Annotated in this window: 40 protein-coding genes and 1 tRNA gene (1 of these 41 running past the window's edge); 20 read left to right on the top strand and 21 right to left on the bottom strand. The window is 40.7% G+C overall.

Annotated elements, in window-relative coordinates; all coding sequences use genetic code 11:
* The 7 genes in view from F3059_RS02375 to F3059_RS02345 are tightly spaced (at most 59 nt apart) and all read left to right on the top strand, a layout consistent with a single transcriptional unit that may run on beyond the window.
* Window positions 1-692, top strand: partial view of a hypothetical protein gene (locus F3059_RS02375; protein WP_151166343.1) — the final stretch only. Its footprint begins 3,706 nt before the window's first position; only the last 692 of its 4,398 coding nucleotides appear in the window; its start codon lies off the left edge, out of view; its stop codon occupies window positions 690-692.
* 2 nt (window positions 693-694) lie between these two features.
* Window positions 695-2,695: a fibronectin type III domain-containing protein gene (locus F3059_RS02370; protein ID WP_151166342.1), complete on the top strand. Its 2,001-nt coding sequence runs from the start codon at window positions 695-697 to the stop codon at window positions 2,693-2,695.
* 19 nt (window positions 2,696-2,714) lie between these two features.
* Window positions 2,715-3,659: a hypothetical protein gene (locus tag F3059_RS02365; RefSeq protein ID WP_151166341.1), complete on the top strand. Its 945-nt coding sequence runs from the start codon at window positions 2,715-2,717 to the stop codon at window positions 3,657-3,659.
* 10 nt (window positions 3,660-3,669) lie between these two features.
* Entirely contained in the window at window positions 3,670-12,267 is an 8,598-nt protein-coding gene (locus tag F3059_RS02360) for a PKD domain-containing protein (RefSeq protein WP_151166340.1), read from the top strand.
* A gap of 20 nt (window positions 12,268-12,287) precedes the next feature.
* Window positions 12,288-20,846, top strand: coding sequence for a DUF2341 domain-containing protein (locus F3059_RS02355; protein WP_151166339.1), 8,559 nt, complete (start codon window positions 12,288-12,290; stop codon window positions 20,844-20,846).
* 28 nt (window positions 20,847-20,874) lie between these two features.
* Window positions 20,875-22,668, top strand: coding sequence for a PorP/SprF family type IX secretion system membrane protein (locus F3059_RS02350; protein ID WP_170264996.1), 1,794 nt, complete (start codon window positions 20,875-20,877; stop codon window positions 22,666-22,668).
* A 59-nt stretch (window positions 22,669-22,727) separates the two neighbouring features.
* Entirely contained in the window at window positions 22,728-23,753 is a 1,026-nt protein-coding gene (locus tag F3059_RS02345; protein WP_151166337.1) for an SRPBCC family protein, read from the top strand.
* 142 nt (window positions 23,754-23,895) lie between these two features.
* On the opposite strand, the gene F3059_RS02340 is transcribed toward F3059_RS02345, so the two are convergent.
* Together F3059_RS02340 and F3059_RS02335 are read right to left on the bottom strand one after the other, a co-directional pair.
* Window positions 23,896-23,981, bottom strand: a tRNA-Ser gene (locus tag F3059_RS02340).
* A 69-nt stretch (window positions 23,982-24,050) separates the two neighbouring features.
* Entirely contained in the window at window positions 24,051-26,099 is a 2,049-nt protein-coding gene (locus tag F3059_RS02335; protein ID WP_151166336.1) for an HD family phosphohydrolase, read from the bottom strand.
* Window positions 26,100-26,211: 112 nt separating this feature from the next.
* Between F3059_RS02335 and F3059_RS02330 the strand changes: the two genes are divergently transcribed.
* The 3 genes from F3059_RS02330 (at window position 26,212) to F3059_RS02320 (ending at window position 28,987) form a co-directional block, all read left to right on the top strand.
* On the top strand, window positions 26,212-27,390 hold the full coding sequence (locus F3059_RS02330) for an acetyl-CoA C-acyltransferase (protein WP_151166335.1): 1,179 nt from the start codon (window positions 26,212-26,214) through the stop codon (window positions 27,388-27,390).
* A gap of 125 nt (window positions 27,391-27,515) precedes the next feature.
* Window positions 27,516-28,295: a C40 family peptidase gene (locus F3059_RS02325; protein WP_151166334.1), complete on the top strand. Its 780-nt coding sequence runs from the start codon at window positions 27,516-27,518 to the stop codon at window positions 28,293-28,295.
* 164 nt (window positions 28,296-28,459) lie between these two features.
* On the top strand, window positions 28,460-28,987 hold the full coding sequence (locus F3059_RS02320; protein ID WP_151166333.1) for a hypothetical protein: 528 nt from the start codon (window positions 28,460-28,462) through the stop codon (window positions 28,985-28,987).
* A gap of 286 nt (window positions 28,988-29,273) precedes the next feature.
* Here the strand turns inward: F3059_RS02320 and F3059_RS02315 are convergent, their stop codons facing one another.
* The 10 genes from F3059_RS02315 to F3059_RS02270 form a co-directional block, all read right to left on the bottom strand.
* Complete coding sequence (locus F3059_RS02315) at window positions 29,274-30,626, bottom strand: KamA family radical SAM protein (RefSeq protein WP_151166332.1); 1,353 nt, start codon at window positions 30,624-30,626, stop codon at window positions 29,274-29,276.
* A gap of 333 nt (window positions 30,627-30,959) precedes the next feature.
* On the bottom strand, window positions 30,960-32,024 hold the full coding sequence (locus F3059_RS02310) for a branched-chain amino acid aminotransferase (RefSeq protein ID WP_151166331.1): 1,065 nt from the start codon (window positions 32,022-32,024) through the stop codon (window positions 30,960-30,962).
* A gap of 78 nt (window positions 32,025-32,102) precedes the next feature.
* Window positions 32,103-32,864 carry a tetratricopeptide repeat protein gene (locus F3059_RS02305; protein WP_151166330.1) on the bottom strand — a complete coding sequence of 254 codons (762 nt, stop codon included), beginning with the start codon at window positions 32,862-32,864 and terminating at the stop codon, window positions 32,103-32,105.
* Complete coding sequence (locus F3059_RS02300) at window positions 32,861-34,684, bottom strand: BatD family protein (RefSeq protein WP_151166329.1); 1,824 nt, start codon at window positions 34,682-34,684, stop codon at window positions 32,861-32,863. The genes F3059_RS02305 and F3059_RS02300 overlap by 4 nt, the downstream gene beginning before the upstream one ends.
* Window positions 34,684-35,511, bottom strand: a complete 828-nt coding sequence (locus F3059_RS02295) for a tetratricopeptide repeat protein (RefSeq protein WP_151166328.1) — start codon at window positions 35,509-35,511, stop codon at window positions 34,684-34,686. The genes F3059_RS02300 and F3059_RS02295 overlap by 1 nt, the downstream gene beginning before the upstream one ends.
* A gap of 2 nt (window positions 35,512-35,513) precedes the next feature.
* Window positions 35,514-36,542, bottom strand: coding sequence for a vWA domain-containing protein (locus F3059_RS02290; protein ID WP_151166327.1), 1,029 nt, complete (start codon window positions 36,540-36,542; stop codon window positions 35,514-35,516).
* Window positions 36,543-37,538, bottom strand: a complete 996-nt coding sequence (locus F3059_RS02285) for a vWA domain-containing protein (protein ID WP_223274524.1) — start codon at window positions 37,536-37,538, stop codon at window positions 36,543-36,545.
* Window positions 37,538-38,470 (bottom strand): BatD family protein, encoded by a 933-nt coding sequence (locus tag F3059_RS02280; protein WP_151166326.1) that lies wholly within the window; start codon window positions 38,468-38,470, stop codon window positions 37,538-37,540. Before F3059_RS02280 ends, F3059_RS02285 begins: the two co-directional genes overlap by 1 nt.
* A complete protein-coding gene (locus tag F3059_RS02275) occupies window positions 38,467-39,342 on the bottom strand; it encodes a DUF58 domain-containing protein (protein ID WP_151166325.1) in 876 nt (291 codons plus the stop codon). Before F3059_RS02275 ends, F3059_RS02280 begins: the two co-directional genes overlap by 4 nt.
* Window positions 39,343-39,351: 9 nt before the next feature.
* Window positions 39,352-40,398: an AAA family ATPase gene (locus F3059_RS02270; RefSeq protein WP_151166324.1), complete on the bottom strand. Its 1,047-nt coding sequence runs from the start codon at window positions 40,396-40,398 to the stop codon at window positions 39,352-39,354.
* Window positions 40,399-40,544: 146 nt separating this feature from the next.
* Between F3059_RS02270 and F3059_RS02265 the strand changes: the two genes are divergently transcribed.
* The 4 genes from F3059_RS02265 to F3059_RS02250 all read left to right on the top strand — a co-directional run bounded on the left by F3059_RS02265 (window position 40,545) and on the right by F3059_RS02250 (window position 44,721).
* Window positions 40,545-40,934: a pyrophosphohydrolase domain-containing protein gene (locus tag F3059_RS02265; protein ID WP_151166323.1), complete on the top strand. Its 390-nt coding sequence runs from the start codon at window positions 40,545-40,547 to the stop codon at window positions 40,932-40,934.
* Between the two features lie 118 nt (window positions 40,935-41,052).
* On the top strand, window positions 41,053-43,008 hold the full coding sequence (locus F3059_RS02260) for a hypothetical protein (RefSeq protein WP_151166322.1): 1,956 nt from the start codon (window positions 41,053-41,055) through the stop codon (window positions 43,006-43,008).
* Window positions 43,008-43,829 carry a DUF2490 domain-containing protein gene (locus F3059_RS02255; RefSeq protein ID WP_151166321.1) on the top strand — a complete coding sequence of 274 codons (822 nt, stop codon included), beginning with the start codon at window positions 43,008-43,010 and terminating at the stop codon, window positions 43,827-43,829. The genes F3059_RS02260 and F3059_RS02255 overlap by 1 nt, the downstream gene beginning before the upstream one ends.
* 7 nt (window positions 43,830-43,836) lie before the next feature.
* Window positions 43,837-44,721, top strand: a complete 885-nt coding sequence (locus F3059_RS02250; protein ID WP_151166320.1) for an MORN repeat-containing protein — start codon at window positions 43,837-43,839, stop codon at window positions 44,719-44,721.
* On the opposite strand, the gene F3059_RS02245 is transcribed toward F3059_RS02250, so the two are convergent.
* From F3059_RS02245 to F3059_RS02235, 3 genes are all read right to left on the bottom strand, one after another.
* A complete protein-coding gene (locus F3059_RS02245) occupies window positions 44,718-45,365 on the bottom strand; it encodes an outer membrane beta-barrel protein (protein WP_151166319.1) in 648 nt (215 codons plus the stop codon). The genes F3059_RS02250 and F3059_RS02245 overlap by 4 nt on opposite strands.
* 84 nt (window positions 45,366-45,449) lie before the next feature.
* Window positions 45,450-45,953 (bottom strand): 6,7-dimethyl-8-ribityllumazine synthase, encoded by a 504-nt coding sequence (gene ribH, locus F3059_RS02240; protein WP_151166318.1) that lies wholly within the window; start codon window positions 45,951-45,953, stop codon window positions 45,450-45,452.
* Window positions 45,954-45,955: 2 nt separating this feature from the next.
* Window positions 45,956-46,651: a tetratricopeptide repeat protein gene (locus tag F3059_RS02235; protein WP_151166317.1), complete on the bottom strand. Its 696-nt coding sequence runs from the start codon at window positions 46,649-46,651 to the stop codon at window positions 45,956-45,958.
* A gap of 122 nt (window positions 46,652-46,773) precedes the next feature.
* Here F3059_RS02235 and recF point away from each other — a divergent pair, with 122 nt between their 5' ends.
* From recF to F3059_RS02215, 4 genes are read left to right on the top strand one after another with little or no spacing between them, the layout of a single operon-like run.
* Window positions 46,774-47,886, top strand: coding sequence for a DNA replication/repair protein RecF (gene recF / locus F3059_RS02230; protein ID WP_151166316.1), 1,113 nt, complete (start codon window positions 46,774-46,776; stop codon window positions 47,884-47,886).
* Window positions 47,887-47,891: 5 nt separating this feature from the next.
* The gene (locus tag F3059_RS02225) at window positions 47,892-48,578 is read left to right on the top strand and encodes a hypothetical protein (protein WP_151166315.1); all 687 of its coding nucleotides are present in this window, start codon (window positions 47,892-47,894) and stop codon (window positions 48,576-48,578) included.
* Between the two features lie 2 nt (window positions 48,579-48,580).
* Window positions 48,581-49,252, top strand: a complete 672-nt coding sequence (locus F3059_RS02220) for a PKD domain-containing protein (RefSeq protein ID WP_151166314.1) — start codon at window positions 48,581-48,583, stop codon at window positions 49,250-49,252.
* A complete protein-coding gene (locus F3059_RS02215) occupies window positions 49,249-49,542 on the top strand; it encodes a DUF721 domain-containing protein (RefSeq protein ID WP_151166313.1) in 294 nt (97 codons plus the stop codon). The genes F3059_RS02220 and F3059_RS02215 overlap by 4 nt, the downstream gene beginning before the upstream one ends.
* A gap of 1 nt (window position 49,543) precedes the next feature.
* On the opposite strand, the gene F3059_RS02210 is transcribed toward F3059_RS02215, so the two are convergent.
* From F3059_RS02210 to F3059_RS02200, 3 genes are read right to left on the bottom strand one after another with little or no spacing between them, the layout of a single operon-like run.
* Window positions 49,544-49,726: a CPXCG motif-containing cysteine-rich protein gene (locus F3059_RS02210; RefSeq protein WP_151166312.1), complete on the bottom strand. Its 183-nt coding sequence runs from the start codon at window positions 49,724-49,726 to the stop codon at window positions 49,544-49,546.
* Window positions 49,719-50,048, bottom strand: a complete 330-nt coding sequence (locus tag F3059_RS02205) for a hypothetical protein (protein WP_151166311.1) — start codon at window positions 50,046-50,048, stop codon at window positions 49,719-49,721. Before F3059_RS02205 ends, F3059_RS02210 begins: the two co-directional genes overlap by 8 nt.
* A 4-nt stretch (window positions 50,049-50,052) precedes the next feature.
* On the bottom strand, window positions 50,053-50,241 hold the full coding sequence (locus F3059_RS02200; protein ID WP_151166310.1) for a hypothetical protein: 189 nt from the start codon (window positions 50,239-50,241) through the stop codon (window positions 50,053-50,055).
* Window positions 50,242-50,357: 116 nt separating this feature from the next.
* On the opposite strand from F3059_RS02200, the gene F3059_RS02195 reads away from it, so the two are divergent.
* Entirely contained in the window at window positions 50,358-51,773 is a 1,416-nt protein-coding gene (locus tag F3059_RS02195) for a T9SS type A sorting domain-containing protein (protein WP_151166309.1), read from the top strand.
* Here the strand turns inward: F3059_RS02195 and F3059_RS02190 are convergent.
* The 3 genes from F3059_RS02190 to F3059_RS02180 all read right to left on the bottom strand — a co-directional run bounded on the left by F3059_RS02190 (window position 51,763) and on the right by F3059_RS02180 (window position 55,268).
* The gene (locus F3059_RS02190; protein WP_151166308.1) at window positions 51,763-53,718 is read right to left on the bottom strand and encodes a T9SS type A sorting domain-containing protein; all 1,956 of its coding nucleotides are present in this window, start codon (window positions 53,716-53,718) and stop codon (window positions 51,763-51,765) included. The genes F3059_RS02195 and F3059_RS02190 overlap by 11 nt on opposite strands.
* A gap of 68 nt (window positions 53,719-53,786) precedes the next feature.
* Window positions 53,787-54,737, bottom strand: a complete 951-nt coding sequence (locus tag F3059_RS02185; RefSeq protein ID WP_151166307.1) for an aldo/keto reductase — start codon at window positions 54,735-54,737, stop codon at window positions 53,787-53,789.
* A gap of 102 nt (window positions 54,738-54,839) precedes the next feature.
* Window positions 54,840-55,268, bottom strand: a complete 429-nt coding sequence (locus F3059_RS02180) for an FKBP-type peptidyl-prolyl cis-trans isomerase (RefSeq protein ID WP_151166306.1) — start codon at window positions 55,266-55,268, stop codon at window positions 54,840-54,842.
* A 345-nt stretch (window positions 55,269-55,613) separates the two neighbouring features.
* Here F3059_RS02180 and F3059_RS02175 point away from each other — a divergent pair.
* On the top strand, window positions 55,614-57,671 hold a 2,058-nt coding region (locus tag F3059_RS02175; protein ID WP_170264992.1), incomplete at its 3' end, for an FG-GAP repeat protein.

Genomic DNA, 57,671 nt, shown 5'->3' with positions numbered 1-57,671 from the left:
AGATGTGCTATGGAAAAGTGATGGAAGCTCACCTCAAGTTAGATGGTGACCTTTGGATGGCTCCTCCCATTATTCCGGGAATTCCTTCACCTATTTATTACTGTGGTGCAGGTCAGGCCGATATCGACTTGAAAGTCGATTTGGAAAACATCACTGATCCAACAGCTCACTTGTGGCATATACGCTACGGTACTGAGCAAAACCCAATGACTTTGGATCTGTTTTGCCAACCGAGCTTGAGAGCATTTGGCTGGCTGGATGTAGGGCTCAAACCTAATGGTAAAGCCGGTTTTGATGTAGCTTTAGGTGTTGATGTTGATGTCAATCTCGATGGCCCTGATATCCCAATTGTAGTTGGAGATATTTCACCTTATTTCAAATTCCAGGCAGATGTTCTTGGAAGAGCTCAAATGGAAATTGATTTATCGAGCCTCTCAACTCCAGAAAAATTCACAGCAGCTTTTGAATTGCACACTCATGCCAGTGCTTATGTGTCTGCAGGGTTTGTTTACGATCCTGTTATTGGTAGTCCAACGGATTATAACCTGGGTGAAATACTGCTCAGCGCTGATGGAAAATTAGCAGGGAGCACAAATGAGTTGACACTCGATGGCGAGTTCGTGGCTTCATTCGGTGCGTTGGGGCAGTCATTCACCGCAAAATTTGATAAAGAACTAACACTAATTGATTAAAAATGAGTTTGAAACAGCAAATATCAATCCTGTTGTTGTCAGTTTTGACACTTACCGGTTTTGCTCAGCAAAATGCTGATGTGAAATTCTATGTCAAGATTAATGGATCTGACCAACCAACTCGCTTAAAGTGGTTTACAAAACAGGTTGTTTCATATAACGGCTTCAATGTTTACCGTCAAATGGTAGGAGAGCAAAATTGGGAAAAACTCAATCAGGATCCACTGGTTCCGGGAGCTCATCAAATACCTGAAGAGAAAAAGACACAGGAAATAAAAGCCTTTACTCAATTATTTACTGATCAGAATTACAAGATTGGTGACAAACCAATGGCCGATTTCATCCTCATTCCCAAACTCGTTCTCAGTGAGGAGTTTGCCAAATTTGCTGGAATCAGGTTTGATGATAAAACGGCTGTTTCCGGTTCTGACTACATTTATAAAATAACTGAAATTCAGGATGGTGGAGAAGAAGAGTTGGTCAGATCCGAACCCGTGACAGCAGGGCAAAAGCTTGTTGAAGGTCCACCCGCAAATGTCATTTCGAAAGGTTACAACAAAAAGATCAAAATCGGGTGGTTTGCCGAGCCAGATCGCTACTTCGCTGTCAATGTGTACAGAGCTCCGGCCGGAAATCCTGACGACACGATGTTGATCAACGAAAAGCCTGTCAAGTTCAACATGGAAAACGGAAAGGTTTCGAAGTATCCGTTTTGGGATCAGGGACTTGACGAAGATGATGAATTCGTTTACACACTTGTCACAGTCGATTATTTTGGGGAGGAAGCGGGTAGAGCCGATCCCGTAAAATTTGGAACTGAAGACGTGATTCCCCCCGCACAACCCGAAAACCTGGATATTTCAAAGGACGATCCTTCATTGAGTTTTGTCTTGAGTTGGAAAGCTGAAATTCCTGAAGATTTTGATGCTTTCGCACTCTACATGTCGAGAGAGCGAGACGGTGAATACGAAAAAGTGAAAGATGGTATTCCGCCCGATGAATTTACAACAGAATACATCGCCCCTGAAATAGGTCCGTACTACTTCAAAATCGAGTCGCGTGATACCAACGGAAACACGATGAAAAGTACTTTCATCACGAGTACCTTAAAAGATGCAATTCCGCCAGATCCACCAACAGGCGTGCAAGCCATTGCCGATACCGGAATCGTCAAAATTACCTGGGACAAATCTAAAGCTCCCGATTTTCACGGTTACCATGTTTATACAAAGCGCAATAGAAAAGCTGAACTGTACAATCGTTTTACCAAAGATCCCATTCAAACCAATGAATTTCAGGATGTGATGCACGATAAAATTGTGGGTGATTTCTCCTATAAAATCACTGCTGTAGATACGAACGGAAACATGAGCGAAATGTCTCAACTTGCTACAGCTCAGTTTCCTGATCGCAATCCGCCACCAAAACCTTTTATATCGAGAGTGACTGTGAATCAGGAAGCTCAGGTAGAAATCAACTGGCAATCGATAGCTGCTGATGATCTCGAAGAAATTGATGTCTACAGGAAAAACATCAAAGAGGAAGAGCCAAAGTGGGAAAAAGTGAACCTAACAGATCTTCCATCTTCTAGCAGGAACTATTTAGATCGCTCAGTTCAACCAGGGTCAACCTATGCTTATTCGATAATAGCTATTGATACTGAGGGGAATGAATCTCTTCGGTCAGATCCAAAAGAAGTTCGTGTAAACCAGCCAAAGCTCGCCCCTGTAGCTATAGAGAAATTTAAAGTCAACACGAGACGCAGATCTAAAAATGCAGAGTTCGAATGGAATGTGGACAGACCACAAGATGTCATGGGCTACGTGATTTACGGTCAACATCCAGGAGACAAACAATTGAAACCAATTACCGGCAGACTGACTGATTCGGCTTATAGCTTAAAGAAGCTACAGCCCGGTGAGCACACCTTTCAATTGAAAGTATTTGATAGAGAAGGAAATAAAGTAAAATCAGAAATAGTCTCAATCAACATTAAAGAATAGAACATAAAAACTTGATAATATGAGAATTAAAAAATCGATATTACCACTTTTTGTAGCTGTACTTTGCTTTTGGAGTGCAGATCTCTTTGCGCAGGTAGGGTACAACAATCCCAATCCGCATCCCTCATCCATTGTCGATATGCAATCCAATGACAAGGGATTGCTCATTCCGCGTATGACATCATCAGAACGCAGCGCTATGGCCGTTTCTTCCACAACTCCGGCTGAGGGACTTCTCGTTTTCGATACTGATGTCAACCGAATCTTCTACTGGGATGATGATGTAACAGCCTGGAGAGCCGTAAACTTTGCTGATGTCACGCAAATAGGGAATGACGAGTTTGTAACGATGGACGCTTCTCTAGTAGTGAATAACAACATCCAGCTAAATGGAACCCTAAATGCAGACAGCATTTCGATGAATCAAAATTCAGGTCCTGGAGTTGTACCTCAGGGAGGAATTATAATGTGGAAGGGAAGTACTAATAATATTCCCCAGGGTTATGCTCTCTGTGACGGAACTAATGGCACTCCTGACTTAAGAGGTCGTTTTGTTGTTGGAGCCGGAGGCGGATATGCTGTTAATGATACTGGCGGATCTAATGATGTAACACTCAATTCTACTCAAACGCCACTTAAAAACCATAATCATAGTGTTAGTTTGACTACAGGTACTAATGGAGATCATAACCATCAAACTGGAATTTCTGTTAACGCTAGTTCAGGTGCTGAAACAGCTTCATATGCAGGTCAGGGCTTAGGGAGTTCATCAAATGCTTCAAATTGCGCTACCGGTACAGGAAACTGTAATGCTGTTGCAGTAAAAAACTACGCTTTAACTGATAACAAAGGGAACCATTCACATTCTGTTTCAGGAAACACCAATAGCACATCTGATTCTAACGCTCAACCCCACGAAAACCGTCCGCCATACTTCGCCTTAGCTTATATCATGAAACTGTAAAACACTGGTTATGAATAAATTTTACCCGGTAATCATATTCTGTTTTTTCTTGTGTTCAGCGTTTTCGCAAAATGCTGTTGCACAGGTTGATGTCGTTAATAAAGGGGTTAGCATTACCAATACAGGTTCCAGGATCTACATTGATGGAAACCTTTACAATCGGCTTGATTCGTTATCGCAATCAACTGATGGCTCCATAGCGAACGGTGATTCTATTTTTATTACCGGGAATATTTACAATCAGGCTACTAACAGCCTTTTTACAACTAATTCAGGAGTTGTCGTTTTTAACGGAGCTAATAGCCAATCTGTTTTTGGAGATTCACTCGTTGATTTCTACACGCTCACACTCGACAAAGCTAGTGGGGAACTGGTTTTGCAGAAGGATTTATCGGTTCTGAACGAGCTGAAATTTACACAGGGAAACATAGTCATCAATGACAAAAATATTCTTCTCGGTAATTCGGGGTCATTAGTTGGTGAAGACAATAATAACCGTGTTTACAACGGAAACGGCTACATTATTGCTAATCGCTTTTTAGATGGCTCTCTTCAGAACCAAAACCTGGCCGGAATAGGAGTTTCGCTGGATTACAGCCTCAATCCGGGACAAACCACAATCAAGCGCGGACACGGAGTTCAACAAAATGTGACAAATGGCAGCATTGAACGTTATTTTGAGCTCTCGACAAACAGTACTTACCAAATCGATTCATTCAGAATTGATTACCTCACACCGGAGCTTGCCGGAAATAACGCTTCCAATTTATCCATGTGGCAGAGTAACACTGGCGGAAATTCGTGGAACAGTATTGAAGGCGTTTTGAATACAGGTAATCAATTTGCTACCGGACAATCGTCAACAATCAACCAGTCGATTATCACGCTTTCTGAGACAGACTGCGATAGTACTCCTCAACCAAATTTACCCGATACAGCTTACCTGTGTGGAAACGATTCTTTCCTGCTCAATCCGCAAGTACCCGGATTGCTCTACAACTGGTCAACAGGTGACTCAACTCATACGATATTTGCAGCTCAGGCCGGAACTTATTTTGTCACCGTTACAACGCTATCGGGATGTAGAGCAGTTGATACAACTGAAGTTATTCAAAAACCAAAACCGGTAACAGCATTTTCTACCAACAATATTTGCCTGGGAGACACGGCTTTTTTCACCAACAACACCTCCATAACATCTACCCAAATCACTAATTGGAAATGGACGTTCGATGTGAACGGCACTTTGCCGGATTCGGCTCTGACCGAAAACACTTCATTTAACTATCAGAACCCGGGTGCTTATCAGGTTGAATTAGTGGCAACATCGGAGTTTGGGTGTACGGATACAGCCCAAAATCAGGTGATTGTTTTTTCAAATCCGCAAGCTGGATTTACTGTTGCTGATAACTGTGCAGACAGCACCGTGAATTTCACGAACACTTCATCGATTCAATCGGGAGGGATGCTTTACCAGTGGGACTTTGGTGATGCCTCAACTTCAACATCAACAAGTCCTTCACACACTTACACAAGTTCAAATCCTTATCAGGTTGAATTGATTGCAACATCGAATGCTGGTTGTGAAGATACAGCTCAACAAACGATTCAGATTTTTTCAAATCCAACAGCAGATTTCACTCTTCAAAATGTGTGTGTAGGTCAGGATATTGGTATTAATAACCTATCGACTTACAGCGGACAATTGAGTTACAGTTGGAATTTTAGTGACAATACTTCTGACACAGCACAAACGCCTCAAAAATTCTTCAATACTGGCGGAATTTACACCGTGACGCTTACAGCTACAACGAATAATGGTTGTGCTGATACCGCGATCAGATCAGTTAATGTCACTTCTGGTCCGTTCGCGAGTTTTACAGCTAGTAATGTATGTGACGGTGAAGCAGTAACGCTTTCAAACAATACTCAAATTTACGGTAACACAACTTATAGCTGGGACTTTGGAAACAGTCAGTCTTCAACAGACTCAGTTCCACAGTTGACTTATGCCAGTCCCGGTGTTTACAACATTAGTTTGATCGCGTCATCAACAAATGGATGTAGTGATACCGCGACTCAACAAGTTACAGTAAATCCAAATCCGGTTTCGAGTTTTAGTGTGAGTAACCCATGTGTGAACTCTGCACTTTCTATCCAAAACAATACAACAGTTTCAACCGGTTCATTGACTTACGCATGGGATTTCAATGATGGAACAACCGATACAGCTCAAACACCAACAAAGCAATACAATTTACCAACTAACTACACAATTGAGCTCGTAGCGACATCAGGAGCCGGATGTACTGATACTTCATCGCAACAGATCAATGTTCAACCGTTGCCGGTTGTGTCAATTGAAGATACAGCAGTTTGCGGAACATCTTACGTATTAGATGCCGAAAACCCGGGAGCTACTTACAATTGGAGTAGTGGAGCAACTTCTAGAAGAGATACTGTTGATACATCGGGGAATTATTATGTAACTGTTACAGATCAAAACAGTTGTTCCACTGTCGATACGGCAAATATTTTTCTCAATCCAACTCCTGTTCCCGATCTCGGCCCTGACACAACAGTTTGCGGATCGTATAATTTACAAACAGGGCTACCTCAAAACCACTTGTGGTCAAACAATTCAACAGCTAGCAATATTACGGTTACTACATCTGGAGTTTACGCTGTTGAAGTAACCAACTCACTCGGTTGTTCCGGTTCAGACACAGTACAAGTTACTATTCAAAACGATCCACAGGTCAACCTCGGGAATGACTTTATCCAATGTGCTGGCGATAGTGTAACACTTGATGCCGGAGTTGGAAATTACAGTTACTCCTGGAACACAGGTGATATAACACAAGAATTAACAGTTGATACAACCGGTGGTTATGCCGTAACTGTGACAACGAGTGCAGGCTGCGTAAGTAGTGATTCTGTTCACGCAACATTCAGAGCCAATCCGGTTGCTGATTTCACCTTTGCCGATGTTTGCGAGGGCAATCAGGCTTCTTTCACTAACACTTCATCTCAGCCAAATGGCGGATCACTGAGCTATTCGTGGGATTTTGATAATGGTAGTACATCAACAGCTTCACAAACAAGTCAAACATTCCAAACTGCTGGAAGCTATAATATTCAATTAGTTGCTGAAAACACTACAGGATGTAAAGACACAACAACGAAGCAACTTACAGTGAATCCAAATCCTTCAGCTTTATTTACAACTCAAAATGTTTGTTTGGGAGACTCGGCAGTATTTAACAATAACTCAACTGTTTCAGGAACAACACTAAGCTATAATTGGAGTTTTGATGATGGTCAGATCTCGACTCTCAACAACCCGGGGCATCTTTACGCATCAGCCGGAGTTTATACGGTAGAGCTTTCAGCCCAAACACCTTTTGGCTGTTCAGATTCAACCACTCAAAATATTCAGGTTTACAATCTGCCCGTTTCAACACTTTCAGATTCCATCATAGAGTGCGGAAATTCGACTACTATTCAGGCGGGAAATGGAAGTCAATTGTACAGTTGGTCAAATGGTGAATCGACTTCAAATGCCACAATCGATACAACCGGAACCTATACTGTGACTATTACAAATACTAACGGGTGTTCAGTTGAAGATTCAGTTTATGTGAAGTTGTTTAATCCACTGGTTTTCAATTTGAATAATACTGTGATTTCTTGTGATTCTGTCACGCTTGATCCCGGTGTTGGCGGACTCGCTTACAACTGGAACACGGGAGACACAACTCAGGCTCTGACCGTGAATAATTCAGGTTCTTACACCTTACAGGCGATCGACAGTAACGGCTGTAGTTTTACTGATACAGCTCAGGTAACAATTAATCAGAGTCCGGTTGTGAATTTGGGCTCAAACGATACGCTGTGTACCGGCAACTCAAAAACGCTGAATGCCGGAAATTCATCAGCCAGTCATATTTGGTCAACCGGCAGTCCAAACCAGGCTATAACGGTTTCTAACACGGGAACATATTCCGTAACTACTACGAGTCAAGCAGGATGTTCAACTGTTGATTCTGTCGATATCCTATTCAACCAATCTCCCTCAGCCAATTTCAACTTCACAAATACTTGCCAGGGAGATACAGTCGCTTTTACTGATCAATCGACAAATGTAGTTGCCGGAAGTACTCATAACTGGCAGTTTGGTGATGGTAACACCGCCACTGGTCAGAACCAAAATCACCATTACACTTCTAACGGAAACTATACGGCTACACTTGCTGTAACAACACCTGATGGATGTTCTTCAACAAAAACAAAACAAGTTGTTATTTCACCACTTCCCGTTGCATCATTCACAGCAAATGATGTGTGTGTGGGTAGTGCTGTTAACTTTTTTAACACATCATCAGTATCAACAGGAAGTTTGAGTTATCAGTGGGATTTTGGTGATGGAAACACGAGTTCTGCTGCGAACCCATCTCACAATTATGCTACAGATGGGCAGTATGTAGTCTCATTGATCGCTACTTCATCAGCCGGATGTAACAGCACATTTACTGATACTGTAGAGGTGTTTACTCAGCCACAATTGAATTTAGGCGGCAATATTTCAACTTGTGCAGATTCCACAACATTGAGCGCTACAAATCCAGGATCTTCTTACCTGTGGTCTAATAACACAACTGATTCGGTTCTCACCGTTACGCAAAACGGGAATTACGCTGTAACAGTAACCTCTCAGGACGGCTGTACAAACTCTGATCAGGTGAATGTTCAACTGAGTACGCCCGTTTCCGTTGATCTTGGGGCTGATACGCTCGTTTGCGACAGCATCTTACTCGATGCCGGCAATCCCGGAGCTACTTTTAGCTGGAGCAATGCAGCTACATCTCAGGCTCTGACCGTAACAAATACCGGAATTTATGAGGTAACCATAACTGATCAAAACGGATGTGTGGGATCTGATACGATTCAGGTGACGGTGCAAAACGGCCCGGTAGTGAATCTTGGAAATGATACCGTTTTTTGTTCTTCTCAGTCTCCGATTACGCTTGATGCAGGAGCCGGATATGCAAATTACAACTGGAACAATGGAGCAACTAACCCTACTATAGTTGTTGACAGTACTTCAATTTATGAAGTAACCGTGTCGGCCGGTAATGGCTGTACACAAACAGATCAGGTCGCGGTGAGCGTTCACGAAACTCCTGATGCAGCTTTTGCAGTCTCAAACGTATGCGAGAGTCAGTCTGCGAGTTTCGTGAACCAAACCGTATCGCAAACTGCTGTGAGTTATGCGTGGGATTTTGACAATGGAAATTCATCTAATGGTCAGAGCCCAACTGAGCAATACACTGCGGGATCTTACAATCCGCAACTAATAGCGGCAACAGCTCAGGGTTGTGCCGATACAGTTTCAGCTCTATTAACCGTGAATCCTAATCCAGTTGCCGGATTTACCGCTACAACCGGTTGTGAAGATCAGGCAGTGAGCTTTACTGACGGTACATCGATTTCATCAGGAAGTTATTCAATAAACTGGGACTTTGGAAATGGAGATACAGCAATATCTTCAAATCCACAGGTTACCTACAATTCGGCAGGTTTTTATCCTGTTACGCTCGCAACTGTTTCTGATTCGGGATGTGTTGATACGGCTATTCAGGTACTCGATATCAACGAAACACCACAAGCTTCGCTGGCAGATTCAGTTGAACTTTGCGCAAACAGCTATTCTTTAGATGCTCAAAATACAGGGAGTTCTTACAACTGGAATAACAGTGCTTCAACTCAGAGTATTAACGTAAGCACGAACGGATTGTACATCGTAACGATCACCAATCCTGATGGCTGTTCAGTTGTAGATTCATCATTTGTAGAGCTCAATACTCCGGTAAGTGCTTCTATCAGCGGTTTGACTGTAGCTTGTGATAGCACTACACTCGATGCGGGAAATACGGGAGCTTCCTTCAGTTGGTCTACAGGAGACACCAATCAGAATATCACTGTTTCAAACTCTGGCAACTACGCAGTAACCGTAACAAATACTCAGGGATGTTTTGATACAGCTTCAGCAACTGTTACGATTAACAACTCACCATCAGTTGACATCGGTCCGGATACAACTATTTGCCCCAGTGCAATCATAGCTTTAGATGCAGGAAACCCTGGAGCTACTTACAACTGGAATGGATCAGGAACGGGGCAAATTACAATTCCAACAAATCAGGGAACGTATTCGGTAACTGTAACAGATCAAAACGGTTGTTCAACAGTTGATTCTATGCAGTTGAGTCATTTTGATGCTCCAAATTCAGCATTCACCACAAACAATGTTTGCGTATCAGATTCAATCGAGTTTATCAATAACTCAACTATTGCTAATGGATCACTCACTTACAACTGGCAATTCGGTGATGGACAAGCCGATACTGCTACGAGTCCTTCGCATTTGTACGCTTCGGCAGGAACATATAATGTTGTGCTTACAGCAACTAGTAACAACGGCTGTGTAGATGTTTCAACCAGCACAATTCAGGTTAGGCCTCAACCCACAGCGAGTTTCAATGCTTCAGCGAGTTGCGCTGATGACATGGTGAATTTCGTGAACACATCCTCAATCTCAAATGGATCGCTCAATTACAATTGGGATTTTGATGACGGAAACACTTCCACGAATACCAATCCGCAAAAGAGTTATTCTACTGCCGCGACTTACAATGTTGAGTTGGTAGCGACATCCGGATTTGGTTGTGTTGATACTGTTCAGAACCCGCTTGTGATCAATCCTCTTCCGGTTCTGACCATGCCAGATTCCATTCAAACCTGTTCAAACGACACAACACTCGATGCTGGAAATTCAGGTTCTAGTTTTATCTGGTCAAATGTGACATTTAACCAAACACTTAATGTTCAAAATACAGGCAACTATGCCGTTACCGTCACTACTCCTCAAGGCTGCTCGGCTGACACATCAGTTTATGTAAGTTTCAACAACCTGTTTAATCCTGACCTCGCACAGCAGACGAGCGGATGCGACAGCGTAACGGTGAATGCGGGTAACCTCGGCAGCTCTTATCTATGGAATACGGGCGACACAACTCGCTTGTTCACCACTGATTCTACCGATAGTTATTCAGTTGAAATCACTGATGGTAATGGATGCATCACTTTTGATACGGTTGCCATTATGGTGAATGAGAGTCCGCAGGTTAATTTGGGACCGGATACAGCTTTCTGTGAAGGCGGATCAGTTATTCTCGATGCCGGCTATCCGGGCTCCAGCTTTACGTGGAGTAACAATGCTAATGGTCAGAGCCAAACTGTTTCAACTACCGGAAACTACTTCGTAACCGTAGTTGATACGAATAACTGTTTTGGAACTGATAACCGTGATGTAACTGTTTACCCTGAGCCAGAGTTTGAACTCGGCAATGACACGTTGATTTGTGATTCAATGGAGCTTACTATCACTAGCTCATTTGATGCTTATTCGTGGAATACAGGAGACACCACAAGCTCAATCATGGTTAGTGACAGCGGACTCTACGTTGCTCAAGCCACTTCAACGCAAGGATGTGTTTTTAGTGACAGTATTTTGATCGATGTTCAACCTGGAATTCCGTTCGATCTAGGTGAAGACACAACACTCTGTGCCGGCTCTTCTCTCACTCTTGATCCCGGAGTTGTAGGAGATAGCTACCAGTGGTCGTTTGGTGGATCAAACAGTGTTTTGACTGTTGGTGATTCCGGTACTTACTGGTTAAATCTCACTTCAGCAAATGGTTGTGTAACTACTGATACCATCACGATCGACTATTACAACAATCCGCAACCCGATTTAGGTGGTGATCTTATGCTGTGTACTGGTCAGCAAGTGACATTGAGTACTGGTTCAAATCCAACCTCAAATTTCACGTGGTATTTGGACTCAACGGATCTGACCGATACAGTTGCTGTTGACAGCAGTTCGTTTGAATTATCGAATGATTCTGCTTCAATAACAGCATCAGACAGTGGTCTTTACTGGGTGGAAGTGAGCGATAGCAACGGATGTTTCGCTACTGATACAGCTCATATTTCTATTTCAGATAATTTCATTGAAGCGAGATTCCTCTCTGCATCTGAAGCTGTTGTGGGCGATACGATCAAGTTTATCAGTATTTCTTTCCCTGATTCGCTTCCACATTACTGGAATTTTGATGATGGTGTTACCTCACAGGAGTTCGATCCTGCTCATCCATTTTTCATGAGCGATACATTCATGGTTTCGCTAGTTGTTTCTAACGGATTTTGCAGTGACTCAACTGCCAAACCAATTTACATTGGATCTGGTAAGAAGCCGGGTGAGGTTGAATCTGACACTATTCCTGCTCGCTATACCGACTTTGTAAGTGCTAAATTCTGGCCTAATCCGGTTCGTGATTTTGGTACGCTACAGTATGAATTGAGAGAAAGAGCTGTTGTTCAAGTAGATCTGTTTGACCTCAATGGAGCTCTGTTGAGATCGTACACTGAAACAAAGCAATTCAGTGAAAGACAGTTCAACACGCAAAAGCTGGCTCCGGGGATGTACATCATTCGCCTTATGACCGGTAACAAGCAGCTTACTCTCAAATTCATCAAAAATTGACGACCTGAAATTTAAATAATATGAAAGTGAGTAATTTAATGTGGTCATTGATAATGGTTGTGCTATCTGTTCAGTCTGTAGCACAGCCATGCTTGAGTGGCTACAGTTACAGACGAACACTAACTGTTGACAATTCATCAAATCCAAGTTCGCTCAATAGTCACCAGGTTTTGGTGAATGTGAATACTCAATCGTTGATCAATAACGGCAAGCTAAACCCATCAGGGTTTGACATTCGCTTTACTGATGCTAACGGTAGCTTGCTCGATTATTTTATTGAGCCTTCAACACTTAATTCTACATCGACTAAAATATGGGTTGAGGTCAATTCCATTTCTGCAACGTCTAGCGAAACGATTTACATGTTTTACGGTAATTCGTCAGCTACTCAGGGTTCATCAGGGGAAAATACATTTGAGCTATTTGATGATTTTGCCGGTAATTCGCTTGACAATTCAAAGTGGAGCGCTTGCGGAAATGGAAATATCACCATCTCAAATGACGAAGTCCAGTTGAGTTCTGACGGGACAACGACAGGGAATGCTGTTCTTACGTCTACTAATGGTTTTAATTATCCTGTTCAGATCCAGACCAATGTCAATGGAGCAGGAGTAGGGAAGTCAGTAATCGGGATTCTCAACAACTCAGGAAACGGCTACGGACTCACCTACGAGACAGTTAGCGGTTCACCGGTTTACTCGATGAAATCACTTTCTCAATCGAGTCCGCAATGCTACTCGCTCACTAACTTATCTGCTCCTAACAACACCACAACTAACGGAGCAGTAACACAGGGTGATTGGTGGTTTTATTGGTTAGATACAGGAGCTCAGGGCTACAAAGTTCCAACAGTTGGTTCTGATCAAAGCCGCAACTCCACATTAAATACACTTACAAATCCGGTCAATGTTGTTCTCGGGAACTTTGATCAAAACTCTTCTTTTTCAGTTGATTATGTTCATGTGAGAAAATACAGTGCTCATCAACCTTCAGTATCGGTTGGTACTGAAGATGCACTTGTTGCGAATCTTTCTGCTTCTTCGAACGGTCCCGTTTGTGAGGGATCTGACCTTGATCTAACAACAACCTTTTTTCCTGGAGCAACTTACAGCTGGGCGGGGCCAAATGGGTTTTCATCAGTTAGTCAGAACCCCACTATACCATCGGCTTCGCCCGCTGCTTCAGGGACTTATTCAGTGACAGTAAATAATGGCAGCGGATGCGGTGCTCAGGTAGCTTCAGTGACGGCTACTATCAATCCAAATTCAGTTGGAGGCACATTGAACGGGAATACAACGGTTTGTTCGGGAAATAACAACGGCACACTCTCGCTCTCTGGAGAGACAGGAAATGTAGTGCGTTGGGAGAGTTCATCCTCATCTGGCGGACCATGGGCTACTATTAACAACACCACTACGAGTTTAAACTACAGCAATCTTGCTGCAACAACTTATTACAGAGCTGTAGTTCAATCAGGTGCCTGCAACGAAACTGTTTCGTCAATTGCCGCGGTTCAGGTTGAAGGTCCGTCAGATGCCGGAACGATAACCGGAGGAGCTACTGTTTGTGAAGCTCAAAACAGTGGCACTTTAACGCTAACAGGAAATACGGGAAACGTATTGAAATGGCAGGTTTCAACTGATAATTTCAACTGGACTGATATTGCCAATACTTCTTCAACACTGAATTACTCCAATCTTACGGAAACGACCTACTACCGCGTTGATGTAGCTGCATCACCTTGTGGATCTGACTATTCAGATCCGGCAATTATTACAGTCAACCCAAAGCCTGATGTTGATTTCACTGATAACAACGCTTGCGAGGGAACAGCGACAGTCTTTTCTAACAATACAACGCTCTTTAGCGGTTCACAATCAAGTTTCAACTGGACGTTTGGTGACGGAAATGGCTCAACAAGTGAAAATCCATCGCACACTTATGCTTCGGCTGGTTCTTACAATGTTACGCTACAGGTGACTTCATCTGATGGTTGCACAGGATCGTTTACAAAAACCATTTCTGTAAAGGAAACCCCAAATATGAGTTGGAATGCTCAGGATATTTGTGAGCAGACTATTCAAACTTTTTCCAACTCTACAACAATCAGCTTAGGAGCTTCCATAACTTCCTACAACTGGGATTTTGATGACGGAACTTTCTCAACTTCTACGAGTCCAAACAAGTCATTTAACAGTACAGGAGTTTACGATGTTAAGCTGGAGGCTACAACAAACCAGGGATGTACAGATTCACTCGTAAAACAGGTTGAGGTTTTTCCGCGCGCTCAGGTTTCATTCAGTGCTCAATCTGCTTGTGTAGGAGAGAATGTGAGTTTCAGTAACAACACAAGTGTAGCTACAGGAAGTGCAACATACGTGTGGGATTTTGATGACGGCAACTTTTCCTCTGCAATTAATCCATTGCATACTTTTAATGCCCCCGGAGCTTACGATGTAAAACTGGTTGCCACAACAAATAACGGTTGCGCAGATAGTACAATAGTTTCAGTAGTAATAGAACCACAACCAACAGCAGATTTTTCATTCAGTGATGTGTGTGATAACAATGCTGTTTCATTTACTGATTTGTCTGTCAATGGTGGAAGTGGAACATTGAACTACAACTGGGATTTTGGAGACGGGAACAGTTCAACACAACAAAGCCCTCAGCACACTTATGCGCAAAGCGGAACATACACAGTAACACTTCAGGTAACGGGCAATGGAGGCTGTTCTGATGTCATTACCAAATCAGTTAATGTGCGGCCAAATCCGGTTAGTGATTTTTCATCCTCTCAATCATGCGCGACAAATGCCATGACATTTACGAATAGTTCAGGCATTTCATCAGGATCTCTCACTTATCAGTGGGATTTTGATGATGGAACCTTTTCAACAGCTACCAACCCGACTAAGAATTATGCAATTGCCGGAACTTACGATGTGCGACTGATTGCTCAGTCTGGTTTTAACTGTACCGATACAACAATCAAAACAGTTACGGTTTCTCCAAACACGGTAGCCGGATCGATCAACGGAGCAGCAAGTGTTTGCTCGGGTGCGAACAACGGCACGTTGAATATTACAGGTAACACAGGAAGTGTTGTGAGATGGGAGAGTAGCACTACCGGAGGAAGTCCGTGGACAACAATCAACAACAACAGCACATCACTCAACTATCAGAACCTGAACCAAACGACACATTATCGTGCTCTTGTGAAATCTGGAGGATGTGATTCGGTTTATACACAAGCAGTTGAAATTGAGGTGAGTCCTCAATCTGTTGGCGGGCAAGCAGTAGGAAACCAAACGGTTTGTTCCGGGAATAACTCTGGAGTTTTGACCGTGACAGGCAAAACAGGAGATATTACAGACTGGATTTACGAACCGGTTCCAGGATCAGGATTTACATCAGTTGGAATTTCAACCGACTCATTACAATTCAGCAACCTCACTCAATCGCGTAATTATTTCGCTGTTGTCAAAAGTGGCGCCTGTGAGTCTGACACCTCTCAGATTGCTGTGATTACGGTAAATCCGCAAACTGTTAGCGGAACATTAACCGGTACTGATACAGTGTGTGAAAGCTCGAATAACGGGGCTCTGACCGTAACCGGAAAAACAGGAGATATCATTCGATGGGAGAGTAGCTCGACAGGCGGGAGTCCCTGGACAACCATCAACCACACAACTTCTACGTTGAATTACAACAACCTCAATTCGACAACAACTTATCGCGCGCTCGTTCAATCTGCCGGTTGTCAGTCGGTTTACACGAATGCAGTGACTATTCACGTGAATCCATCAACTGTGGCGGGAAGCGTAAACGGAAACAACACTATTTGCAGCGGTGTGAACAGCGGGTTTGTTACGCTCAACAACGCTCAGGGAATAGTCCAAAAGTGGCAATTGAGTACTGATGGTTTAAACTGGAGTGATATCAACAATAATGATCAGATCCAGAATTACTCAAACCTCGATACAACTACGTGGTACAGAGCTCAGGTGAAAAGCGGAGTTTGTAGTGCGAAGTTTTCAGACTCAGCCAAAATCACGGTGAACCCAAAGCCCGATGTGGATTTTTCAAATACAACGGCTTGTTTGCAAACGGCTACGCAATTTTCAGATCAAACAACCATTTCGCCCGGTAGTTTAGCAAACGCAACTTACACGTGGGATTTTGACGATGGGGCAGGAAGCAGTGCTCAAAACCCAAATTACACATTTTCCTCAGCCGGAACGTTCGATGTAGTGCTCAATGTGACAACTGCTGCCGGATGTGTTGATTCAATCACAAAATCAATTACGGTGAATCCAATACCAAATGTTAATTTCAATGTACAGGATGTTTGCTTTCCGGAGCAGGCAAATTTCACGAATTTGAGTTTCGTACCGGGCGGAAGTGTATCTTCTTACAACTGGGACTTTGATGACGGAAATAGCTCTAATCAAGCTGTACCATCACACCAATATTCAGCAGCCGGAACTTACCAGGTAAAGCTCGTAGCAGAGTCAAATACAGGTTGTTCTGATTCAATTACGAAATCACTCAACATCAACCCCAAACCCCAGGCATCTTTTAGTGCCGATAGTATCTGTTTGGGATCTGACCTAAACCTTGTGAATGCTTCGTCTATCTCAAACGGAAACCTCGATTATTTATGGCGATTTGGAAATGGCAATACTGACACTTTACAAACGCCATCTTATACTTATTCGGCTTCTGGGAATTTCACATTGATTCTGGAAGCAAACAGCCAACTGGGATGTAGCGATACAGCTTCACAAGTCGTTGAGGTGTATCAACAACCAACAGCTTCATTTTCTACCAGTGATATTTGCCTCAATGATACAGCTCAGTTTGCCGATCAATCGTCAAATGTGACTGCCTCAGCAAATTATAACTGGCAATTTGGTGATGGCAATTCATCAACGCTTCAAAACCCAGTTCATGTTTACAACGGAGATGGCTCGTTCAGCGTATCAATGTCGGTTACAACGGTTGAGGGCTGTACAGATTCTTCATCTCAGTTCATTCAGGTTCACCCAAATCCGGTTGCGGATTTTACAGTCGATGACATTTGCCTGGGAGACAGCGCTCAGTTTAACAATCAGAGCACGATTACAGCCGGCTCTGCATCTTACAACTGGCAATTTGGTGACGGATTGCAACTCAACCAGTATCAGCCGACTTATCAATACGCAAATCAAGGGAACTACGATGTCACACTTACTGCAACAACTGGTTTTGGTTGTGTAGATAGCACAACAAAACCAATAAAAGTCTTTGATGCAACTGATGCGGGATCAATAATTGGAGCAGATTCAGTTTGCGATACTGGAAACAACGGAGTAGTGATACTCTCAGGAAACACAGGATCACCACTATTTTGGGAATCATCTCAAACCGGAGTTGCTCCATGGAATTCTGTAAACTCAAATAACGATTCTTTACAATACGGGAGTCTGTCAACGACTACTTGGTATCGGGCGGTGGTGCAAAATGGTGTTTGCCCGCCTGATACCTCATCAAAAGCGAAAATAACAGTATCTCCGGCAAGCTTTGGTGGAATTCTTACTGGCAACGATACAGTTTGTGCATCAGCAAATGCCGGAAATATGAATTTGAGCAACACTATTGGATCAATAATAGATTGGCTCATTTCAACTGATTCAGCTCAGTCATGGAATAATTACAACGGAACAGGCTCTGTAAATTCTTACAATAATCTCGGTCAGAGCTCAACTTTTGCTGTGAGAGTAAAGAGCGGAGTTTGCGAAGCCGATACCTCAAACCCGATTACGATTCAGGTTGACAGCGCAACATTGGCCGGAACGCTATTCGGAGCTGATACAGTTTGTGCCAGTCAGAACAGCGGCTTTGTTGAAGTCAGCGGAGCGCGCGGGTCTGTTCAAAGCTGGGAACAAAGATACAACCCTGCTGATCCGTGGGTGACAGTCATCAACGGATCTGACTCCCTTCACTACCAAAACCTTACTGATTCTACTTATTATCGAGCAAAGGTGAAAAATGGTGTTTGCTCAACTATTAAAACCAATACAGTTCAGGTTCGGGTAGATGAATCAACCCAGGCCGGAACTGTGTTTGGATCTTCAACACATTGTGAATCTGTCAATAGCGGTTCTGTTAATTTGATGAATAATAACGGAACGGTAAATCGCTGGCAGTATTCTGTTGATGGAAATCCGTGGCAGGACACAGCTTTTACCGGTCAGATCCTCAACTATCAAAACCTGGATACTACGTTGCTCTACCGGGCTGTAGTCCAAAACGGAGTTTGTAACGAACGCTTTTCAGATTCGGCAATCGTTACGATTAACCCATTACCAGATCTCGCTTTCCATGCCGATACAGTTTGTTATGCTGATACCACATTTTTTATCGATCAGTCAACCATTCCAACAGGCTTTATCCAACAAAGGAATTGGGATTTTGACAACGGGAGCGGAGCTTCAATTCAAAATCCGCAACACGTATATGGAAGTGGAGGAGTCTACAACGTTCAGCTCAAAGCAACAAGCAATAACGGATGTGTTGATTCGCTCACTCAGCCCGTTGTCGTGAATGAATTGCCACAGGTCAATTTCACTCAAAGTGATGTTTGCCAGCTCGACAGCATGGGCTTCAATAACTTTACAACTATTCCATCAGGATCTATAACGCAGTATGTATGGAACTTTGGTGATGGCGATACCGCACAAACGAATAATCCTTTTCATACATACAGCTCACACGGCAATTATAATGTGCAGCTATACGCTCAGGCAAATACAGGCTGTGCAGATTCTGTGAGTCAGCAAGTTACAGTCCATCCACACCCTGTGGCAAACTGGACTGCCGATACTGTTTTTGAGCCCAATACAACTACATTCCAAAACAACACTTCAATCGTAAATGGAGCTCAACTCACGTATGATTGGCAATTTGGAGATGGAACAAATTCACAAGCCGTGAATCCTGTTCATCAGTATTCTCAATATGGTAATTACAATGCATTGCTCGTTGCTCAATCGAATTTTGGATGTGCTGATACTCTCGCTCAAATGGTTGAAGTATTGGAAAAGCCCATAGCGCAATTTGCAGCTCAGGATCAATGTATTCACGATTCAATCGAGTTTAACAATCAGAGCCAGTATACCTCAGGCACTGCTGATTACATCTGGGATTTTGGTGATGGCGATACTTCACACCAAGTAAGCCCAAAACACATTTACGCATTTCCGGGTAATTACACTGTAGAGCTGAATATTGTTGGAGACAATGGCGGATCTGACCAATATACAACGAATATCAGTGTTTACGCAAAGCCATCTGTAGCATTTTCATTTGAAGATGTTTGCGACTCCATTCCGGTCAAATTCAGGAATCAATCAACAATTAGCAATGGAAACATGACTTACGAATGGTTTTTTGACGATGGCGACACCGCACAGGCGAAGTCACCGGAGCACGTATATCCAACATCGGGTTTTTACGATGCTAAGTTGTTGGCAACATCGAATTTTGGCTGTGTCGATTCTGCAATTCAGCAGGTTCAAATATTATCTCGACCCGAATCGAATTTCAACGTACCGGAAATCTGCTATGGTGATACCTCAGAGTTTGAAAATACAACCACAATTTCTAACGGTTTTATTGTGAGTTACAACTGGAACTTTGGCGATGCAACCAATACCAACAGCATCGTTGAATCACCAGTTTATCTTTTCCTGAATGCAGGTAGATATCCGGTTACCTTGCAAACTGAGTCAAACGAAGGCTGCATTAGCGTTTACACCGATACAGCAGTTGTGTTGGAAAAGCCCGTGGCAGATTACGAATTTGAGGATGTTTGCCTTGGCGAGTCAATGCCGTTTACAAACAACTCATTTTTTTCATCGGGAATACCATTTTACGACTGGCAATTTGACGATGGCGGTACATCAGCTCAACGTGAGCCAAAATACCGCTATTCAGAACCGGGAGAATATGATGTATTGCTAACGGTAACATCACCCGATCAGTGTTTTGATACGATGAAGCAAACAGTTGAGGTTTACGATTTGCCACAACCGCGAGTTGAAGCTCAGGAAACAACGGTGAGCAAAGGCTTTTCAACGCAATTGGCTGCAACAGGAGGCGTGAGTTATTTGTGGTCGCCAGGTGAGTCGCTCAACGAAGCTGATATTCAAACACCCGTAGCGACTCCCCTCCAAACAACTACTTTTACAGTCACAGCGCTCGATTCAAATGGTTGTGTAAATGACACGGCAATTACAATTGACGTGGAAGAAGACTACAAGGCAATAGCTAACAATGTCATCACGCCTGATGGCAACGGTCAAAACGATCGCTGGATCGTTCAAAACATCGAAAACTACGATGATTGTACAGTCAGCATCTACAACCGATGGGGGCAAAAAGTTTATTCTGAAAAAGGCTATAACAACAACTGGCAGGGGACCAACCAGGCCGGTGAACCACTACCTGATGCTACGTATTACTATGTTATTTGGTTTGAGGGCTCTGACCGTGAGTACAAAGGAGCTGTAACGGTTTTGAGAAATGAACGCTAAACGAGGAGATGCTATGAAATCATTGAATATGGAAATAATGCAAGGTCTTCATTCAATTGTCAGATCCATTTATTCAGCCGGCTTGTGGGCGATAATCGGACTTGTGATGTTTTGCGGTAATTCTGCAAAGGCACAACAAACAATCGTTTACTCACAGTACTACGATCAGCCGATTTTGATCAATCCTGCATACACCGGGTTAAAAGATCAATATAACGCCTTTTTACTTTTCAGGAAACAGATGACCGGAATACCCAATTCGCCAACTACTCAGCAATTCAGCATCGATGGTCCCATAGGAGATAAAATGGGAATTGGGCTGAACATGGTCAATGACAAAACTGATATTTTGGGCAGAACACAACTGGCATTGAGTTACAGGTACATGGTTAAGATCAACGATAAAAGTGACCTGAGTTTTGGCATGAACGGGGGAGTTGGTTTTAATCGGGTTGATTTTAGCGGAGTTCGAGCAGATGATGTCACCGATCCTGCATTGCTCACCAATAATCAAAGCCAGATTACTCCTCAATTCAACGTTGGTGCCCTGTACCGTTACGAAAGGTTATCTGCCGGATTATCGGCTCAAAACATCACACAGCAAAATGCTACATTTAGTGAGCAGTCGAGTTTTAAGAACCTGGAGCAAAAATTTATTCGGCATTTTATCGCTCATGTCGGTTACGATTTCCCAATCAATGAAAACTGGGCGATTGAGCCGATGATCCTTGGTAGGTTGATGCAGGGAGGTCAATTTCAGTTTGACATCAACGCATTTGCTAATTACATGGATCGTTTTTGGGCCGGACTCACATACCGCGAAGGAACATCAGTGAATGTTTCATTTGGAGCCAATATCGTAAGCCGTTTCAATATGGGTTACACTTACGAATACTATGTGGGCGATATTCAGCAATTCAGCAATGGATCTCACGAGTTTCAGTTGAGTTATTTGTTTGGAAAGAACAGTGATGTGGCAAATTATTCATCGGGTAATGAGCCCAGCGATTACGACCAATTGGTTCGTCAGAACCGCAAGCAGGCCGAGCAGATCGATCAATTGAATTACCGTATTAAAGATTTGGAAAATGAACTCGATAAAAAGGAAAAGAAGAATGAGGAAACAAAGGAAATTGAGAATCAGATTGAAGAGTTGAAAGAACAACTGGATGAACTGAAGGAAAACAGAGTTTATGAAGATGAAGCACACGATCAAACAGACAGTGCTAAATCGACTAGTCGTAAACCAAATAATCAATTAGATGAAGAAGAGCTTGATCAAATCGATGAGTATTATGATGAAAATGAAGGTAATAAGGTTGCTTTTGACGAGCTTAAGGAGGAATTGAGGAAGAATCGGAAACAAATCAATCTTCAGCAGAATGAAATTGAAAAGTTGAAGAGTCAAATCAATGATTACCGCGAAGAGCTCGAAAAACTGAAGAGTCAGAGAAGTGCAACGAGAAGCAGGAGGGAAGAGGGCTCTGACCGTTATAATGAGAATGAAAATAATAAGCCGGATGATACTGAAAAAGATTACCTGAGCGATGTGCGAAATGCTGATACGAGCGATAAAAATTACGATTATCACGTTGTATTGGGAGCTTACAAGAATCTGGAGTCTGCCCAGCGCTATCAACGACTATTAAAAACCGACAAAGCTCTGGATACGCGAATTGTGCAAAGCGATGACGGTGACTTTTTCTTTGTGACTACGAAACAGACAAATGACCTTGAAGCTGCTTTGAATGAGCTTGAAAAGAAATATGACCAGAGCTATAAGATCAACGGCAATCCGTGGGTTTATATGAAGGAGAAGTAACTTGCTTTCAAATAAAATGAAAAAACGATCTTTGCTTTTATAACCAAAACACAAATTTTATGAAAGCACTAAAAGTCATCGGAATTGCCCTGCTATCCATTGTTGTTATTGTTGCAATTTTAGCATTCACTCTGCCCACAGAGTTTGGTGTTGAAAGATCGACTACCATTAAAGCTCCCAAAGCATTGGTAAAAGATCAAATCGTATATTTTGAAAACATGAACAATTGGTCTCCGTGGTCAAAGTTAGATCCCGATATGGAACAGCGTGTCGAAGGAGAAGATGGAACTGTAGGAGCCAAAATGTTTTGGGACGGCAACGAAAAAGCCGGAAAAGGAGTACAGGAAATCAAAAAGATCGAAGAGAACAGAATCGAAACTCACATCAAGTTCATCAAGCCTTTTGAGAGTGAAGCAACAAGCTATCACATTCTGAATAAACAAGACACCGGTTTGCAAGTAACCTGGGGTTTTAAATCTGAAATGCCCAGACCATTCAATGTTTTGAGTCTGTTCATGGACATGGAAAAGAACATCGCTAAAGATTATGATAAAGGTCTTGAAAGTCTAAAGAAAATCAGTGAAAGCAAAGCTGAGGAGTCTGCTCAAAGCAAATACGAGGTAGAAGAAATCGACTACCCGGCTCAAAAATTCCTAACTTACCGCGAAGAAGTACCTTTCGATGGTATGCAGGCTTTTTATACAAAACATCTGGGAGCCATTTACCAGTTCATAGGGAAGTCTCAAGAAATGCAGCCTGCAGGTCAGCCTTGCGGAATTTACTACACATGGAATGAGAGCGAACAAATAGCTGATATGGCCGGAGCTGTTCCTTTCAAAGCTGATGGTAAAGTAACCAATACGGGAAACTACACTGTTGAAGAGTTTTCGGGTAAAGCTTATAAAATTGCTTATCGCGGCTCTTACGATAATTTGGGAGAAGCGCACATCGCAATGGAAGATTACCTTAGGAACAACAATATTTCAATGAATAACGTAGCGATGGAGCAATACCAAACTGATCCGTCAACACAGCCTGATACAGCTAAATGGCTAACCAATATTTATTATTTCCCACAGGATTAGATACAGATAAATGGTTTATCGTTTAAACGTTTAATGTTTAATGGTCAGAGCGCAATGAAGCCTCTGGCCGTTTTTTGTTGTGGGAAGTTTTCGGCAATAAAAAAGGCTGATTCAGTTTGAATCAGCCTTTTAACGTTTGGAGCGGAGAGACCGAGACTCGAACTCGGGAGCCGCTGTTAGGCGACTACGGATTAGCAATCCGCTGCATTACCACTCTGCCACCTCTCCAAAGCGGTGCGCAAATTTATCAAATTTTGATAGAAGCAAAACTCATTTGTCAAAAAAATGAAAAGTTTTCTACGCTTTATCAGGGTATTCTATGCGTACGTGGTAGATGTTTTTCAATCGTTTTTTGAAAACCTTTTTAATCCGTGAAATATCGCGGAGTGTAATATCAGCATGAATGAATTGATCTTCATTGAGTTGCGAGTCGATGATTTGATCAACCAGTTGTTCCAGCTTTTCCACTTCGTAGTTTTTCAGACTCCTGGAAGCAGCTTCAACAGAATCTGCCATCATGAGAATTGCTGTTTCCTTGCTGAACGGAATAGGCCCGGGATACTGGAAATCATCCATATTCACCGATTCATTTTCCTGTTTTGCCTTGTAATAGAAATAACGCGTAACAGTTGTACCGTGATGGGTTCTGATGAAGTCGATAATCTGCTCGGGCAATCGTTTTTTCTTTGCCATCTCAATGCCTTTGATCACATGGTTGATGATCACTTTGGCACTCTCGGCATAGGTGAGCTGATTGTGTGGATTTCCGCTGCCAGATTGATTCTCGATAAAATAAGCGGGATTCTTCATCTTCCCGATGTCGTGGTAAAGGGCTCCGGTTCTGACCAATAACGAATCAGCGCCAATGATGCTGCTGGCTTCTTCAGCGAGATTAGCCACCTGCATTGAGTGCTGGAATGTCCCTGGAGCTTTGAGGTTGAGCTGTTTTAACAGATCGTTATTGGTGTCGCTGAGTTCGAGAAGTGTGAGATCTGAAATTAACTTAAAGAGTTTTTCAAAAATGAAAATCACGGGATAGGCGAGGAGTGTGAGCATCGCACTGCCGCCAAACCAGAGGAAATAGTTGTAATCGATATCGGTGAAGTGCCCTTCCTTGATAACGGTAAAGCCGAGGTACATCAATGAATACGTGATGAAAATGACGAATGCAGATGTGAGGAATTGAGCCCGCTTGCGCAATCCGGTAAGCGTGAAAAGAGCGATGAGTCCGGTCATGATTTGAATGAACACATATTCAAAACCATTTGGTGCGTACAACCCGATCGTGATGATCGTAATAACGTGAACAAACGATGCGATGCGCGATTCAAAGAAGTTGCGGATCACAATGGGCAAAATGCAGATGGGCAAGAGGTAGATGTTCAACTGATCAAACCAGGTCGTGATGACAGCGAACACCACAAACAGCACAAATAGTGTGAGAATCAGCGAAAACTTATTGAGTTCGTTGAAGATGTCGGGTCTGAATATTGCCATGTAAAAGAGCAACACAAACACCACAATCGTCACGAGAATCACCTGCCCACCAATGAGCAAAATATTTCCCTCAGCATTGTTGTATCGCTTGAGATAAGCAGTTTCAAACGATTTCAGTTTTTGAAAAGCAGATTTATCCACGATTTCACCGCGGCTGATGATCTTCTCGTTTTTTTCAACCTTGCCGTAATAATCGGCAATTTCATCCATTCTTTGTTGGATAACTTTCTCGGTCAGATCCGGGTTAAAAGCAAGGTTTGGTTTGAGATTTTCGATGATCAGGTTTTTCACCATGACCGAATCTGACGGTGCCGACTCACTCATGTGTCCGGAAATGTAATCTGCCGCTTCCTGTAAAGTGTAGAGACTGGAAAGCGGTTGACGTTTTTCGCGGTGATCTGACACAATATTTACAGCGCTCTCATCTTCCAGAACCTCATGGTTCTCGATAATCCCCTTTTTGTAAATTTCCTTGAGGTGCGAAACGCCCCACTTTTCAAACGCCTTTATTTTAGTGGAGTCCCAGCGATCTTTTTCAAGGCTCAAGCCTAGCTTAAAGTTTTCAATAGCATTTTCAGCCGCTTCATTTTCGCGAGTGAAAAAAGGCTTTGTAAAAGAGTTGATCTCTGCCCGTTCTTCCTCTTTTTGTTTTTCCGTTTTGATAATAGCAAAATCAAAAGGAGCGAGGAGATCATCGTGCAGCCACGGTTTGCCGGCTTCAAACTCGTACTTGAAATGAGCTTCTTTAGGCAATAGCGCCACGATTATAGCAATAGCGACTATCGCTAACAAAAAGCGCGCTAGTTTGTTATGGCTGTGACGTAATTCGCTGGCAAATTCTTTAATCATAAGTCAACAATAAAAAACGAAAGTATAACTGTTGTGTGTAATGAGCGTAAATTCGTAAAAGATAGTTGATTTTCTACCTTTGCAATCCAAATTTGAAATCTAATAAATAATTATGAAAGAAGTATATATTGTATCAGCGGTGAGAACCCCGATCGGAAGCTTTTTGGGAAGCCTTTCATCAGTACCGGCTACCAGACTTGGAGCAACAGCTATTAAAGGTGCTCTTGAAAAGGGCAAAATTGAAGCTTCATGGGTACAGGAAGTATTCATGGGGAATGTACTCCAGGCCGGTTTGGGTCAGGCACCTGCTCGCCAGGCAGCAATCTTTGCCGGAATTGAGCACAAAGTTCCGTGTACTACGGTAAACAAAGTTTGTGCATCAGGAATGAAAGCGATTTCTCTCGGAGCACAGAGCATCATGCTAGGTGATAACGATGTTGTAGTTGCTGGCGGAATGGAAAATATGTCTGCAGTACCACACTACATGTTAGGAAGCCGTAAAGGTTACAAAATGGGCGACTTCAAAGTTGTTGACGGAATGGTTAGTGATGGACTCATCGATGTTTATAACAACTATCACATGGGTAACGCTGCTGAGTTGTGCGCTAAAGAATGCAAGATTTCTCGTGAAGAGCAGGACGAGTTTGCTATTGAGAGCTACAACCGTTCAGCAAAAGCGTGGAAAGAAGGTCTTTTCAAAGATGAAATAGTACCGGTTGAAGTTCCACAGCGAAAAGGAGATCCGGTAGTTGTGAGTGAAGATGAGGAATACAAAAACGTGAAAATGGAGAAAATCAAGAGTCTCCGTCCGGTATTCCAAAAAGAAGGAACAGTTACGGCTGCTAACGCTTCAACATTAAATGACGGTGCATCAGCAGTTGTGTTGATGAGCAAAGAAAAAGTTGAAGAATTGGGTGTGAAACCAATCGCTAAGATCGTTTCTTATGCCGATGCTGCTCAGGCTCCTGAGTGGTTTACAACTTCACCATCAAAAGCGCTTCCAAAAGCACTTGACAAAGCGAAAATGTCTCAGGACGATATCGACTTTTGGGAAGTGAACCAGGCATTCTCAGTTGTGAGTTTGGCTAACATCGCAGAAATGAAACTCGATCCGTCAAAAGTAGATGTTCACGGTGGAGCTGTATCTTTAGGTCACCCGCTGGGTAATTCTGGTTCCAGAATCGTTGTTTCGCTGTTGAATGTACTCAAGCAGCACGGTGGTAAACGCGGAGCTGCCGGAATATGCAACGGTGGAGGCGGAGCCTCGGCAATGGTTGTTGAATTAGTTTAATTCAGTACAACTTGTTAAAAAGTCTTTTCAATGAGCTTGACGAATAAAGCGCGAGTTTTGCTTTATTTGTCAAGCTTTTTTCAATTATACGGTTCCATCTGACCGGTAATTAATAAAATGAGCAGATGAAATACGGTGTAGCCAAATTGAGTATTATTCCCTGTCGGTCAGAACCGGCAGACCCGAGCGAACAAACGAGTCAGCTCCTGTTTGGCGAGCACTACAAAGTTCTTGAAGAGCGCAAAAAGTGGGTGAGGATACGAAACTCGCTCGATAATTACGAAGCCTGGATCGATCGCAAGCAACACGCTGAGATCACAGAAGAGGAGTACAAGCGGCTCGACTCTGATCGTCATGCAACCTGTTCACTCGAACTCGTTGGCTTAGCGACAAATGTTTCCACCAAAGAAATCACACCCATCCCGATGGGTAGCACTTTACCACTGCTTAAAGACGGTAGCTTTGAACTCGGATCTGACCATTACCAGTTTGACGGGCAATTTATTCACCAGCTATCTAAAGACAAGAACAAAATTGTTGAGAATGCTTACATGTATCTCAACGCTCCGTATTTGTGGGGAGGTCGGTCTCCGTTTGGTATCGATTGTAGCGGTTTTTCACAAATCATCTACAAGCTGAATGGCATTAAGTTGCCGCGGGATGCTTATCAACAGGCTGAGATCGGTATAACGTTGAGCTTTGTGGAAGAGGCAGAGCCCGGTGATTTGGCATTCTTTGACAACGAAGAAGGCGATATTACGCATGTGGGCATTTTACTGGAAGATAATTATATCATTCATTCATCCGGTAAAGTAAGAGTAGACCGAATCGATCATCAAGGCATTTTCAATGCCGAAGAACACGATTACACACACAAGTTGCGCCTGATCAAGCGTATTTTTTAAGGGTTTACGAGAACCTCCCTTTTTACCTAAATATTTCTAATTTATTCTGTTTGCCTGTAACTTATTCCGTTTTTTGTTCCACTTGTACCCTTATTCCCAAACACCAATAAATTAATGTTACACATTGCGGTACGTTTGTAGAGAACTACAACACGACCAGAATTATGTCTATCAACAACAAGTTACTGCCAAAGTTATCTTTGCTGTTTGTCATTGCATCAGCAGGTATTTACGGCATCGTTTTAACACTACATTTTATTACTTCATTCGGAAATCTCGAGTACATAGCAGGATTCCCAATGTTGATCACACTGATCGGACTTACATTATACAAGTCTAAAGTGCTTCACAGTTATTCGTCTTATCCTGATTACATCGAATTCACGACAGGTAATCTTTTCACTACCGATGAATTTGTTTTGAAGAGAGGATCGAAAAGAATTGTAAAAGACGATATAGAAGAGGTAGCGATCAAAGGTTCTCTATTTTGGAAGAGACTGGTAATATCAGTACGTGGAACACACAGAAGTCACATGTTCAAGATTCCGCTACTAATCGTATCAAAGAAGAAATCAATTCAAATGATTGAAGATATAGTTGGCGCTCCAATGAGTGAGATTTGGGAAGCTAACGTTGAAACACAAGAGCGTGTTGTAGACGGCCATGAAGTTGGCCAAATTGCTTTTAACTAGCAGCTAAACATTGTATTTCCTGATACAATGTACCCTGATCACGAAAGTGGTCAGGGTTTTTTTGTGATTATTTTGAGAGAATTAGAATATTTTATTATTGAAGCTCTTTGCGTTAATGGATTGCGGAATACTCTTTTATAAATCTGTTCTAAGCTTAAAAGTTTTAGTAGGGAGCTATTCATTTGCTATAAATCGTGCGAAAGTGGAGCGAACAATGTTCTTAAACCAAAAAAGCCAGTCTCACAATGAAACTGGCTTTTGATAATTATTGGAAACTTAATGGAATTTAAGCCGGAACTTCTTCAGTTTCTTTGGCTTCTTCCATTTTTCCGTTTTTGATTTGTTCGTATTCTTCTTCGTAGAAGAACTGGTCTTCAAATGCCGGTTTGAGGTCATCTAACCAAACAGCATCTTCATCGTATTCTGCAAAGAATGGTTTGTGAACCCATTTGTGGTTTCTTCCCTGTATGAATCGTAGTCCAAGGACTCTTTTCCCGGCTACTTCTGTTTCGCCAAGGATCTGAACTTTCCCGGGCTCAGCACTCATGCTGGGTCCGCGCACGGTACGGCAAATTCCGCTCACTTTTTCGTACGCTCCTTTGAAGATTTCCCAGGTTCTGACCAATGGAACGGCAAAGTAATCCTGAGCTCCTGTGTCACGAGCGATGAACATGTAGTAAGGAATCATACCCAAATCTACCTGTTTGCGCCACATTTCGGCCCACGCATCGCTTGAATCGTTGATGTTGCGCATGATTGGCGATTGTGTTCTGATTTGAACACCAACTTCACGCAGATTTTTCACGGCTTCTTTAACTGCATCGGTTTTGAGTTCGTTGGGGTGGTTGAAGTGTCCCATAAACGCGAGGTGAACTCCGGCATCTTCCACTTTTTTGAACAGATCGAGGAGAGGTTGAGCATCTCTGTCTGTCGTGAAACGGTAAGGCCAGTAACCGAGAGCTTTTGAACCGATTCTAATCGTTTTGAGATTTGGTAAGTCTGCTTCGATGAGTGGCAGGATGTAGCGTTCAAGACGTTTTGTACTCATGATCATGGGATCGCCACCGGTAAAGAGCACATCAGTAACTTCAGGATGAGCTTTGAGGTATTCGATCATGAGGTCTGTTTCTTTCATGGCGAATTTCAATTCGTCAATTCCAACGAATTGCGGCCAGCGGAAACAAAAAGTGCAATAAGCGTGGCAAGTTTGTCCCTGATTAGGGAAGAAGAGCATTGTTTCGCGGTATTTGTGTTGAATACCGGTGAGCTTGTAGCCGTTGATCTCAGGAACATTCATTTCCATTTGTCCGGCAGGGTGCGGATTGAGATCCATGCGGATGTCATTTACGAGCTCTTTGAGTTCTTTTTTGGGCATTTCACTCTTGAGCGCTTCTGCTACTTTACTGAAGTGCTCATCACTCAACATGTCTTTTTGTGGAAAGGTGAGTATAAAAATGGGGTCATCGGGAACGTTTTCCCAATCGATTAGTTGGTCGATTACGTAGTTATTCACTTTAAAAGGAAGGACATTTCCCACTACCTCTATGGCAAATCTCTGTTCTTCTGTGAGGTATTCCTCGACCTGAGGTACTTTTCTAAAATTGTTTACTCCAAAGGTTCTGTACCTTTCCTGTTTCATAGGCCTCTATTTATTTAATTGTATTAAAATTTAAAATCTCGCTAAAGTATGAGCTTAGTCGGGTACTGCGTTACAGTTGAGATTAAGCTATTATTAAGTAGGTGGGTTCAGCAAAATAAATCGTTGCATTCCTGAATTGAAGCAAAGAAAATTTCATCTACAGGAAACAAATTCTTGCAACTTTACACTTCAAACCCTATATTTGAAATGTGTGTTAATAAGTTAATCGTTTTCGTCTCTTCAAGGGGTTGAAGGACGTGGTTAGTAGGTGCAAAGAGGGAAGTTTTTCTTCCCTCTTTCTTTTTTTAAGCTATCTTGTTCAGATCCAGCCGATTAAAACTTAGTAATCCAATTGTGTTCGTCTTCGATTTTACCGCGTTTAACGTCTTCTAAATAATCGCGGAGTCTTGCAGAGAATTCTCTTTTTTCTACATCTGGTAATGTGTAGAGTTGATCTTCGTAACCGATTTCTTTGATATGCGCAATTGTAGCTGCTGTACCAACACCAAACGCATCCTGTAAACGACCTTCTTTTGCCGCTTTGATTACTTCATCAACTTTTACAGGAGCTTCTTCAACCGGAACATCCCAATGTTTAGCTAACTGGAGAACGCTGTCGCGCGTAACACCCGGCAGAATTGTAGAAGTGAGAGGTGTAGTTCTCAGCTTGCCATCGATGAGGAACATGACATTCATCGTTCCTGCTTCCTCAACAAAATTGTGCGTTGCTCCATCAGTCCAAATCAGCTGATCAAATCCTTCTTTTTTCGCCTTTTGAGCAGGGTAGAGAGAACCGGCATAGTTTCCGGCAGTTTTTGCAGAACCGGTGCCGCCTTTTGCTGCTCTTGTGAATTCAGTTTCTATTTTTACTCGAACAGGATCTGCGTAGTAAGGACCACTGGGAGAATTGATTACGACAAACTTGTAAGTCTCAGATGGGCGAACACCCAAAAAGTTATCTGTCGCAAACATGAATGGTCTTATGTACATCGAGCTTCCCGGAGTATCGGGAATCCAATCTTCATCTACTTTGAGCAATTGCTTGATTGCATTCATGAAAAGCTCTTCAGGAACTTCAGCCATGCACATGCGCTCGGCAGAATTATTGAAACGCTTGGCGTTCATTTCGGGTCTGAAGAGGAGGATTTCTCCGTCTTGATTTTTAAATGCTTTCATGCCTTCGAAAATGCTTTGCCCGTAGTGCAATGCAGAATTTGCCGGTGAAAGCGAAAAATCGTCAAACGGGATTATTCTCAAGTCTGTCCACTCGCCATCTTTGTAGTCTGCCACGAACATGTGGTCAGAAAAGGTGTGTCCAAATTTTAAATTAGACGGATCGAAATCCTTTAATTTTGAGTTTTCAGTCTTTTGAATCGTTATATCTAATGAATCAATCATTGCTTTTCGAATAAAGGTTTGCGAGCGCGAAAATACGGAATTTTACTCGTTTTTCAGGGGTTGAATGTAACGTTTTAGCTAAATGCGTGTTACGCTTGTTTGGGGAATCCAACCCTTATTGCCGTTTGGTAGTCGAACTTCAATCCAATTATTGTTCGATTCCTGAATTTCAACTTTTAATCCGCTATGGATCACATAGAGTTCTGTAGCATTACTTTGCGGCTCGCTAAAAACAGAAACTGATGATTTCATCACGATGGCGTTGTCGTGGCTCTGCATTTCTATGTAACTGAAAATTGAGATGATTACGGTCAGAACCATAATCACGAGCGCAGATACAATTCCGCCAACCAGGCGTTTCTTAACAGCTATATCTTTTGTCAAAATAAACAGAGTGACAAAGGCCACAAAAACCCAGAACAGTACAATTGCAATAATCCACCACGTTGAAGGAGCAAAAAGTGTGATGAGTCCTTTCCACCAGTTGGTAATAAACAGGGAGGGGAGCTCTTCAAATTCATCTGTGATCTGACCATTAGCTACATTCAAATTATGGCGCGTATCTTCATCATTGGGTTTTAATTTTAACGCACGCTCATAATGGAGGATCGACTGTGCAACTTCACCGGATTTAAAATGAGCATTTCCCAAATTATAGTGAAGTTGATGAGAGGTATAGCCCTGATTGATCAACTGATTGTACAGTGTTTTGGCTGAGTCGATTTGCTCAGATTCGTATGCGGAATTCGCTTCTTCAAACAGTCGCTCTGGACTACTGGCCATTGCAGACTGGCAAACGAAGATAACGAGTGTAATGAAGTATGTTAGTGCGTTTTTCATTTCAGTTCTTTCTCTAATTCTTCAATTACATCTGAAGCATCGCTTAAGAGCTTTTGCGGTTCCTCAGTTTGGCTGGGAGCAAAACGAGCCATTTGACAAGATTCCAGTACAGCTTTGAGTTTAGCTCTTGATGATTCTTCAATATCCTGATCACCCAGAGACTTATCGATTCGTTCAAAAGTTAACTCGCTGGTTGCAATATTGAGCTTGTTCGATAAGTAATCGTGTAAAGCGCGATACAACTCTTCGTAAAAGGCGTTTTTGTCATTTTCACTGATAAGCTGTGTAGCACGTTTTAAATGACGTTGTGCCATTCTGGATGCTTTGCGTTTTTTGTAACCGACTACATCTTTCTTCAGGTTTTCCTGTCTTCGGAATAGTGCAATAATAATTGCCGATAAAATGACCGGTAAAGCAAAAAGCCCGAGTATAAAACCTACATTTAAACCAAGCATGTTTTCTTTTGTGCGTAAATCAGTATTGCTGGTTTTGATGTAGCGGATGTCCTTTGCCAGTTGCTCAACGTTGCGCTTTGTCGTGGCAGATTGGCCTACCTGAGCATCTCCGCCAACTCCGCGGTTGACTTTTATCTGGTAGACTTTCTCTTCAGTTGATTCGTATTTCCCGGTGCGCGGGTTGAAAAATGTAAAAGGAGGAACAGTTATTTCAAATTCTCCTTCATGACGAGGAATAATGAGATATTCCCACGTTTTGTTGCCGCGTAAATTTGTGCCCGTGTTTGTGCTTGATAGGTTGATTTTGGGATCGTAAACCTCAAAATCTGCCGGAAACTCAGGATCAACTAATTCGATTAAATTGACATTTCCTGTTCCTGATACTTCTAGTGTGAGATTAATTGCTTCGTTTGCGTTGACAATGTTGTTGTCGAGTTTTGGTGTAAATGTAAAATCACCAACGGCTCCGTTGAAAGATGGAGGCGGACTGGGGAGTGGCTTCACATTGACTGTAGCGCTGTTACTTTTCAGCGGAACATTCTTTTCAACCATCTTGTAGCGCGGACCAAAAAATGTTTGAACAGGTTTATCTGATCGTGTTCTCACTTTAGCTTCAATCTCAAAAGGCTTGAGCGTTAATTTTCCTGATCGCTGGGGAAAGAGGACGTATTTCTTGAGCGTGTAAACTTCAAATACTTTCCCGTCAATAATTTGGCGGGATGCGTTGAAGTTTTGCCCGATGTCCACTTCATCAGTGTAAAAACCTGTAAAATCGGGGAGTTTTTGTCCTGTAATTCCGCCAATACTAACTTGATTGTACAGTTTGTAACTGGCAACCAAACTCTCACCATTATACACGTTGTTATCGCTTAGCTCGAGACGGAGAAATAGTTGATCTGATGACCCCTGAGACTGCTGGCTCTGACCGTTATTATCTCTTGAGCTATTATTCTTTTTTTGTTGAGTTGACGACTTTTGTTTAGAGGTTGTTTTGTCTTCTACAACTTTGATTTTAATCGCGTTAGACGAGATCTTTTCACCATCAACTTCAATTCGAGCCGGCTCTATGATGAATTCGCCCGTTTTAATAGGGAAGAGGATGTAGCTAAAACTCAAGCTGGCAGACATTTTCCCGTTGACAAAAGACATCGAGGACTTTTGATTGGGGCCGCTGTAAACCTTGAAATTATCAGTTAAGGTTGGGGCTCTGAAATTATTTCCAGAGCTATTGAGTATATAACTCAGCTGGAAACTCTCTCCAATTTTCACCTCGTGCTTGCTGGCTTTTGCTTCGAATTTTGCATCCTGAGCAAAAGCTGCAAATGAGGAGAGAAGTAGGATTATATGTAACAGTAATTTTCTCATTACCAGTTTTTCTCGTTGTTATCAGTATCTACAGCTTTACCTTTTTTCTTTTCCAGCTTTTTCTTGAGTTGTCGCTCATCATTTTGAATAGCCTCTAACATTCTGCGCGCATCTTCTTTGGAAAGCTTTTGCGGATTTGGTTTTTGAGGCTGAGGCTTTTTACCCTGGTTCTTTTTATCTCCGTCCTGAGGCTTTTTCTCTTTACCTTTTTGATCTCCCTTGTTCTTGTCCTGTTGATCTTTTTTGTCCTGATCGTTCTTTTTCTTATCGTCTTTCTTGTTTTTGTCCTTGTTGTCTTTGTCGTTCTTTTGATCGCCTTTTTGATCCTGATCTTTTTTCTTTTCGTCTTTGTTTTGGTCTTTTTTATCCTGGTTTTTCTTTTTCTCCTTCTCTTTTTCCTGTTGCTCACGCAATTTGCGCATCGCGTAGCTCAGGTTGTAGCGAGCTTCCTCATTTTCAGGATCATTGATCAGAGCCTTCTTGTAGGCATTCACACTTTCCTGGTATTTCTTTTGTTCAAACTTAGCGTTCCCGAGATTGTGATAAGCGTTTGACTTCAGTTTTTTGTCATCGGTATTTTCTGCTACCTCATTGAATAGGCGAGCAGCTGTGTCGTATTTCTGTAATTTGTATTGAGCATTTGCCAGGTTGTACTTGGCATCGAGGAAATTTGAATCTGCAGAGAGAGATTTCTCATATTTTTTTGTGGCTCCGGCATAGTTTTTCTCGCTGTAATCGTCATTTCCATCACGAGCATGAGATCGTTCTTCCTGTGCAAATGACATGGCAGACCAAAAAAGCAATATGTAAATGCTGATTAATCTCATTGTTAACTTTCCCCTTTATTGATACCAAATATGTTACTTTTTCTCTTTCCGGTCAGAACCGAAAGCACGAGAAATATAAGTCCAGCTCCCAGGAAGTACTGAAACCGGTTTTCATAATCGGTGTAAACCTTTGAGCCAAACTCTGCTTTCTCCATTTTACCAATTTCATCAAAAATGTAGTTGAGGCCTGCATCGGCATTGGTAGCCTGAACGAATTTTCCGTTTCCTGCATCGGCTATGTCTTCCAGCATATCTGGGTTAAGTTTTGATACAACCGTTTCGCCATTTTTATTTTTCATGTAGCCCAGTCTGCGCTCTCCCCGATAAATTGGAATTGGGGCACCTTCATTTGATCCCATCCCGATAGTGTGAACAGCAACTCCATTATCAGCAGCTTTTTCGGCAGCTTCTTCGGCACCGCCTTCGTGATCTTCTCCATCGCTGATGATGATAATCGCTTTGCTGGTTGATGACTCCATATCGAATGATTCCATCGCTAAATCGATTGCGTCACCAATGGCAGTTCCCTGTACCGGGACAATATCAGTGTTCACAGCATCGAGGAAGAGTTTTGCTGCGGCATAATCTGTCGTTATGGGCAGCTGTGTGTACGCATTTCCGGCAAACACGATCATCCCGATGCGATCTGACTGTAACCGATCTACTAATTTTTCAATAGCTCTTTTTGCTCTTTCCAGTCGGTTGGGAGAGAGGTCCTCAGCAGTCATGCTGTTAGAAACGTCAACGGCCACGATAAGCTCAACACCTTCGCGTTTTACTTCTTCAAGCTTTGTACCTACTTGCGGACCAGCAAATCCAAAAATGAGCAGGATAAGCGCGATGAGGAAGAAGATGAATTGAACTGTGGGCTTGTTATTACTGATATTTGGTAAAATATGTTCCTTCAATTGCGGACTCAAAAAGTTATCGATCGAGTTCTTTCGCCATCTTTTCCACAGAATAAACACGAGGATTAGCACAGGTAAAATGGCTAATGCCCACAAATATTCGATATGTTCAAAGCGAAACATCTATACGATTGACTTTAATGTTGTGTGTTGAACGAGGAAGGAAAGAACGAGCAATATTCCCGATGCCGCGGCATAAGGATAAAATTCTTCCTTTCGTTTTCTGTATTCTTTTACTTCAATTTCTGTCTTTTCCAGCTCATCAATTTTGTTGTAGATCTTTTTCAAGCTCTCATTGTCTGTAGCTCTAAAATATTTCCCTCCAGTTTGCTCTGCAACTTGTGTTAGTGTTCCTTCATCGATGTAAACATCGGTTTTGCGAAAAACTGTTTGTCCAGTAATTGTTTGTACAGGCATTGGTGCTTTGCCATTCGTTCCCACACCAATTGTATAAACTTTGATTCCGTAAGTTTCAGCAATTTCAGCAGCTGTGAGAGGAGGAATGTTTCCCGAGTTGTTGACACCGTCAGTGAGCAGAATCACAACTTTACTTTTCGCTTTACTCTCGTTGAGTCTGTTCACAGCTGTAGCTAATCCGGAGCCCATAGCAGTTCCGTCCTCAATCATTCCGAATTCAATATCCTGAAAAAGATTTTTGAGCACGCTGTGATCTGTTGTGAGCGGACATTGCGTAAACGCTTCTCCTGCAAAAACAACCAATCCTATGCGATCTGTTTTTCGGCCTTCCACAAAATCGAGAGCTAAACCTCTTGCAGCTTCCAGGCGGTTTGGATCAAAGTCTTTAGCCCGCATACTTCCCGAAATATCCATTGCGAGAACGATATCTATTCCTTTAGTTGACACTTCCTGGCTCGAAGTTGAACTCTGTGGGCGAGCCATAGCTGTGATAAGCAATCCAATTGCAATCATTTGTAGACCGAACATAACGTGCCTCAATATCGGCTTTAGCGATTGCGTTTTAGGTAAAAACGAAGCAGTAGAGTAGGTTACTTGTGTTTGCTTGCGTACCTGTTTAAAAATATACCAGGCAACGAGCAGCGGTATAATCGCCAGCAACCAAAAGAGCTCTTTATGTGCAAAAACTATTTGCTCACTCATTATTGACCGTTCTCCTTTTCATTTTTCTCTTCCTCAACAGGCTTTGTCACTTCAACAAAACTCTCAACAGCTTCAAAAGCAAATTCATTTTCATTGGGTAATGGCTTAGCTTTAGCAAACTTCGCCATGTCTGAAATTCGCAGCGCTTTGATTAGGCTATCGTTGTAATCCTCACCGGCATTTGTAAGATGCATTTGCGCTTCAATTTCACTCGTGGTGTATTCCAGAGCGTGCATTCCAAATCTGCGTTCAAGGTAACTGCGAATAATTTCAGATAACCTGATGTGGAATTCGCGGTGTTTTTCGTTTTGCCAGAGTTTTTGATCTTTCAACTCGGTCAGATCCCTGAAAGCCTCAACATGTGGTGGATCAAGCGGTTTTTGAGGTTTTGCCTCAGCACGCTTTTTGTCTTTACCTGTCAGGTACAAAATCAGTGAAACTACAGATATCAAAACCCACAGAGCACCCGCGCCAATTCCAACGAATTTGATAATCTCTTCAAATGTATAAGGCACTTCACGAATAGGCTGGATATCCTTTATCGCCTGGCTCGTATCCACTTCCACATCCTGAACTTCAATCAGGAATGGCTCTGACCGAAAAGTGTCTTTATCAATGACAAAAGCAATTGGCTCAATTGCCCAAACACCCGTGTCAAATCCTGTTACAGTTAGTTGTTCAGTGATTGTTTTCGTGTTGTTGGTCAGAACCGTATCGCGACCGGCTGAGTTGACGATCATGACTTTTTCGTGCAGGTTTTCACCAAGCTGAGGCCAAATAACTTCAGTATTTTTAGCACTCTCAACTTTTAAGTCAACCTTGATTTGCTCGCCAATTTGGATGCTGTTGGAGTAGGGATTCACTTCAACTGACTGGCCAAAGGACAGCGAGATAAAACTGAGCAAAAGCGATATGGTCAGGATAATTCTCATCTTCTCAATTCGCGTTGTTTAAAGAGGTTCATGAGTGGTTTTGTGTACGATTCGCCAGTGTACAGTGAGGCTGTGTCAACGCCAGATCGGGTGAACATATCCTGTAATTTGAGCACCGCTATTTTGCGTTGCTTTTCATATTCTTCTCTAACACGCTTACTCGATGTATCAACCCATTGTGTTTTTCCTGATTCGGGATCTTGTAATGGCGCCAAACCGATGTTAGGTAGTTTTTCTTCTTGTCTGTCGCGAACGTGAAGAGCCACGAGATCGTGTTTTTTGTTCGCGATCTTGAGAGCGTTCTGAAAGTTATCATCGATGAAATCACTTAGCAGAAATACGATTGATCGTTTTTTGATTGCGCTATTGATGAATTTTAGAGCCTCAGAAAGATTTGTCTCTCCGTGTTCTGGTTCAAAATCGATGAGCTCGCGTATAATGCGAAGAATATGTGATCGCCCTTTTTTGGGTGGAATGAATTTTTCTACCTGGTCACTGAAAAATACCACTCCGATTTTATCATTGTTTTGGATTGCAGAAAAAGCCAATACAGCACTTACTTCAGTAATGAGCTGGCGCTTGAGTTGTTCGCGCGTACCAAAAGATTCACTTTTACTCACATCGATGAGCAGCATAACAGTGAGCTCGCGTTCCTCTTCAAATACTTTGATGTAAGGATGGTTGAGTCTGGCTGTTACGTTCCAATCGATCGAGCGGATTTCATCACCCGGCTGGTATTCGCGGACTTCGCTAAAGGCCATACCACGTCCTTTAAACGCAGAGTGGTACTCACCTGAAAAGAGCTGACTGGAGAGTCCACGCGTTTTGATTTCAATTTTTCTTACGCGTTTTAGTATTTCCTGCGTGTCCATCTTCAAACTCTACGGTACCTCTACAGTATTGAGAATTTCATTGATGATTTCCTCGGTTGTGATGTTTTCTGCTTCTGCTTCGTATGTGAGGCCAATTCTGTGGCGCAAGACATCTTTACAAATTGCACGCACATCTTCAGGAATTACATATCCTCTCCGCTGAATGAAAGCATAAGCCTTTGCAGCCATTGCAAGACTGATCGAAGCACGTGGTGATCCACCAAAGCTGATCAATTGCCCAAATTTTTCAAGTCGGTATTCGCGGGGTTCGCGAGTTGCGTAAACGATATCCACGATGTACTGCTCGATCTTTTCATCCATGTAAACCTGGCGAACAACTTTACGAGCATTCAATATATCTTCAGGAGTACAAACTGCTTTGGGCTCAGGGAAACTTCCCTTATTGACATTCATTTTGATGATGTCGCGTTCGTCTTCGCGAGATGGATAGTCGAGTACAACCTTGAGCATGAAACGGTCTACCTGTGCTTCAGGTAAAGGGTAAGTACCTTCTTGCTCAACCGGGTTTTGAGTTGCCATTACCATGAATGGCTTAGGTAATTTGAATGTTTGTTCGCCAATCGTAATTTGTCGTTCCTGCATAGCTTCGAGCAATGCACTTTGCACTTTTGCAGGAGCCCGGTTGATCTCATCAGCGAGAACGAAGTTGGCGAAAATAGGTCCTTTTTTATTGGAAAACTCACCCGTTTTGGCGTTGTATATTGTGGTTCCCACGAGATCGGCCGGTAGGAGATCTGGTGTGAATTGGATGCGGCTAAAATCTGCGTGAACTGTTTTTGAAAGCGTGTTGATGGCAAGTGTTTTTGCAAGCCCGGGAACACCTTCAAGCAAGATGTGACCATCAGCCAGAAGTGCGATTAATAATCGATCAGCCATGTAGGCTTGTCCCACGATGACCTTTTTCATTTCCATCCGCACGAGTTCGATGAACGAACTCTCCTTCTCGATCATTTCATTCAGAGCCCGAATATCAGAAGTGCTGCCTGTTGTGGAGACAGATTCGGCTTTCGGTTCTGACTGTGAGTAATTTTCCATGATGTATTTTTTGATTGTAAATTCAACCGTTTTTGACCGAATACAAATTTGGTTGAAATACGCCTGTGACGGCACGTGTGGCTGTTAAATATTGTTAACCTTTGGTTGTTAACTCATTTGCTATCTTAGCCGCAAAATTCATTGATATGAAATTACAGGAAACGATTGATTTGGTTCGCCAGTTTCACGATGCATTTGGTATTGAAAACAAGGAGAAACCAACGGTTGATATATCGGAAAAGACGGCATTGTTACGCTATAAATTGATGCGTGAAGAGAATGAGGAGTATCTTGAAGCTGCTCAGGAAGGCGACATGGTTGAAGTGGCTGATGCGCTAGGTGATATGCTCTATATTTTATGCGGTACGATTTTGTCTCACGGAATGCAGGATGTGATTGAAGATGTTTTTAAAGAGATACAGAGCAGCAACATGAGCAAGCTCGACAAAAACGGCAAACCGATTTACCGTGAAGATGGAAAAGTCCTAAAAAGCGATCAGTATTTTAAGCCTGATATCGGTAAAATTTTGAAATAGAATTTTCTTTTCAATTCACTTTTTGAAAGATTAAATTTAGGTCTTGTTAATTTGTGCTATAGGGTAAAATTTTCAAGTATCTTGTAGCCTTTTTAATGAAAAATATTACCATAATTGAATGATGACAAGGTCGACTATCATTTTCTTGCTTACATCTATTGTAACTGTTTTCAGTGCAAGTATAGCTTATAGTCAGAGCCGTTCTATCTATGATGGTGAATACCGCTTTGGCGGTAAGAATTACAATGTGAAGTTCAATTACTTTGAGAATGATGGAGACACTTTGCTGGATGGTGAATTTGAAGCTTTTCATCAGTTTGAAAGTAGCAATGATGAGTTTGAATACACTTCTTTAAATGGTGAATTCATAGAAAACGAACTGGATTCAAAGTGGGAGATTAAAACCGGAACCTTTGAACCGGAAGGCGATGGCGTCTACGATGATTACTCTTTTTCATATACAGTTAACGGGAATGAGTTTCATGCTGAATTGCAATTTGATGAGGGTGAGTTGACGGGCAACTGGCAGTTTTTTGATTGGAAAATAAGAAACTCTGAAATATTTGATACAACGCTTTATGGAAGTGTATCTTACGTTGATAATCTTATCAGTAATTTCAGTTTTGATCAACAAGGTAATTCTCTAACAGGAAAACTTGATTCTGCTTGTGTAGCTGAAGGAGTTTGGAAGTTTTATTCAACCAGTAATGGAGAGAAGATTAAAAAAAGTTGGGTGTTTAAGAACAAACACCTGTCTAAAGTTGAGATAAAGCGCGGAGATGAAAATGATCTTGAAATTTCGTTGATGGATACAGTGGGCAAGAACTCGATTGAAGAAACAAAAGAATTAGACCGTGCTTTTCTTGAAATTCTCAAACTCAAAATCGCCATTCGTCAACCTGCTCTTATTGAAGGTTTCACTCAGGCAGAAGACCTCAATGAGCTGTATTTTGATTTTCTAGATCAGTACAATAAAATAGATGACATCCTTCATCCTTTGCGAAAAGAGACACTTTTTCCAGAGATGAAATCGAAGATTTACAGGTTTCCTTACACTGATTCTGAGGAAACGAGTTTAAATTCTATCATCAAAGATCACGAGAAAACAAGAGATATTATCAACTCTATTTTGGATGATCCTCAAGTGAATATTGCCAGTATATCAGATGAGGAAATCGCCCGTTACGAAGCAGTTCTTAAAAAGATTAGAGAAGGTTTTTATTCACAGCAAAAGGACTTTATCGAACTTTATCTCAACAACTATTTGCCATACCTGGATAGAAATGAGGTAATCGAATTTAAATTTGATCTACAAGAGGTCATCAAATTAAACAACGACTCAAGTTCAAATGACTATCCGCTCAAAGCTAATTACGATTATCTGGAAAATACAGAGCTAAGTGAATTGCAAAAGCTCGAACGCTATTCTAAAAATATTCTTGAAGATTTGGAATTGATTCAATCAGATGTAGAGCAATTTGTCAGTAAATATAAACGCCAAAAGCAACTGGTTGATATTGAATCGAAATTGATTGAAAAGTACGATTCTGTAAAGTATTTAAACGATTCGCTGATCACGGCAGAGTACAATTCTTTTGCAAAAATTGATGTCAATAGGGCTATTGCACAATTTGCTGATAGTTCTCTGAAAGCTTACTCGGGACTTAACACAGAAAATGAAAAAATGGAAAGGGCGAAGAACTTGCTTTCCTGCTATGAAAAAGCTGAAGATTTGATCTATACGGTTCATCAGTCAACCGAAAATATTTATAAAATCAATGAAGCTTATACCAGAGAAGTCTTTAACCCGTATACCTATACGAATATGGAAGAAAAGGCAAAGCCCTCTATTTACAATTCGTTTAGCAACGTTTTGTTGCCGGGTATTTTTCAGAACCTAAATCGATTGAGTTGTGAAAACATTAGTGCTTACAGCCAAAATTTTTCAGTTCTATTTGAAGGTATGATGAACTTTTTAAAAGATGAAAACACGAACAGAGCAGAGCGAAAAGTAAAACGGACTGAGAGTGCAAGTGAAGCTGCTGAAGTTTTGAATTTGGAACTAACATTTTAATGATCAATCATTTAAAAATAGTAATTCACTCGGTTCTGATTCTGTTGATTAGCTCTACAGGATTTTCCCAGGAACAAGAACTAGAGCCCAGCTTTGGTGAAATGGGATACAATACCTGGCTCAGTTCATACAATAAGTTTCAGTTGACAGATAAGCTGTATTGGGCCGCAGAGATGCATTACAGAAGAGCAGGGGAAGCCTCAAACACTCCTTTTGTCGACCGGATGTCAAAAATTTACAACCGTCATGGCTTGAATTATGTTTTTTCAAATAGATTCAACATCACTGCAGGTGGTGTACTGCGGTTAGATTTCACACCAGAGCCCGGCAATACCGATTATGAGTACCTTATTATAGAACCCAGAATTTGGCATCAGTACCTATTTGCAATTCCCTTTTCACGATTCATGGTTTATCACCGCTTTAGAATAGAACACCGCTGGACTAGAGGCTTCGAGGTTGGTGATACTGATTGGCAATTCAGGAACCGATGGCGTTACAATTTTTACATGAAAATTCCGCTCAACAACAAACAGTTGAAGCCCGGCACTATCTATTTATCGCCCAGTATCGAGACTATTGCACAAACAGGCAAGTCTGTAGTGGGAAGCTTCATAGAGGATATTCGATTTTATACAAACGTTGGGTATATTGCGAGTCCGAGGGTTTCATCTTCAGTTGGTATGATGTACACTACTGGTCAGAACCTGAATGATCCTACTCATTACAGAAGAAGGTGGGTATTTCGAGTAAGCGCGTATATTTCACTCGACTTCAGAAAAGAAGAAGAGAAAATTCCTTCAATTAAACTATCAGACTAAAAGCTATATGCTCAGCAAAAAACATAAATACATAATCGCAACTCTGGTTATCATTTTAATAGTTGGCGCACTCGTTTTTGTATTGATCAGGAATCAAAAATTCAAAAAGGACCTCACGACTTTACGCCAGGATCTGACCGAAATAAAACAAAACAATCACTTACTGGAGCGTAAATCGAAAGCTGATAACCTTTTTATCACTGGAGATTACGACTCTGCTATGACGATTTACTCTTATATTGAAGATTCCATTTCCAATAACTCTTTCATAATGGAAAGAAGATTACGCATGAAGCGCGTTCAAAATTTGAAATCGGCACTTGACAGTACTCAATCTATGACTAGCTCTCAAATTGCCAGTATGGAACGCGAAATGGAAAAACGTGAAAAGGTGATCAACGAAAAGAACGAAGACAAACTAGATTCTATTTCAGGTTATTATCGAGGTCAGTTGAGTGCTCTTGAAAAGCAATTGAATCAAACAAAATCCAAATTGAAGGATCAGCCTGAAATCGGACGCCTAAGCTTTTACAATGCTAATGGTACTCGCATATCGTACTTTGGTGAGCTTAAGTTTGGCAAAGCTAATGGAGATGGTATGGGCCACTACAGTTCAAACAGTGTTTATGACGGGGAGTGGAAAAACAACATGAAGCACGGTGAAGGCACTTATAAATGGGCTGATGGCCACAAATATGTTGGTGATTATGTGAAGGATAAAAGAGAAGGGAAGGGGACATATTACTGGAATACTGGTGAGAAATATGAAGGTAGCTGGAAAAACGACAAGCGAAATGGCTACGGTATCCTGTACGATAAAAATGGTGTTGTGAAGTTCAAAGGAATTTGGAAGGATGATGAGTTCGTTAAAGAAGCTGACAAGCAGGATTAATCTAATTTCTTAATGTAAGAAATGACTTTATTCAAAGGCATTTTAGCATAGAATTGAGCTACCATAGAAACTGGGAGCGTATTGTTATCAGCAAAGTCATTTTCGTAAGATTGTAGTGGGACAAAACTGTGATTGTATCGAATCCCAAACACAAAGTTTTCACTGTATTCGTATTCTAAACCAAATAGAGTGGAATAATCCATGGCGGGTACATCATTTCTAAGTCCCTGAGACTGCGACTCACCATCAACAGTATACTGGTGATTTCCGCCAATAAACAAACTCGGCTGAAAACCGATATTAGCATTGAATCGTTCACTCAGCACAATGTTGAACATAATAGGAACATCGAGGTAATAAAGATTGATATTGCTTTTATTGCTACTGTTCCAATTCCAGGAACCTTTTTGTGTAAGCAAACCTTCAAGTTGAATGTATAGCCGTTCGTTGCTGCCAAATGTTTTATAAGCACCAATTTGTACCCCCGGTTTTATGCTTCCAGCTCCCTGTCCTTTGACTGTTGAAGTAATGACTCCTGCTTTAACGCCAAAATCCTGTTTTTGAGCCATCAAATTGGTACACCATAATGATGCACAAATGAAGGCTTGGAAAAGAAAAATGTATTTTAACAGATTAGAGGTCATTGACACATATTGTGAATTGTGTTCAATTTTACGAAAACAATTCCAATTACCTGCTCGATAATCGCGTATCAAAAAGTTAAAGAATCAATAATTTGATTGAGAGAGGTCCATTTGAAGAGCAACCATTTTGAGTGCAGCTACTGCAGCTTCAATCCCCTTATTACCGTGTTTTCCTCCGGCTCTGGCTCTTGATTGTTCAATGTTATCATCGGTCAGAACCCCAAAAATGACGGGTTTGTTGTATTTCAGGCTCACATCTTTTATGCCGTGAGCAACTCCCTGGCAAACGTATTCGAAGTGGCTTGTTTCACCACGAATAACACTACCTACACATACGACAGCATCAACCGTATCGTGCTCACATAAAAACTGTGCACCGAGTGGTAGTTCAAAACTACCGGGTACGCTTTTCACAACAATATTGTGATCTGAAAGATTTTGAGATTTTAGGACTTCAATTGCTCCGTCCCTGAGAGCATGAGTGATTTCATCATTCCATTCACTAAAAACAACTCCAACACGAAGACCTGAACAATCTGGAAGATCATTCAGGTCGTGTTGTGAAAGATTTTTGTTTTCAGTAGCCATGATTATGCTTTCTCCTGCATGAGTTTAGCACGCTGAATGAATTTTTCTATTCCGCGACCTTCCTGAGAGTTAGGATAGTCGTTCTTGATAGATTCGTAAAACTCACGTGCGTCACCGTATTTGTTGAGCTTTTCAGCTGCAATTCCTGCTTTTTTGAGATAGATTGGAGTAGTGAAAGAGTTGCTTTCAGCATTTGCAGCATCCTCGTAGTAACCGAGTGCTTTTTCGTATTCGCCTAACTCACTGTATGCATCACCTATAGCTCCTAGTTTAAGAGAAGGTGTGATTTCATCATTTGCTTCATAGCGATCGAGGTAAGCAACAGCACCTTCATAATCACCGGTTCTGAGCAGTGAAATACCCATGTAATAATTAGCTACATTCCCGGCATTAGTTGAGCTGTAATCAGTTGCAACCTGTTCGAAACCGAGATGGCCTTCATTATCTCCGTACATAGCCAGGCGGAATGAGTCACGAGCAAAGTGTTGTTGTGCGTAAAACATTTCAGACTCAGCTTCTTTTTGAAGCGGTGGCATGTAAAAATTAAAGTAGTATACAATACCTGCCACAATTATTAAAACAGCAGTTAAACCAAAGGTTATAGTTTGCTTGTTGTTTTCAAAAAAGTGTTCAGTTTTAGAGTAAACTTCTCCTACATCAAGAATTTCCTCTTCGCTTTGTTTCTTTTTGTTAGACATGTTAAGGCGTGTTTTAATGCGTGCAAATATAGTTTTTTATCGTTTTTGGTTTTGGTAATGAATGACGTAATTTGCACGAGTTATAAAAATATCATTGTTAACTCTTGCTTAGCGGGATTTCCATGCATTTAAAAAACCTTCATTTAGTTCATTTTAAAAACCGTGACCAGGCCGATTTAGAGTTTGTAGACGGCATAAATTGCTTTGTTGGCAACAATGGAGTTGGTAAAACAAATCTATTAGACTCAATTTATTATTTAGCATTTTGCAAGAGTTTTTTCAACCCTATTGATTCTCAAAACATTCAATACGATGAAGGATTTTTCGTAATCGAAGGTACATTTGATCGTAATGAGAAGGACGAGAAAATTTATTGCGGGTTCAAGAAAGGTGATAAAAAACAGTTTAAGCGCAACAAGAAAAATTACGACCGCTTTTCAGATCACATCGGCTTTTTGCCCCTGGTTATGGTTTCACCGGCTGATACGGAGCTCGTTTACGATGGAAGTGAAGTGAGGAGAAAGTTTGTTGACGGTGTTATTTCGCAATTCAATTCGTCTTATCTCGATAACTTACTCAAATACAACAAAGCTGTAAGTCAGCGAAATGCTCTTCTCAAGAAGATGGGAGAGGAACAACGATGGGATGCTTCATCAGTAGAAGTTTGGAACATGCAATTACTTCAGTATGGCCAGCCCATTTACGAAGCTCGAAGGGAGTTTTTAGATGAATTCATTCCCATTTTTCAGCAGTACTATAATTTAATAGGCAATGAAAGTGAAGAGGTTTCGCTCGTGTATAAATCGAGATTACACGAGGCTTCTTTTGAAGATTTACTGCAACAGTCAGAACCGAAAGATGCTCGTGCTCAGTATACAACAGTAGGCGTACACAAGGATGACCTCAAGTTTGAAATCAAAGGACATCCATTGAAGAAATTCGGGTCTCAGGGACAGCAAAAGTCTTTCCTTATTGCATTGAAGTTGGCCCAGTTTGATTTCATGAAAATGAAGAAAGGCATCAAACCGCTCTTGCTTCTTGACGATATTTTTGATAAACTCGACAAAAATAGAGTTAAGGCACTCATGTCGTTAGTTAGTGAACATCATTTTGGGCAGGTTTTCGTAACAGATGCCAACAAAACTAGAATTCAGGAGTTATTTGAAGACATAGACACTGCCTTGCGTATTTTTGAAGTACAGCCTAATGAGACGAAGCTCATTACAGAAAAATAAGATTGATGAAAAAGTATTTATTATTAGTTTTTATACTGATTTCCACACTGAGTTACGGCCAGCGTAAAGACTGGAACCTCGGTATATTTGCTATTCCCAGCGATCAGTACAGAGTAAAGATAGACGGTGAGCTACAAAAGCCCGGTTACTCATTTTTGATCAAGCCTGGTTACCACCAAATTCAAGTTTGGTCGCCAAATTATGAGGTATATGACACGGCATTTACGTATATGACTGGAAAGGTGATTATCAAAATAGATTTGAAGCCATCTACACAATTGAAAGCTTTAAGAAAAGCGCAATACGAAAAAGGAAGGTTACACGGTCACGCTTTCATTGGAGCTACATCAGCTATTGTTTTGGGTATTGCAGCAGCTATTAACTACAATGAAATAGGAGATCGTAATTTGGAATATGTTCGTTCCAGTCAAGCTGTTGAGCTAAATATTGAAGGATATAGTACCGAAGATAGAGATGAAGATGAAAGTCGCTTGCAAAACAGCAGAATAGCTCAATATACGATGTACGGGTTAATTGCTGGTAGTTTAACTTACTGCACCTGGAAGCTCATCAAGGCAAGGCAGGTTGAAATTCCTGAATTAAAAGATGATAAGAGTTTTGTTCTCGATGGAGTAGGACTTTCACCAAACAGGATGGGCGGAATGAATGCCAGTATTCGATTAAAGTTTTAGAAATGAAGAAAACAGCATTTTATATATCAATTCTACTTTCGGTAATCGTTTCGAGTTGCACCGATAAGCCGGATGCTTGCATTGAGGGATCTGACAGATATTACAAAAATATTGAAGCTAAGTTCAGAACCTGTGGTGAAGGCGAAGTCTTTTTTTGGGAGTTTGGAAATGATTCGATTGGAGCAAGAGGAGATAATGTTCAGCATATTTTTGAACGTACCGGCACTTACGAAGTAAAGTTGACCGGCTACAGTGATGATGGTCGCAAGACTGATGAGGCTAGGAAACTCGTGGAAGTGGGCTATAAACGCATTGACTCTATCGTTGTAACGCAATTGATATTGAACGGTGTAGAAGAAAAGGATAACGACCAAACCCGGCCTGATGTGTATTGTACATTTGGCTCTTTTGTGAGCACTGATACAATTTTTAACGCCCCAAGAAATGCCTCAGAGGCTGAGCCTTTCGTTTTCAAATTTGATAGTGCTGTTTACAATGATTTATCGATAGGTGATGATGTTCGTTTATACGATTTCAACAGATCACCAGGAATCAACGACTTAGAGATAGAAGCGTTGAGGAGTACAGATGCGCTGGGGGATATGGAGAATCCTCAAATTTGGGAAATTCCACTATCACTCAGGTTAGAAATTTATTGGACTTTAGTAGAATGAAGAAAGAGAGCAACCAGGAGTCACTCAAAGAAGTAATTGACCGATACTTAGAGTCTTTGAAGATGAAAGACAAATTGTCGGCTATGGATCTGAAAAAAGAGTGGTCAAATATCGTTGGTCCCAGTATAGCCAAACACACTACTAGTATGTTTCTTCAAAAACAAGTCTTGATTTTGCGAATAGACAGTTCAATCATCAAAAATGAACTGAGCATGGCAAAATCAAAACTCGTAGAATCGATCAACAACCACTTTTCAAAAGAAGTGGTAAAAGAAATCGTTCTTAAATAAATTATTGGCCTATAGGTTGGTAATTAAACTCAACTACTTGATTTCCCACAATTGTCACATCAAACTCTATGGGATTGCAACATCTCTCACAATCTTCAATAAAATTTTGATTTGATGCTCCGGCATCTATCAAAATACTGACATCAGTAAGACAATAAGGACATGTAAACTCATGCTCAATCATCTTGTAAGTATTCTGATAATTTATCAGCACCGGATTTTAAAAGAAGTGGAATTAATTTTGAGGTTTTTATCTCAACAACTTCACCTTTTTTGATAGTGATATAGTTGCTACCAGCCACTTTAAAACGTATTTCCTGTTCAAAGTGCTTGAGGAGTTCTAGATACTCAATGTGTTTACTAACTGGTATATGACTGATAAAATCCTCTAATATTCTCTCGTCAGAAATAAAACATTCAACGAAATGCGGTCTTGATACAAATTCAATTTTACCAAATGTGTGATCAATGTATAAGTCACTGGGATCTATTATAAAACTTGCCATATTTTTACTTGTCTGCAGATTCAATACTCACTTTACCATTAAACTTCCAGGTTGTTGACTTTTCATTGTCAACTTCACTGGGTATTTCAACTTCCAGATTTTCAAAATTGTAATCGACTTTTTTATTGTTTTCAATTGTTGTTGCAATTGAACTGAAAAGATCATTAAGCGTTTTGAATTCGTTTTTTTCCATTTGTTTTTTTATTTGTTAATCTAACAGATTATAGGAGATTGTGTTGAGCTAAACAAGTTTATGGTATGAATTTTTGTAAATTTATGTGAAATATCAACACTTAAACAATCTGTTACATGAAAAGACTGCTAATACTTTTACTCAGTTCAGCTATAACATATATTTCTAATGGTCAGATCCAAAGTGCCGAATGGGAGGAATACCTCGATGATGGAGTAATTGAAGAAGTAACGTATGACTCTGTTTCAGGATCATATTATTTGGTTGGCTTTTATGATGGTTGCGCTCGGAATTTTAGAGTGATAAAACTCGATTCTTCCAGGAATGAGATTTGGAGTACCACAAAAGGATATTGTCACGCTACACAACTTGGAAGTTATTACAGTTCTGATGCATATTTTAGACAATTCAAAATATCTGAAAACGCAGATAACATTTACCTTCAGCTATTGCTTGATGGAAATCATGAGGATGGTCACCATCATTTATATTTTAATAAGTACACAGGGAAAATTGTCAATGATGCTGAAACCAGTAGAAGTAGAGATTTTGAATTTAAGAAAACAGCGTTTGCAAAATACCAGTCCTTTCAAAAACAATGGTATAGAGACAGAATTAACCGATTAGAGCATGATTTAATTTCAGGTAATACATCTGCATGGTTTTATCATTTGATTGATGGAGTTGATGTCGACTTCATCATGGAACGAAATGATTCACTGTTTATTTATCAGGCCGGGACTTATAATGATACTACTGAGAAAGATTCGCTTTTTGTTATATCCAGAAACTCAGGAGGAGTATCAGATATATCACAAGTACATGAATTAAATAAGTCTGTAACTTACTTGTGGAGAGGTGATGCCAGAATGAAAGAAAATGGTACAGCTTTCTGGTATGAGAGCTTAATTGACTACTACCCATATACTAATAGATACGATAGCGCTTTTGTAATGGGGAATTATGACTATGTTTCTCAGGAAATTGATTCAGTCAGTATATTTTTTGATAAAGAAACATCAATTCACCAATACGAATGGATTAATGATCGGCTTCACTTTTACATGAATAGAGGAGATACAGCAATATGGAGTATTTACGATCTCTACGTACAGCAGTTATGGACTAAAGAGTTTTTAAGTTTCCATTCTTTTAGGTTGAAAAATGTAGAGTTAGTCGATGATGGGTATATCATCTCGGGAAGGCGAGATGGCAAAATGTACATGGCTAAGTATAAAAAGAGTGAATCGCTATCTGTTGCACTTGGTTCTGATCGTTTAGAAAATCGAAAAGCAACCTCATTTGAGATGTTCCCAAATCCAGCTGATAATCATTTTCGAATCTCTTTAAGTTCTGATTCAAGAAAAGCTGAAATGCGAATACAAAACATGAAGGGGCAATTGATCAAATCTATTGACATCAGCGACCAGGAAACAGTTGATATTTCTGGATTGAACAGTGGTGTTTATATCGTTCAAATCAAATCTGAGTTAGAGCAGAGTTTTCAATCAAAAAAGCTCATCATTCAGTAATGATCAATTTTGATTTATTGGTTGAATTATTAGCGCTCTTTGACACTAAGAAATAAATTCCGGGCGATAGATTTGTACTGATCTTTTGTCTTTTACTGTTGATCTTTTGAGAATAAACTGTTTTGCCTGTAGCATCATAAACATTAATGATATCAACATCTGCATTATTTTCAATTGAAAAATTACCGTCATTGGGATTCGGGAATATATTTACGGCATTTTTCTTCTCAATGTTCTCTCTACCAGAAACAAATACACTATTCGAGAAATTTGACAAACAACCGTTTTCTCCAATTGATCTCACTTTAAAAGTGTAATTATCATCAGGATGATAGATAAAAGGGAGATCATAGCCGGTAAATTCACCGTTTTGAGTGTACCAAATATGTTGGAGTGAGTCTGTACTGCTGAATAGAGTATCGTTAGTAAAAGATAGAGTAGGTGTTTGCGGTATTTCTTTCACTTTAACTTCAAAAAAGCGGTTGTAAGTTTGTCCCTGCCCATACTGTATTTCAAACTTAAAGCGAACGGTTTTAGCGCTGTCAAATGCATTCACATTAAGTGTATATATATCGCTTGAACTCGAGTTTAGTTGATAGTCATTATTATGAATAGCCATTGAATCATCAGAAGAAACTGAGATTGAATATTGGTCAGATCCGGTTAGTTTAAAATTAACCTGAATGTTACTATCATTTCTGCAGATTGTTCGATTCAGTGGACCTATCAATGAAGGACGCAAGTTATCTATCTTGTAAACTTCTAATGCTCTGGCAAAATCATATTCATTGGAAGGGTCAAACTGATTATAACTAACATAGCTACCAATAGCAGCATATTTATCATTTATGTCTGCTGATCGAGAATCAGTAAAAGCAATTGGTCTTATTTGTTTCCTGAGCTTCACATAACCTGAGTCGTGGTAAAAAAGAACCATGTTTCCAAAGTTCTTATTATCGAAATCGTAGTTGTTTTGAGAATAAAAAGGGCCTATTTTATTAAAAGCCCCAACAGCCAATCCAACTTTATCGTTTGACACAACCTCCTTAATTCCCCAACAATTATCACAATCATTGTGTGTTAATAATAATTTTCGACTATGGTTCAGCTGATTGTCAGAGTAATCAATCTTAATGTATGGCCATAAGTCATCTTCACCTTTCTCAAATTGAATAAGTGCCCTTGGATCATTTAAGTATCGAGTTTTATAGGGATACTCATATTGAAAAGTATCAGTTAATCCTTGTTCAATTTGAGTAGTACGTTGATTAAAAAAGAAATAATCATCAAATTGAGTACCATTAGCATTGTATATTTGACCACTCAAAATGCAATGGTTTTCATCACAATCTAGCTCTCCGTATTTATGAAGGTTAAATGGCTCTATTAACGTATCATTTGAAAAGTCCCAAATAGCTAAACTCTTAACGTTGTGTTGTGGTCCGCCTGTAAATGAACCAGACATGAAAAGGGAGTCTCCTTTTAATTCCAGGTCAAAAACAATTCCATTAAATTGTGGTATATCAGTAATCAAAGAGTCGGTTATGTAATTATACAGAGCAAAGTTCCTGTGACTAATTCGGTTCACCTCTGCTATAGCCCCGCCTATAAAAATTAAACTATCATTGACTTCAAAATCCCAAACACTGCCAGCAATATTTAAGTTAAACCCTTGCGCTTGTTTTGAAAGTAAGTCTACCATATAAAAATCACCTGTGCTCATTAAAGGAGATAATGAAACTTTACCCTGTGATGATTGAACTACATCATATAATTGATTGAAATTTCCCTGACAGAATACTGTATCACCTTTAAGCTTTACTAACTCAACAGTCTTTTTAGAAGTAGGAATATCATCGATAAATTGGACTGATTGGGAATATATATTTATCGGGATTAAATAAATTAATAATGATAAAACAATAAAGTACTTTGAAGTTTTCATGGAAGTTAGTTTTCAAAATTTTCAGCAAACCCAATGCCAAGTAGTTGTGATATAAGTCAAATGACTCATTACCCCCAAAGATACTCCATTGTATATGGACTTCCATCCATCGCCCAAAAGCTGCCGTCAACGAACCTGTAACCTCTGTCGATTTTTTCAATTTCTTCCATTTGAGAATCGGTTAGTTGAATGTCCTGTGCTTTAATGTTTTCCTCAATTCGGGAAGGTGTTACCGATTTTGGAATAACAGCATTTCCTCTTTGAGCTGACCAGGCAATGAGAATTTGTGCAGATGTAGCATTCTTTGATTTAGCTATCTTATTGATAAGGTCATTCTGTAATAGTACCGGCTCATCATCTTTTTTCATTTTATCACTCCTGTCCATTGACCCTAGCGGACTGTAAGCTGTTAGATGAATTCCATTTTCCAAACAGAAATTATGCAATTCTTTTTGTTGTAAGTAGGGGTGGAGCTCTACCTGGTTCATTTCAGGTTTTTCATTCGTTTTTTCGATCAGATCCTTTAGGTTCTGAATGTTAAAATTCGAAACTCCTGCATGCTTGATCAGGCCTTCTTTTTTGAGGTGTAGCATAGTGTTGAATGTTTCGTGGTGTGGTGCCTGATCAGGAGACAGAAAATCTTCTGGTTCTTTAGGGAAGTTACAATCAGGTTTTAGTGCTACAGGCCAGTGAATAAGATAAAGATCGAGATAATCTAACTGAAGATCATCAAGTGTTTTTTGAAGAGCAGGCTTTACGTCATCTTTGAGGTGAGCTGTGTTCCATAGTTTGCTCGTAATCCATAAATCCTCTCTAGATACGATATTTTCATCGATGGCTCTGACCAAAGCGTTACCTACTTCCTTTTCGTTGCCATAGATTGCAGCACAGTCTATATGTCTGTATCCTTTTTTGATAGCGTGATACACCGCTTTTTCAACATCTCCTGGTGCTGACTTCCATGTTCCCAGCCCTATAGCGGGCATTTTATCTCCATTATCAAAGTTGAGTGTCTTCATTATTTTAATTTTTCTATTCGAACGATGTTAAATTACAAAAGTTTTGACATAAAAAAAGCAACCTCGCGAGGTTGCTTTAAAAATACTTGAAACAGTATAATTTTATTTAATTTCAACTAACTCAATGTCAAATACTAAGTCTTTTCCAGCAAGTGGGTGATTAGCATCAACAGTGATTGAGTCGTCTTTAACTTCAGTAACAACTAGTTGAATTTCTTGTCCCTGAGGAGTTTTAGATACCAATGGCATTCCAACTTCAGGTTTTATTTCTTCAGGAAGCTGAGATTTTGGAACATCCTGAACGAGTTCGTTACGAACGTCTCCATAAGCTTCGCTTGAAGGTATATTGAGTGTTTTCTTTTCGTTTACTTCCATATCGATAAGACCGTTCTCAAAACCAGGAATAAGTTGTCCCTGACCAACGGTTATCTCTAGAGGCTCTCTGTCTTTAGAGCTATCGAATACTTCTCCAGATGTAAGCTTACCAGTGTAATGCACTTTTACAGTGTCGTTGTTTTTTACTTTACTCATAAAGTGATATTATCAGATTATAAAATTGATTTTCAATTTACTAAATGAATTGACGCGAAGGTATAATTAATTATTTACCTCACTAAGTCAAACTTTGAAAGTTGAAGATATTAACGTGATAAAAACTTGAAAGTTAGAAGGATTAAAAATATATTCGCCTTTTATTATGGAAAATAGTCAACTGATTAACTTGTAAACACTATGCAGAAATTTCATTATTTACTATTGATTGTTCTATCTATTTTAATTTCTCCATCTCTAATACATAGCCAAAATATATGGAATCAGGTTGGAAATAATGTTTTAGGTACAAATGCTCAAGATCTATTAGGAGCAAGTTCAGCAATGAACAAAAATGGAGATATTGTAGTGATATCTAGTAAAGGGAGTGATAATGTAAATGGTATTGATGCAGGAAAAGTAGAGGTTTTTCAATTTAATGGTAATAGCTGGAGCCAATTGGGAAATGATATATTAGGTCAATCAGCAGGAGATAACTTTGGTGCTAGAGTATCGATAAATGATGCAGGTACTCGAATAGCAGTAAGTTCACCTTTAGCTAGTCCAAATAGTAAATATGAAGCTGGGAAGGTTGATATTTATGAATGGAATGGTAATAACTGGATGCAATTAGGTAGTTCAATTGAAGGAATAGCTGCAAATTCAAGATTAAGCCAGGTAGAACTAAACTCACAGGGAAATGTCATTGGGATTAGTACAAGAATGTATAGTAGTCAGGATGGTTATGCCTCAGTTTATGAATGGAATGGAAGTAATTGGATTCAAAAGGGACCGACCATATTTAAAGGGAACGGTCATGGTTTTGGGAATTCTATAGCAATATCGGATAATGGTAATACAATAGTTATTGGTGCCATTAGTTTTTCCGCTGGCTATTTAAGTGTTTATGATTGGAATGGCTCCTCCTGGAATCAAAGGGGCTTTGATATTCAGGGAGCAGGTAGTGGTAGTCAGTTTGGTCGATCTGTATCTATCTCTAGCGATGGTAATACAATATTGGGGGGCGCGACTTATTATAATTCAGCGGCTGGCTGTATTCAGTCATTTGAATGGTCTGGTACATCATGGGTTTCAAAAGGTAGCTTAATTTCGGGTAATAGCTCAAATGATAAATATGGTTGGTCCTGTGATATTTCTCAAGGTGGGGATACCATTGTTGGTGGTGCATATAATGCTTCAAATGGGGGGTATGTAAAAGCTTATTATTGGAATGGAGCTAATTGGACTCTACTCGGGAATCAAATTAGTGCACAAAGTAGTGGTGATAGGTTCGGTATTTCTGTTAATCTTTCAACAAATTCTAATCGCTTAGTAGCCGGAGCATACTATAATGACAATAATGGTTTTAATGCTGGCCAGGCAAGAGTTTTTGAAATAAGTTGTAATAGTTATAGTTCAATAACTGTCAATCAATGTGCAGCATATACAGTCCCTAGCGGTGATACTACTTACACATCAACGGGTATCTACACTGATACTGTTTTGAACTCATTCGGTTGTGATAGCATTATAACAATTGATTTAACAATTAATAATACATACAGCAACTTAACAGTTCAAACATGTAACCCACCATATACTGTACCAAGTGGTACTGCAAGTTACAGCTCTTCTGGAACATATTACGATACAATTCCTTCTACTAATGGATGCGCTATAATCCTCATAATTGATTTAACTGTTGGATCACCAACATCAAGTACCTTTAACGTATCTGCATGTGGTTCGTACACTGTTCCTAGTGGTGATGAGACTTACACGAGCAGCGGGACCTACATGGATACAATTCTGAATGCTTCTGGATGTGATAGTGTAATGACTATTAACGTATCAATTAATCAGGATGCATTTCAGATTATTAATGAAACAGCCTGTAGTTCATACACAGTACCAAGTGGTGATGAATCATACACTTCTTCAGGATCTTATTTGGATACAATACCAACTGTTGCTGGATGCGATAGTGTATTAGCTATTAATCTAAACATTTTGAATTCTTTTAGTCAAATAACTATTGATACCTGTAATACTTACACTGTACCAAGCGGTGATGAGACATATACATCTAGTGGAACTTACTTAGATACAATACCAAACTCAGCAGGTTGTGATAGTATAATAACCATCAATTTAACTATATCAAGTCCCTCTAATACAATAAGTGTTTCATCTTGTAGCTCATATACTGTCCCTAGTGGTGGGCAAACCTATACTGCTTCGGGTACTTATACTGATATATTACAAGCAGCTAATGGTTGTGACAGTATCTTAACGATTAACCTCACGATCAACAACTCTTCATCAGCAACGCTCAACGAAACGGCTTGTAGCTCTTACACTGTTCCGAGTGGGGATGAGACGTATATTACGAGTGGAACTTAT

Origin of the sequence: Salibacter halophilus, assembly GCF_008806325.1 — a bacterium.
Lineage (GTDB): Bacteria > Bacteroidota > Bacteroidia > Flavobacteriales_G > Salibacteraceae > Salibacter > Salibacter halophilus.
The sequence above is the reverse complement of the archived record's forward strand: the minus strand, read 5'-3'. Positions and strand labels throughout refer to the sequence as shown.

Excerpts from the sequence above, each read along its gene's own strand:
- F3059_RS02370 (WP_151166342.1), top strand. The coding sequence starts at position 695 with ATGAGTTTGAAACAGCAAATATCAATCCTGTTGTTGTCAGTTTTGACA.
- F3059_RS02365 (WP_151166341.1), top strand. The coding sequence starts at position 2,715 with ATGAGAATTAAAAAATCGATATTACCACTTTTTGTAGCTGTACTTTGC.
- F3059_RS02360 (WP_151166340.1), top strand. The coding sequence starts at position 3,670 with ATGAATAAATTTTACCCGGTAATCATATTCTGTTTTTTCTTGTGTTCA.
- F3059_RS02355 (WP_151166339.1), top strand. The coding sequence starts at position 12,288 with ATGAAAGTGAGTAATTTAATGTGGTCATTGATAATGGTTGTGCTATCT.
- F3059_RS02350 (WP_170264996.1), top strand. The coding sequence starts at position 20,875 with ATGGAAATAATGCAAGGTCTTCATTCAATTGTCAGATCCATTTATTCA.
- F3059_RS02345 (WP_151166337.1), top strand. The coding sequence starts at position 22,728 with ATGAAAGCACTAAAAGTCATCGGAATTGCCCTGCTATCCATTGTTGTT.
- F3059_RS02335 (WP_151166336.1), bottom strand. The coding sequence starts at position 26,099 with ATGATTAAAGAATTTGCCAGCGAATTACGTCACAGCCATAACAAACTA.
- F3059_RS02330 (WP_151166335.1), top strand. The coding sequence starts at position 26,212 with ATGAAAGAAGTATATATTGTATCAGCGGTGAGAACCCCGATCGGAAGC.
- F3059_RS02325 (WP_151166334.1), top strand. The coding sequence starts at position 27,516 with ATGAAATACGGTGTAGCCAAATTGAGTATTATTCCCTGTCGGTCAGAA.
- F3059_RS02320 (WP_151166333.1), top strand. The coding sequence starts at position 28,460 with ATGTCTATCAACAACAAGTTACTGCCAAAGTTATCTTTGCTGTTTGTC.
- F3059_RS02315 (WP_151166332.1), bottom strand. The coding sequence starts at position 30,626 with ATGAAACAGGAAAGGTACAGAACCTTTGGAGTAAACAATTTTAGAAAA.
- F3059_RS02310 (WP_151166331.1), bottom strand. The coding sequence starts at position 32,024 with ATGATTGATTCATTAGATATAACGATTCAAAAGACTGAAAACTCAAAA.
- F3059_RS02305 (WP_151166330.1), bottom strand. The coding sequence starts at position 32,864 with ATGAAAAACGCACTAACATACTTCATTACACTCGTTATCTTCGTTTGC.
- F3059_RS02300 (WP_151166329.1), bottom strand. The coding sequence starts at position 34,684 with ATGAGAAAATTACTGTTACATATAATCCTACTTCTCTCCTCATTTGCA.
- F3059_RS02295 (WP_151166328.1), bottom strand. The coding sequence starts at position 35,511 with ATGAGATTAATCAGCATTTACATATTGCTTTTTTGGTCTGCCATGTCA.
- F3059_RS02290 (WP_151166327.1), bottom strand. The coding sequence starts at position 36,542 with ATGTTTCGCTTTGAACATATCGAATATTTGTGGGCATTAGCCATTTTA.
- F3059_RS02285 (WP_223274524.1), bottom strand. The coding sequence starts at position 37,538 with ATGAGTGAGCAAATAGTTTTTGCACATAAAGAGCTCTTTTGGTTGCTG.
- F3059_RS02280 (WP_151166326.1), bottom strand. The coding sequence starts at position 38,470 with ATGAGAATTATCCTGACCATATCGCTTTTGCTCAGTTTTATCTCGCTG.
- F3059_RS02275 (WP_151166325.1), bottom strand. The coding sequence starts at position 39,342 with ATGGACACGCAGGAAATACTAAAACGCGTAAGAAAAATTGAAATCAAA.
- F3059_RS02270 (WP_151166324.1), bottom strand. The coding sequence starts at position 40,398 with ATGGAAAATTACTCACAGTCAGAACCGAAAGCCGAATCTGTCTCCACA.
- F3059_RS02265 (WP_151166323.1), top strand. The coding sequence starts at position 40,545 with ATGAAATTACAGGAAACGATTGATTTGGTTCGCCAGTTTCACGATGCA.
- F3059_RS02260 (WP_151166322.1), top strand. The coding sequence starts at position 41,053 with ATGATGACAAGGTCGACTATCATTTTCTTGCTTACATCTATTGTAACT.
- F3059_RS02255 (WP_151166321.1), top strand. The coding sequence starts at position 43,008 with ATGATCAATCATTTAAAAATAGTAATTCACTCGGTTCTGATTCTGTTG.
- F3059_RS02250 (WP_151166320.1), top strand. The coding sequence starts at position 43,837 with ATGCTCAGCAAAAAACATAAATACATAATCGCAACTCTGGTTATCATT.
- F3059_RS02245 (WP_151166319.1), bottom strand. The coding sequence starts at position 45,365 with ATGACCTCTAATCTGTTAAAATACATTTTTCTTTTCCAAGCCTTCATT.
- ribH (WP_151166318.1), bottom strand. The coding sequence starts at position 45,953 with ATGGCTACTGAAAACAAAAATCTTTCACAACACGACCTGAATGATCTT.
- F3059_RS02235 (WP_151166317.1), bottom strand. The coding sequence starts at position 46,651 with ATGTCTAACAAAAAGAAACAAAGCGAAGAGGAAATTCTTGATGTAGGA.
- recF (WP_151166316.1), top strand. The coding sequence starts at position 46,774 with ATGCATTTAAAAAACCTTCATTTAGTTCATTTTAAAAACCGTGACCAG.
- F3059_RS02225 (WP_151166315.1), top strand. The coding sequence starts at position 47,892 with ATGAAAAAGTATTTATTATTAGTTTTTATACTGATTTCCACACTGAGT.
- F3059_RS02220 (WP_151166314.1), top strand. The coding sequence starts at position 48,581 with ATGAAGAAAACAGCATTTTATATATCAATTCTACTTTCGGTAATCGTT.
- F3059_RS02215 (WP_151166313.1), top strand. The coding sequence starts at position 49,249 with ATGAAGAAAGAGAGCAACCAGGAGTCACTCAAAGAAGTAATTGACCGA.
- F3059_RS02210 (WP_151166312.1), bottom strand. The coding sequence starts at position 49,726 with ATGATTGAGCATGAGTTTACATGTCCTTATTGTCTTACTGATGTCAGT.
- F3059_RS02205 (WP_151166311.1), bottom strand. The coding sequence starts at position 50,048 with ATGGCAAGTTTTATAATAGATCCCAGTGACTTATACATTGATCACACA.
- F3059_RS02200 (WP_151166310.1), bottom strand. The coding sequence starts at position 50,241 with ATGGAAAAAAACGAATTCAAAACGCTTAATGATCTTTTCAGTTCAATT.
- F3059_RS02195 (WP_151166309.1), top strand. The coding sequence starts at position 50,358 with ATGAAAAGACTGCTAATACTTTTACTCAGTTCAGCTATAACATATATT.
- F3059_RS02190 (WP_151166308.1), bottom strand. The coding sequence starts at position 53,718 with ATGAAAACTTCAAAGTACTTTATTGTTTTATCATTATTAATTTATTTA.
- F3059_RS02185 (WP_151166307.1), bottom strand. The coding sequence starts at position 54,737 with ATGAAGACACTCAACTTTGATAATGGAGATAAAATGCCCGCTATAGGG.
- F3059_RS02180 (WP_151166306.1), bottom strand. The coding sequence starts at position 55,268 with ATGAGTAAAGTAAAAAACAACGACACTGTAAAAGTGCATTACACTGGT.